The organism is Lutibaculum baratangense AMV1 (genome assembly GCF_000496075.1).
In the GTDB taxonomy this organism is placed as follows: domain Bacteria; phylum Pseudomonadota; class Alphaproteobacteria; order Rhizobiales; family Tepidamorphaceae; genus Lutibaculum; species Lutibaculum baratangense.
The window spans coordinates 56,085-100,984 of record NZ_AWXZ01000012.1 but is presented as its reverse complement, the minus strand read 5'-3'; the positions used below and the strand labels follow the sequence as shown (position 1 = coordinate 100,984).

Sequence of the window (44,900 nt, the reverse complement as noted above, 5' to 3'; positions counted from 1 at the left end):
AAGCAGCGCAGCTCCGCCTCGATCTGCGCGTGGCGCAGCGCGTCGATCGCGCCGTGCGACTGCTCGCTGGTGCGAAACAGCACGCCGCGCTCGCCGGTGATCTGGCCGAGGCTCATGAAGGCCTCGGCCTCCTCGTAGCGGTCGTAGGGCAGGAGCGTCGCGATCACGTCGATGGAGCAGGAGCAGCGTTCGAGCGCCTGTCGTGTCTGCCCGTTCGCGGCCATGCAGCCGAGCACGTAATCCGCAATCGTCGCGGTCGGATAGTCGTTGTTGAAGCCCCGAAGCTCGGAGGGTTGGGCCTTCAGGTCGCCGAGACCCGTCCATACGGCCAACATCGCTACCGCGACTGCACACGTTGCTTTCGACACGCGGGTTCTCCCTTCGCAGTTGCAGAATCTTTTCTTGGTCGGTTCTTGCACCATACCATCCATCGCTTGCATCGCAGCGGCAAGATTGTAAAGCTTCGCGACCAAGGACCATCGAATACGAGCGGGAGGAGAGCCGGATGGAGAGCCGTGCTGCGGTGGCGTTCGAGGCTGGCAAGCCTCTGGAGGTGGCGACGGTTCGGCTCGAGGGGCCGAAGGAGGGCGAGGTTCTCGTCGAGATCAAGGCGACGGGGATCTGCCACACGGACGAGTTCACGCGCTCGGGCGCCGATCCCGAGGGGATCTTCCCGGCGATCCTCGGGCACGAGGGCGCGGGCGTGGTGGTCGATGTCGGGCCCGGGGTCCGCAGCCTGCGGAAGGGCGACCACGTGATCCCGCTCTACACGCCCGAGTGCCGCGAGTGCCCGTCCTGCCTGTCGCGCAAGACCAACCTGTGCACGGCGATCCGGACGACGCAGGGGCAGGGGCTGATGCCGGACGGCACCTCGCGCTTCTCGCTCGACGGCAAGCCGATCCACCACTACATGGGCACCTCGACCTTCTCGAACTTCACGGTGCTGCCGGAGATCGCGGTGGCGAAGATCCGCGAGGACGCGCCGTTCGACAAGGTCTGCTACATCGGCTGCGGCGTCACGACGGGGATCGGCGCGGTGATCAACACCGCGAAGGTGGAGGCTGGCGCGACGGCGGTCGTGTTCGGGCTCGGCGGGATCGGGCTCAACGTGATCCAGGGCCTGCGGCTCGCCGGCGCCGACATGATCATCGGCGTCGATCTCAACAACGACAAGAAGGAATGGGGCGAGCGCTTCGGGATGACGCATTTCGTCAACCCCAAGGAGGTGGGCTCCGACCTCGTGCCCCATCTCGTGAACATGACGAAGCGCGGCGCCGACCAGATCGGCGGGGCCGACTACACCTTCGACTGCACCGGCAACGTGACGGTGATGCGCCAGGCGCTCGAATGCGCCCATCGCGGCTGGGGCCAGTCGATCGTCATCGGCGTCGCGCCGGCCGGCGCCGAGATCTCGACCCGGCCGTTCCAGCTCGTGACGGGCCGCGTCTGGAAGGGCACCGCCTTCGGCGGCGCCAGGGGCCGCACCGACGTGCCGAAGATCGTCGAGTGGTACATGGAGGGCAAGATCGAGATCGACCCGATGATCACCCACACCATGCCCCTCGACGACATCAACAAGGGCTTCGACCTCATGCACCACGGCGAATCCATCCGCTCCGTCGTCCTGTTCTGACGGTAGCGGCCCGCCGCGACGGGCGCGGGCGCACCCCGCGCCCGGACCCCATGCCGAACATGCCGTCCCCGGGCCCCCGAGGGCGTCCCCATGCTTCGTCTGCGCCTTCATTTCAGCCCGCCCGGGACGGCATCCCGGTGCCGCGCCGGGAACGGCGAACGATCATTCGAGGAGGAAACGAATGCCAAGGCAGCTGATCGCCATCACGATGCTCGCGGTCCTCGCGAGCACCCCCGCGGTGGCCCAGGACGGCGACGCGGAGGACGGCGCCAAGGTCTTCCGGCGGTGCCAGGCCTGCCACGCCGTCGGCGAGGACGCCCAGAACAAGGTCGGCCCGCAGCTCAACGACCTGTTCGGCCGGCAGCCCGGCAGCCTCGAAGGGTTCAACTATTCCGACGCCATGGTCGAGTTCGGCCAGGACAAGGTCTGGGACGTCGAGCATCTGACCGCCTTCCTGCGGAACCCCAGGGAGACGGTGCCGGGCACGAAGATGGCTTTCCCCGGCCTGCGCAAGGACGAGGAGATCGCCGACGTGATCGCCTTTCTCGCCGAGCAGGAGGAGGGCGGCACGGAGACCGAGCAGTAGCGGCCTCCCCCGGGCAGGGGCGCCCCCTGCCGGGGGAGGCCGGCGGACGCCGCGGCATACTCGACAGGATGGTTTCAAGGGGGGACGAGGCCATAGGGCCTCGCCCCCCTTGTAGTTCCTCGATGTGCCGGCCCGGGCCGGCCTGCGCCGCGGGTCCCGGGGCCTTCGTGCCGCGGCGGGCTCCGACCCGCCGCTTCGTCCGCGCCTATCCGATGGAAAGCCGGTCAGCTCGACCGACCGAGCTTGAGCAGCGACTGCCACCAGCTCGTCTTGCGTGTCTGAGTCTGAGGATGCGGAGCGCGCTGCGGCTGAGGCTGCGGCGGCTCTGCGCTCGACTTTCCCGGATTCGGCGCCTTTCAAGCCGCTGCGGCCTGCGCCTTCTGCTTTGCCGTATGGCTCGCGATGAGATCCATCAGAGGGGGTGACAGGCAGTCATAGGGCTCGAGCCCGAGCTCCTTCAGGCGGCTGCGCACCTCGCCCATGCGTTCGGGCGGGAAACCGGACTCGATGATGGAGGAGACGAAGGCCGCGAATTCCGGCGGCGACCACCCCGTTTCGTCCGACAGCTCCGTATGGACGAAATCCAGGCCGTAGAACGGGTGCGAGGTGTTCTCGATCCGCCCGTACATGTGGGTGCCGCACTGCTTGCAGGCGTACCGGATGATCGCGGCGTTCGGATCCACCGGCTGGAGCTTGTCGGCGTTGGCGGTCACCTCGAGACTGTCGCGCGGCACGACGGCGACCATCGAGAAGTTCGCGCCCTCGGGCTTCCAGCACTTCGTGCATCCGCAGACATGGTTGTGGGCGGTCTGTGCATGTAGCGTGACCTCCACCTTGTTGTCGGGACACCTGCAATGGAGCTTGCCGCCGGAGAATCCGGGGGCGGCAACCGGAAGGCCGTGATCCACGGCTGGATGGATCGAAACGGTCATTATGTTCCTCCCTTTTCTTGCGTTTTCCGCAGAGGCAGGTAAGAGCCGCGTATGAGCGCAATGCCGCACGAGCCATGCGGATAGAGAACGTTACCACGAATTACATGCCGTCGATAAGTATGTGGAAGCACCCCGCAAGACGGCGCGGCAGAAATGTTCCGTTTCCGGCCGGAACGCGGGCGTATTCCGGAGATTCGGTGCTGGAAGACTCTTGTCCGGAGAGGAGGCGGGCCGGCCGGCCGCCGGCTTCGCGGGGTCCTGCCTCAGCCGCTGAAGCCGAAATGCCAGACGGCCAGCGGCACCGCCAGGAGCAGGATGAGCGAACCGACGACGAGGGCACCGTCGCGCGTCAGCAGGCCCGCGGCGAAGAGGGCGATCACCGCCGAGGCGATCGAGCCCGATGTCGGGATCACCTCCATCAGCGGCATGAACAGCGTGAGGCCCATGATCAGGAGGAGCGGCAGCAGGAGCCACGGCCGGTGCAGGAGGAAGGTGAGCCGCGGCCTCAGGAACCTCTCGACGAAATGGACCGGCTTGCGCAGCCAGCCGATGCCCTTGCAGAGCTTCTCCGTCGACATGCGGCGACGCGTGATGAAGCGGGGCAGCCAGACGCTCTTGCGCCCCGCGATCATCTGCACGACGAGGATGAACACGATCAGGGCGACCACCGCCGTGATGCCGGGGATGGCGCTCGCCGGAGAGGTGGAGATCAGGGAGAAGACGAGCATCAGGGCCGCGAAGGACTTGTGGCCGAGCTTCTCGACCACCTCCTCCACCCGGATGCTCTCGTCGTGGACGGAGCTCTCGAGCCGATCTAGGACATCGCTCAAAGCCCGGCCGTTCTGCTCGTCCGCCATCTTCCACCTCGCTGCAACCGCTCAATGCGCGTTCAGGCGCTGAAGTTCCTGGCCGCAGCCGCACCGGGACCGGAGAGGCGGCCTCACTCCGCCGCGACGGAGCGGGCTTCGCTTCAGAGCCCGCCCCCTCGCGCCCCGGCACCTAGGCGTGGCTGCTGGCGAGGTTCCGCTCTGGGCCAGTGGCCTCGGCATCGGTCCCGTCAGGTCGCTCGCGGGGAGGCTCCTCGGCGTCCGCAAGCGGCGGCCGACCCGTCTCGGCGGGCCCGGCGCCGTCGCCCTTAGCACCATCCCCATCCCCCGGCGCGGCGATCGCCGCCGCGGCGGCCGGCGTCGAGCCACGCGCGATGGCGCTCCGCTCGACCGCCTCCCGGAGGGCGTCGTTGCGCTTCAACAGGCGCAGGAACCGGGCGTCGTCGAGACTTAATAGCGTGCTGTAGGCGATCGCCGTCGCCTGGCTCCTCCTGGTGGACTTCGCGAGAAGGCGAAGCTGGCCGAACATGTCGCCGCGGCCGAGGCGGAAGGTCTGGCCGGCCGTCTCGAGCTCGACGGCTCCGGAGGCGATGAAGAAGACGCGCTCCGGCGGGTTGTCGCGCCGCATCAGCACGTCTCCGGGAGCGGCGAAGATCGTCTGCAGGCCGCGTGCCAGCCGTCCCCTCTGCTCCTCCGTCATGTTCGCGAAGAGCGGGAAGCGGCGGATCAGCTCCGCCTTGTGGAGGGCGAGATCGAGCGGTGGCCGCCTCTCGACCTGCGCGCGGCGCGCATTGATGTTGCCCAGAAGCGTCGCATAGAGCTCCTGCCCGATCAGCCCGTCGCCCAGCAGCGCGCCGTACTCGCGTTCCTCGAGCCGCAGCGCCGTCCGGCGCAGGAATCGGCGCTCGAGCTCTTCCGCGTAGCCCGGATACTGCAGCCGCAGCGCCTCGAGCGCCCGCTCGGTCTCCTCGAGGCGCCGCTGCAGCATCTCGTGGAGGAGGTCCGCGACGCGCCGGCCGTGGATGCGGCGGATCTTCATGTCGATGAAGCCGTGCAGGTCGCGCAGGATCAGCCGGTGGCCGAGCAGGATCTCGAAGCGGTCGGCCGCCATGCGCGACACGAAGCGGGAGATGCCGAGCCGGTTGTGCAGCATGGCCGCGAGCCTGTAGCCGCGGCCGCGCCCCTGGCCGAGGCTGCGCCGTCCGGCGCTGCGATATTCCGTCCGGCCGCCGGCGCGCGTGCGCTCGATCAGCCGGTCGACGTCGGAGAGCATGCGGTCGACGAGGCGGCTCGAGATGACCTGCTGGCGGAACTGCTCGAGGATCAGATCGCGCTCCCGGCCCGCGAGGGCGACGAGGCCGAGCGTGATCCTGTCGCGGTCCTGGATCTCCACGCTGTCCTCCGCGGCCGAGACGGCGTTGTCCAGCCTCTGGCCGAAGGCCTTCGCCTCCGAGCGCACGATCTCGTGCGTCAGCTCGTAGCTCCGCGCCGTCTCGGCCACGTCCTCGCGCACGTTCTGCAGCGCCACCGCGATGACCTGGTTCGACAGGGCGGCGTCGAGCGGCGACAGCCGGTCGAGGCCGAGCCGGCGGATCACCCATCTGAGCGTCGTGCCCTGCACGATCAGCGTGAAGAGGACGAAGCCGGTCGCGAGCACGCCGACGAGGCGCTTCGCCTCGGGAGGCACGTAGGCGTTCTCCGTGACGGCCAGTGCCAGCGCCAACGTGACGGCCCCCCTCAGGCCGCCCCAGAGGATGGCCACGCGGTAGCTTCGCTCCACCCTCGGCGAGAGGCGCACGAGGCTGAGGAGCGGCATGACGCCGAACAGCATGGCCGCCCTCGCGGCGATGGCGGCGACGGTCACCACGAGAATCAGGGCGACGTCCGACAGCGTCACGCTCTCGAGGAGGCGTGGGATCAGGAGGGCCGCCAGCACGAAGATGAGCGACCCGGCCCAGTGGGCGAGAAGGTCCCAGACCTCGCGCATGTAGGTCCAGGCGGCCGGCGAGAGCCGCCCCGGTCCCAGGAGGTTGATCGTGACGGCGGCGGCGACCACGGCGATCACGCCGGAGACCTGCAGGACCTGCTCGCTCAGTATGTAGGTCAGGTAGGGCAGCGGCAGGCTGATCGAGACCTGGGCGAGCGGGCGGCGATTGAGCAGCCGCAGAAACGTCACGCCGACCCGGCCGAGCAGGTAGCCGACGGCGGCGCCTCCCACGAGGAGCAGCGGGAAGCGGGTGATCGCGCCCGACATCGAGGGATCCGGCACGCCGGCCATCACGAAGGCGAGGAACAGGCTGAACAGCGCGATCGCCGCGGCGTCGTTGAGAAGGCTCTCGCCCTCGACGATGCGCGTCAGCCGCTGCGGCGCGGCGATGTCGCGGAAGATCGACACGACCGCCGAGGGATCGGTGGTGGAGACGATCGCGCCGATCAGGAGGCAGGTGGCGAGCGACAGGCCGCTCAGCGGCAGGAGCGCGAAGCCGACCGCGAAGGTGGCGACGACGACCGCGACGACCGCCATGACGAGGATCGGCACCCAATCGTCGAGCATCCGGCGGATGTTGAGGCCGAGCGCCACCTGAAAGAGCAGGGTGGGCAGGAACATGTAGAGGAAGACCGCCGAGTTCACCGGCAGGTCGAGGAAGGCCCGGGCGACCGGGTTCAGAAGGTCCGTGAGGTCCGTGTTGAACACGAAGCCGGCGGCCGAGCCGATGACCATGCCGATCGCCGCGAGCATCACGGTGTAGGGCAGCCGCAGCCGCGCGGCCAGCGGCTCGCTGAGCGCGATGATCACGAAGAGCGTCGCGACGACGGCCAGGAGAACGGGCAGGTTCAAGGTCGGGACGCTCCCGGCGGAGGCCGTCGAGCGGCGGCAATCCGGCCGTCGAGCCGTGCCCGAGCGCCCGGCGACGGACGCGGCAGGCGGCAGGCGGCACGGGATCTGTCGGGTCGTGAAGGCACTCTTCTCATCATCGTGCGGTCTGGGCCCGGCTTTGCCGCTTGTGGCGGAGACGCGATGTCGGTTCCGCAGCGGAAGCCGCCGCCGGGAGGGCGTCGGGGCCCGGCTGCCGGGGTATCATGCACCCAAACGAGCCGGCGCGGCCAGTGCTCGGCCGCTCCTTGAAGCAGGCGTCCGCGGGTGTTGGCGGCCGAAGCGGGAGCGCCCGTGGGAAGAGCTGCCGATTGACAATTGCGTTATGCCGGCGGCGGTGACATTGAAACGGGGGGCGCCCGAAACGGGCGTTTTACCGGGCTCGCGCCGTCAAGCTTGCGCCGGGGCCGGATCAGAAACGGGAGGGAAAACATGATCTTTCGCACGCTGCTCGCGGCGACCACCATGCTCGTCGGCGCCGGCCTCGCGGCCCAGGCGCAGGACTATCCGGACCACGAGCTGCAGGGCATCATCATGTGGGGCGCCGGCGGGGCGACCGATGTCGTGGCCCACGCCGTGACGCCGGCGGCCGAGGAGGCGCTCGGCCAGAGCATCGTGCTCGTGAACAGGCCGGGCGGCACCGGCGCCATTTCGACCGCCTTCGTCTCGGCGGCGCCGGCCGACGGCTACACGATCCTCTACGGCGCGGAGAACCCGCAGCTTCACGGCGTGATGGGCCTGTCGGAGATCGACTACGCGGACTTCTACCCCGTCAACATCCTGGGGCGCGGCGTGGGCGTCGTCGTCGCCCGCGCGGACGCGCCCTGGAACAGCTTCAGCGAGCTCGTGGCCGACGCGAACGAGCGGCCGGGCGAGATCAAGATGGGATCGACCGGACCCGGCGGCATTCCGTTCGTCGTCAACGCCATGCTGAACGCGGTCGCCCCTTACGAGGTGACGGCCGTGCCGTTCGACGGCGAGGGGCCGGCGCTGACGGCGCTGCAGGGCGGCCATGTCGACTTCATCCCCTCCGGCATCTCGGCCGCGGCGGAGCTCATCCGGGCGGGCAAGGTGAAGCCGCTCGCCGTGATCAACACCGAGCCGGTGGAGCAGCTGCCGAACGTGCCGGCGATCACGGACGAGTATCCGGAGATGGAGAAGTACCTCCCCTGGGGCCCGTTCTACGGCGTCTTCGTGCGGCAGGACGTGCCGGAGGAGGCGAAGACGGCGCTCGTCGAGGCGTTCGACACCGCGGCCTCGTCGGAGGACTTCGTCGAGCTGATGAAGAACCGCGGCAACATCGTCATGAACATCTCCGGCGACGAGGCGCGCGAGTTCCTGGACGACTGGCAGTCGACGACCACGTGGCTCCTGCAGGAGGCCGGCGAGACGAAGGTCTCGCCCGAGGACCTCGGCATCCCGAAGCCCTGATCGCCCATCGGGCGGCCCCGGCGAGCCGAAGCCGGGGCCGCGCCGCGTCTTGCGAAGAAGTCGATCCGAGCCATGACAACGCAACGCCGGCGGCGTCCGGGAGAACTCGCCTTCGGCCTCGCCCTCCTGGTCTTCAGCGCGCTCGCGCTCTGGCAGGCCCGCGGCATCTCCGGCTTCGACTCGTTGTCCGGCGCCGGCGTCTTCCCGATGCTGGCGGCGGGCACGATGGTCGTCAGCGCGCTCGTCGCGCTCCTCCAGGGCGCCAGGCGGCCCCGCAGCACGGAAGGCGGTGAGGCCGCGTCCTTCGCCGAGACGATCCTGCCGGTGCGGCTCGTCCTCTTCGTCGCGCTGATCGCCCTCTACATGGTGGCGCTGCCGTATCTCGGCTTCCTCGTCGCGTCCTTCCTGTTCCTCTGGGCGGGCTTCTGGTTCCTCCACCGGGGCGGCCTCGCGATGCCGCTCCTCCTCGCCGCCGGCAGCCTCGCCGTGATCTACGTCCTCTTCCGCTACGTCTTCTCGGTGATCCTGCCGAAGGGAGTGCTGTTCTGATGTTCCAGGACGTCGGCTACTTCCTGATGGCGTGGACGGACCCGAGCCTCCTGTTGCTGACCGCGCTCGGGACGCTCGCCGGCGTCTATGTCGGCGCGATCCCCGGCCTGTCGGTGACGATGGCGGTGTCGATCCTCATCTCCTTCACCTTCAAATGGGACGTGAACGACGCGCTCGCGCTGATCGCCGGCGTCTATCTCGGCGGCGTCTATGGCGGCTCGCGCACCGCGATCCTCCTGAACATCCCCGGCGCGCCGAGCGCGATCGCGACGGCGCTCGACGGCTATCCGCTCGCGCAGCGCGGCGAGGCGGGACGGGCGATCGGCGTGACCACGGTGATGTCGGTGGTCGGCGGCTTCGTCGGCATCGCCGCGCTCGCGGTCGGCGCGCCGCTCATCTCGAGCTTCGCGCTCATGTTCGATTCCCGCGACTACCTGCTGCTCGCGATCATCGGCATGTTGCTCGTGGGAAGCCTCTCGTCGGGGTCGCTCGCCAAGGGGATCTTCGCCGGCGCGCTCGGCGTCCTGATCGGCATGATCGGGCTCGACCCGATGACGGCCCAGGGCCGCTTCACCTTCGGCACGATCGCGATGATGAACGGGATCTCGTACATCGCCGCGATGATCGGCCTGTTCGGCGTCGCCGAGGCGCTCGTGCAGATCCACCATCTCGACAAGACGGCGATCAGGCAGAAGGCGTCGAGCTTCCTGCCGGATTGGGGGCTCGTGCGGCGCTACCTGCCGCTGTCGCTGCGCTCCTCCGCCATAGGCGTCGTCATCGGCGCGCTGCCGGGCACCGGGGGCGACGTCGCGGCCCTCATGGCCTACGACCAGGCGCGGCGCAGCGTGAAGAAGCCCTCGCGCCCCTTCGGCACCGGCGCCTACGAGGGGCTCGTCGCGCCGGAATCGGCGAACAACGCGGCCGTCGGCGGCGCCTATATCCCGATGCTGACCCTCGGCATCCCGGGCGACGCGGTGACGGCAATCATCATCGGCTCGCTCTACATCCACGGCCTGAAGCCGGGGCCGCTCCTGATGGTCGAGACGCCGCACCTCTTCTGGTTCACCGTCGGCTGCCTGACGCTCGCCAACATCTTCCTCCTCGTATTCGGGCTGACCGGCATCAGGGTCTTCTCGAAGATCGTGGAGCTGCCGAAGGGGATCCTGATCCCGCTGATCATCGTCCTGTCCGCGGTCGGCACCTATGCGGTCGGCAACAACCCCGTCGATGTCTACATGATGCTGGGCTTCGGCGTGCTCGGCTACTTCATGCGCATGTACGGCTATCCCGTCGGGCCCGTCGTCCTCGGCATCATCCTGGGCCCGCTGATGGACGCCTCGTTCCGCCGGGCGATGATCTCGGAGCGCCACATGGTCGGAGAGTTCCTCCTGGGCTTCGTGACGCACCCGGTCTCGCTCGTCCTCACCCTGTTCCTCGCCTTCATCGTGCTCAGCCAGACGCCCCTGTTCGGGATGCTGAAGAGGCAGGCGGATCGCGCTTCGAGATCTTGACCCGCCGGGGCGGCGCCGGCGCCTTCAGGCGAAGTCGAGCTGCGTCTTAACCGCCTGGCTGCGGTCGCCGGCGACGCGGAAGGCCTCGTCGAGCCGGTCGAGCGGCAGGCGGTGGGTGATCATCGGCGCGACGTCGATCTCGCCCCCGTCGATCAGGCGCGCCGACTCCGCGAACTCCTCGTGGAAGCGATGCGTGCCCACAAGGGCGATCTCCTTGCCGACGAGCAGGTTGATCGGGACGGCGAGGCCGCCCGTCACGCCGACCTGCACGATGCGGCCGAGCGGGCGCACCGTCGCGATCGCGGCGGCGAGGGCGGGCGCGGCGGCGGAGCACTCGAAGGCGACGTCGAAACTGCCCTTGTCGGCGGCGTAGGCGTCGAGGGCCTGCGGGTCGCGGGCGACGTTCACGGCGCGGGTCGCGCCCATGGCGGAAGCGACCGCCAGCGCGTGGTCCTGGAGATCCGTCACCACGATCTCGGCCGCGCCGCGCGCGCGTGCGACGGCTGCGCAGAGGACGCCGATCGGCCCGGCGCCGGTCACGAGCACCCGCCTGCCTTCAAGGTCGCCGGCGCGGTTGCCCGCGTGCAGGCAGACGGCCAGCGGCTCGGCGCAGGCGCCGGCCGAGAGGCTCGTTCCAGGCGACAGCTTCACGCACTGCGCCGCCGGCACGACCATGCGCTCGCGAAACCCGCCCTGCTCGTGGGGGAAGCGCAGGGCCGAGCCGAAGAAGCGCATGTTCAGGCAGTGGTTGAAGTGGTCCTTGAGGCAATAGCGGCATTCGCCGCAGGGCCGGCTCGGGTTCAGCGCCACCTTGTCGCCCGCGGCGAGGCCCTTGCTCTCCGGCCCCAGGGCTTCGACCGTGCCCGCGACCTCGTGGCCGAGGATGATCGGCTCCCTGACCCGGATCGGCCCGAAGCCGCCGTCGTGGAAATAGTGCAGGTCCGAGCCGCAGATGCCGCCCGCGCCCATCCGCACGAGCACCTCGCCGGGGCCGGGCGCGGACACCGGAAGCGTCTCGAGGCGGAGGTCGTGCTGGCCGTGCAGGCGGCAGACTCTGGTTTCCATGTCTTGGATGTCCTCAGTCGAAGAGCATGCTCGGCAGCCAGGTCGACAGCGCCGGGATGTAGGCGACCATCAGGAGGATGACGAGGTTGGTCAGGAGGAAGGGCAGGATCGCACGCACGATGCTCGCGAGCGGCAGCCGCGCGATGTTGGCGCAGACGAAGAGGCAGACGCCGACGGGCGGCGTCGTCAGGCCGATCATCAGGTTGAGCACCGCGAAGACGGCGAAGTGCAGCGGATCGACGCCCACGCTCTGCGCCAGCGCCAGGAGCGGCACGAAGAGCACGATCAGCGCCGCGATCGTCTCCATGAACATGCCGATGAACAGGAGGAAGATGTTGATCAGGAGGATCACGACATACTTGTTGTCGGTCACCGACAGGACGGCCTGCGCGATCGTCTGCGGGATGCGCTCGGAGACGAGGATCCAGCCGAAGACGTTCGCGAAGCCGACGAGCGCGAGGATCGCGGCGGAGGTCACGGCGCTGTCGATGACGACGCTCGGCACCTGCCGGACGGGCAGCTCGCGGTAGACGAACGATCCCACGATGAAGGCGTAGAAGCTCGCGACGATCGCGGTCTCGGTCGGGGTCATCATGCCGGAGAGGAGGCCGCCGACGATGAGCGCCGTCATGAAGAGTGCCCAGAAGGCGCCGAGGAAGGCGCGCCCGAGCTCGCCCACGCCCTGCCAGGGCTGGCGGGGGAAGTCGCGCCGCACGGCGATGATGTAGGTCGTCACCATCATCGCCACCCCGAGCAGGACGCCGGGAATCGCGCCCGCCATGAACATGCGCCCGACCGAGATGCCCGACAGCGAGCCGACGATGATCATCGGCACGGAGGGCGGGATGATCGGGCCGACCGTCGAGGAGGCTGCGGTCACGGCGGCGGAGAAGTCGGCGGGGTAGCCGGCCTTCTTCATGCCGGGGATCATGACGCCGCCGATCGAGGCGGCATCGGCGACGGCGGTGCCGGAGATGCCGCCGAAGAGCATCGACGCGGCGACGTTCGACAGGCCGAGCCCGCCGCGCAGCCAGCCGACGACGGCGTTTGCGAAGCGGATGATCCGCTCGGTGATGCCGCCGCGGTTCATCAGGTTGCCGGCGAGGATGAAGCCCGGGATCGACAGGAGCACGAAGACGTCCATGCCCGCGTACATCTTCTGCGGGATGACGACGAGCGGCAGCCCGGCGGCGAGGATGTAGGCGAGCGACGCGAGGCCGAGCGTCACCGCCACGGGGATGCCGGCGATCAGGCCGCCGACGAAGACGCCGAGCAGGATGGCGAGGTTCATGGGCGCGGCTCGGCGTTGAAGGTGGGATAGCCGTCCGACCGCCCCGTCAGCATCGCCGCGGCGCGCATCAGGGCGAAGAGCGCGAGAAGGACAAGAAGGGCGACGATGCTCGCGTGGATGAAGTCCATGCGAATCGCGAGGACGGGCGAGGTCTGCCGGACGCCGATCGAGGTGAAGCGCCAGGCGGGATAGATGAGGACGAGGCAGAGCCCCGCCGTCGCGAGCGCGGAAAAGAGGCGCAGACGCCACGGCCAGCGGCCGGGCAGGGCCTCCGAGACGATGTCGACATTGACGAGGTCGCCCGACCGCAGCGACAGGCCTGCGCCGAACGCGACGAGCCAGAGCAGCGCGTAGCGCGTCAGCTCCTCCGTCCACGGCGGTGAGCTGTTGAGGATCGACCGGCCGACGACCTGGATGAGCACCGTCGCGATCAGGACGGCGAAGGCGACACCCGTGCCGATGCGGCAGATCGTGACGACGCCGTCGTGCAGCTTGCTGTACGGCACGTTTCCCTTCCCCCGTCCGCGTCTCTTTGTCGTCGGCCGACGTCCGGGCGACCCGCCTGCGGGCCGTCCGGACGCTTCGTCGCGATCCGTGCCGGACCGGCGATCAGTTCTCGAAGAGCTTCTCGACCGTCGGGCGGATCTCGTCGCTCACGTTCGAGAGCACCGCGTCGCGCGCCTTCTCGGCGAAGGCCTGCGTGTCGACCTCGACGAACTCCATGCCCTTTTCCTGAAGCGTCGTGCGAAGGGCCTCCTCGTCCTCGAGGAAGACCTCGCGCTCATACTCCTGGGCGCGCTTGGCGGCTTCCATCACCGCCTGCTGGTCCTCCTCGGAGAGCTGGTCCCACGCCATCTCCGAGATCGTGAGGTAGATCCAGGAGCGCACGTGCTCGGTGAGGTTCACGTGGCTCTGGACCTCGGCGAAGTTCGCCGAGTTGATGAGGGCGAGCGGGTTCTCCTGCGCGTCGATCGTCCTGTTCTGGAGCGAGGTGAAGACCTCCGAGAACGCCATCGGGGTCGGCTGCGCGCCGAGCGCGCCCCAGACGCCGACGAAGAGCGGCACGTTCGGCACGCGCAGCTTCAGGCCGTTCAGCTCGTCGGGGCTCGTGATCGGCCGGTTCGACGTCAGGTTGCGGGGCCCGCGCGCGAAATAGGCGATCGGGCGGATCTGGGCGGTCTCGATGATCTGCTGCTCGATCTCGTCGCCGATCTCGCCGGAGGCGACCTCGTCCATCTCCTCGAGCGACTGGTAGGCATACGGAATCGCCAGGAGCGCGGCCTTCGGTGCCCAGTTCTGCAGGCTCTCGCCGGTGATCGTCATGTCGGCCGTGCCGAGCTGCATGCCGTTGATGAGGTCCATCTCCGAGCCGAGCGATTCGTTCGGGTAGACCTCGACGGCGATGCGGCCGTCGGTGAGGGCCGAGAGCTCCTCGCCGAACTTCACGGCGGCCTTGTGCCAGCTGTTCTGTTCGTTCGCGAGGTGCCCGAGCTTCAGCGTCGTCTCCTGCGCAAAGGCGGCGCCGGAAAGGATGGCGGTCGCGGCGCCCGCCACGAGCATCCGTTTGAACAGTCCCTGCAGCATTGTTTCCTCCGTATGCTGGCTTTGTCGTTCAGCCGGCCTTGTGGCCGGCCTCGAAGAAGAGCGGGTGCGCCGCCATGATGGCGGGCAGGTCGAACAGCACTTTGCGCAGGTGCTCGCGCATCGCCGCCTCGGCCGCCGCCGCGTCGCCGCTGGCGACGGCGTCGACGATCGCCATGTGCTGCGTGATGAGGAGCGCCTTCGGGAACTCGCTCGCGGTGAGGTAGCGCACGCGGTCCATCTGGGCCTTGATGGTCTCGAGGATCGTCCAGGTGCGCGGCCTGCCCGCCACCTCGGCGAGAAGGCGGTGGAACGCTTCGTCGAGCCGCATGAAGTTCGCCGCGTCGCCGTCGGAAACCTGGTCCTGGAGCGCGACGAGGTGGCGCAGCTCGGAGACGAGGCGGGCGTCGGCCTTCTCGGCCGCGAGCCGCACGAGATCCGCCTCCACGGCCTCGCGGACGAAGCGCGCGTCGACGACCTCGCTCTCCGAGATCTTCCTCACGAACGTGCCGCGCTGCGGCCGGATCTCGACGAGCCCCTCCTCGGCGAGCCGGATGAAGGCCTCGCGCACCGGCTGGCGCGACAGGTCGTAGGTCTGGGCCACCTCCTGCTCGGAGAGCCGCATGCCCGGGACGAGCTCGGTGCGGATGATGCGTTCGCGCAGGCTGCGCAGGAGCTGCGGCCCGATCGGCGCGGCGCCGTCGAGCGCGATCACCTGTCTCGCCTTCGTCTGCGGCATGTCCACGTGCGTCCCACCTCCTGATGGGAGCCGAGTAAAGTCGAGACTACCATACTAGTCAACAGTGCCTGTTCGGGCTAACGATGGAGGCGAGGCAGACAGACCCGGAGGAGAGCCCGATGCGGCAGACATGGCGGTGGTTCGGTCCGAGCGATCTCGTCGGCATCGACGAGATGCTGCAGGCGGGCGTCGAGGGCGTGGTCTCCGCGCTCCATCACGTGCCCACGGGTGAGGTCTGGGCGCTCGCCGAGATCGCCGAGCGGCAGCGCCAGATCGCGACGCGCCGCGACGGCACGCCCTCGGGGCTCGCCTGGGAGGTGGTCGAGAGCCTGCCGGTGTCGGAGGACATCAAGAAGCAGACGGGCGCCTGGCGCGAGCACCTCGCGGCCTACAAGGCGAGCCTTCAGAACCTGAAGGCGGCCGGGATCGAGGTGATCTGCTACAACTTCATGCCGGTGCTCGACTGGACCCGCACGGACCTCGCCTACAAGGTCTCGCACGGCGGAACCTGCATGAGGTTCGACGTCCACGACTTCGCCGCCTTCGACATCTTCATCCTCGAGCGGCCGGGGGCGCGGGAGGATTTCGCGCCGGAGGTCGCCGAGGAGGCGGAGCGCCGCTTCCGGGCGATGGACGACGAGCGGAAGACGGCGCTCGCCGGGAACGTCGTGTTCGGCCTGCCGGGCGCGGCCGAGCATTTCACGCTGGAGGACGTGCGGCGGCACCTTCAGGAGTACGCGGCGATCGACGAGGAGACGCTCAGGGGGAATTTCGTCGCGTTCCTCGAGGAGGTCGTGCCGGTGGCGGAGCGGCTCGGGATGCGGCTCTGCTGCCACCCCGACGACCCGCCGTTCCCCCTGCTCGGCCTGCCGCGCATCATGTCGACCGAGCCGCACTACCGGGCGATCATGGAGGCGGTCGACAGCCCGGCGAACGGCATCACGCTGTGCTCCGGCTCGCTCGGCGCCCGGGCCGACAACGATATTCCGGGCATGATGGATCGCCTGGGCGACCGCGTGCATTTCCTGCACATGAGAAACGTGAAGCGCGAGGGCGAAGGATGGCCCGCCTCCTTCCATGAGGCCGAGCATTTGGGCGGCGACACCGACATGGTGGCCTTCATGGCTGCGGCGCTGAAGGAGGAGGCGCGTCGCCGGGCCGCCGGCCGGGTCGACTGGTCGATCCCCTTCCGCCCGGACCACGGACAGGACATCCTCGACGACCTGAATCGCAAGGCGCAGCCGGGCTATCCGGCGATCGGCCGCCTGAAGGGCCTCGCGGAGCTGCGCGGCGTGATGACGGCGCTGAGCCACGCCTCCGGAACGGCTGCATGAGCGAACGTCTGGGCTCCGCCACGCTCGCCTCCGCCAGGGATGCGGCCGCGCGCCCGGCTTACGATCCCGCGAGCCACGGCACGGGCATCGTGCATCTCGGCATCGGCGCCTTCCACCGCGCCCACCAGGCCGTCTACACCGACGACGCGCTCGCGCAGGCCGGCGGCGACTGGCGCATCCTCGGCGTCAGCCTGCGCTCGACCGGCGTCGTCGACGCGCTGAACGCGCAGGACGGTCTCTACACGCTGCTGACGCGGGGAAGCGACGGCACGACCGCCCGGATCGTGGGCAGCATCGCCACGGCGGTCGCCGCAGCGCGCTCGGGAGAGCGGCTGCTCGTCGCGCTCCAGGATCCCGCGACGAAGATCGTCACACTGACCGTCACCGAGAAGGCGTACGGGATCGACCGCGCGGCCGGAGACGTCGACGAGGCCCACCCGGCCGTGGCGGCGGATCTCGCCGCGCCGGGAAATCCCTCGGGGGTCCTGGGGCTTCTCGTCGAGGGCCTGCGCCGCCGACGTCTGGCGGGCACGGCGCCCTTCGCCGTGCTCTCATGCGACAACCTGCCCGAGAACGGCAAGCTCCTGCGCATGGGCGTGATCGCATTCGCCCGCAGGGCGCGGCCCCGCCTCGCGGACTTCATCGAGCGCCGGGTCAGCTTCCCCTCCTCGATGGTCGACCGCATCACCCCTGCGGCGGGCGACGAGACGCTCGCCGAAGCCGAGCGCCTGACGGGGCTGCGCGACGAGGCGGCGATCGAGACGGAACCTTTCTCGCAGTGGGTGATCGAGGACCGCTTTCCCCACGGTCGACCGGCCTGGGAGGCCGGCGGCGCACTCTTCGTCGATGACGTGGCCCCTTACGAGCAGATGAAGCTGCGCATGCTGAACGGCGCGCACTCGATGCTCGCCTATGCGGGCTTTCTCTCGGGGCGCGGGTTCGTGCGCGACGTGATGGCCGATCCCGCGCTCGCGCTCCTCGTGCGGCGGCACATGGCGGCTGCGGCCGCGACGCTGAAGCCGCTCTCCGGCATCGACCGCGCGGCCTATGCCGAGGATCTCCTGAAGCGCTTCTCGAACCCCGCGATCGCGCATCAGACCTACCAGATCGCGATGGACGGCACGGAGAAGCTGCCGCAGCGCATCGCGGCGCCGGCGATCGAGGCGCTGGAGCGGGGAACGCCGGTCCGCCCCTTCGCCTTCGCGGCGGCGATGTGGATGCGCTACTGCCTCGGCCGCTCGGAGGCGGGCGACACCTATGCGCTGCGCGACCCGCGCGAGGCAGCGATCGCCTCCGCCGTGTCGTCGGCCGGCGGCGACGCGAGCGTGCTCGCTGGCGCGCTGCTCGCCTTGCCGGACGTCTTCCCGGAGCGCCTGCGCTCGGACGAAGCCTTCCGGGCGCCGCTCGTCGAGATCCTCGGGCGGGTGATGGCCGAGGGCGTCCGCCCGGTCGTCGAGGCGGAGGCGAGGATGGTCGAACGCCGCGAGCGGGGCTGAGGCCAGCTTCGCTTCGCCGCAGATTCCGCCCTTCCCGTGCGAAGAACGTTGCGAAGCGCGCCCGGCTCGGTAACGATCCCCTTCGCGGGCGGCACGAGATCGCCCCGGGCGACGGGTCGCGTGGGACAGAGGAGCGGACGATGGAATTACGGACGAAGGTGTTGGCGGGCTTTGCCGCGGCGTTTCTGGGAAGCACCTGCCTCGCGGCGGCGCAGCAGGTGACGGTGACGTCGTGGGGCGGCGCCTATCAGGACGCCCAGCGCGAGGTCTATTTCGATCCGTTCGAGGAGGAGACGGGGATCGACCTCGTCGAGGAGAGCTGGGACGGCGGCATCGGCGTCATCCGCGCGCAGGTCGAGGGCGGCAACGCGACGTGGGATGTCGTGCAGGTCGAATCGGAGGAGCTCCAGGTCGGCTGCGACGAGGGTCTCTACGAGGAGCTCGACTTCTCGAAGATCGGCGGCGAGGACCAGTATATCGAGTCCGCCGTCCATCCCTGCGGCGTGGGCGCGATCGTCTACAACTTCGTCATGGGCTACGACCGCGACAAGATCGCCGAGGCGCCGGCCGGCTGGGCCGATTTCTTCGACCTCGAGAAGATCCCCGGCAAGCGCGGCCTGCGCAACGGCCCGAAGACCAATCTCGAGATCGCCCTGATGGCCGACGGCGTGGCGCCTTCCGAGGTCTACGAGACGCTCGGAACCGACGAAGGCGTCGAGCGGGCCTTCGCGAAGCTCGACGAGATCAAGCCCGACCTCGTCTTCTGGGAGGCCGGCGCCCAGCCGCCGCAGCTCCTGGCGTCGGGCGAAGTGGCGCTGACCTCGGTCTATAACGGCCGCATCGACGCCGCGAACAAGGGCGACGGCCGCAACTTCGGCATCGTCTGGGACGAGAGCCTCTTCACCCTGGATTCATGGGTCATCCTGGCCGGCTCGAAGAACATCGACTCCGCCTACTCCTTCCTCGAATTCGTCGGCCGCGCCGACAACCAGGCGAAGCTGCCGGTGGCGATCGCATACGGCGTGACGAACCCCGCCGCATCGGAGCAGATCGATCCCGAGAGGCTCGCCGAGCTTCCGACGGCGGAGGAGAACATGGCGAACGCCCTGCAGATCTCCGACGAGTTCTGGCTCGAGAACATCGACCGGCTGACCGAGCGCTGGGGCCGCTGGGCCGCCACGAACTGACCGGGCCCTGATGGTCGAAACCTCCCAGGAGGGGCCGCGCGCCGCGCGGTCCCTCAAGCGTTCGCTCGCCCGCGCGGAGCGGAGGCGCAAGCTGCGCGCCTTCCTCCTCGTCCTGCCGCTCATCCTGTTCGTCCTCGCCTTCTTCGCGGCGCCGATCATCGGCATGCTCGAGCGCGCCGTGGTCGACCGCGACCTGATGCAGGCCTGGCCGCGAACCGCCGAAGCCGTGAAGGCACACGACTGGAGCGAGGCCGAGGTGCCGGGCGAGGAGGTCTTCGCCGTGCTGGGCCCGGAGCTCGCGAGCTCCTTCGAGGCACGCACGGCGGCGGGCGTCGCGCGGCGCCTGAACTACGACCTAGACGGCGGCCGCTCGCTCGTCATGAACACGGCGCGCAGCGTCGCCCGGCTCGACGAGACGCCGCCCGCATGGCGCGACGCGATCCTCGAGATCGAGCCGCGCTGGGGCGAGCCCGCCACCTGGACGGCGATCCGCCGCGCCGCGGGGCCGGTCACGGATTTCTACCTCCTCCAGACAATCGACCGGCAGCGTGTGGCCGACGGCTCGATCGCCTCCGTCCCCCGCGAGCGGGCGATCTACCTCCAGATCTACGGCCGCACCTTCGCGATCGCGCTGTCCGTCACGCTCCTCTGCCTGGCCATCGGCTTCCCGATCGCCTACCTCCTGGCGAGCCTGCCGGCGAACCGGGCGAACCTGCTCCTGATCCTCGTGCTCCTGCCCTTCTGGACGCCGCTTCTCGTGCGCACCGCGGCCTGGGTCGTCGTGCTGCAGGAGCAGGGCCTCGTGAACCAGATGCTCCAGTTCCTGCAGGTCACCGACCGGCCGATCCGCCTCGTCTACAACCGCACCGGCGTCATCATCTCGATGACGCACGTTCTCCTGCCCTTCATGATCCTGCCGCTCTACGCGGTGATGCAGACCGTGCCGCCGCACTACATGCGGGCCGCGCGCTCGCTCGGCGCGCCGCCCTTCACGGCGTTCCGGCGCGTCTACATCCCGCAGGTCATGCCGGGCATCGCGGCGGGCTCGATCCTCGTCTTCATCATCGCGCTCGGCTACTACATCACGCCGGCGCTCGTCGGCGGGGCGTCCGACCAGATGGTCTCCTACTACATCGCCTTCTACACGACCGACACGGTCAACTGGGGGCTCGCGGGCGCGCTCGGTGCCGGGCTGCTGGCGGCGACGCTCCTCCTCTACACCGTCTATTCCCGCCTCGTGGGCGGGGTGAGGGGGGTCATGTGAGCGGCTCCGTCACGCTCACCGAGAAGGTCTGGCGGGTCGTGCTCTACGTCGCGGCCACCGCCGGCTTCGTCTTCCTCGTCGCGCCGATCCTCGCCATCGTCCCGCTGTCCTTCAACGACGGGCAGTTCCTCACCTATCCGCTGCGAGGGCTGACGCTCCGGTGGTACGAGAACTTCTTCTTCTCCGGCACCTGGATGTTCTCGATCCGCAACAGCCTGATCATCGGCGTCTGCGCGGCGCTGATCGCGAGCGTTCTCGGCACGCTCGCCGCGATCGGACTGTGGCTCGCCGAGTTTCCCGGCAAGCGGCTCGTCGGGGCGTTCCTGCTCGCGCCGATGATCGTGCCGATCGTCATCTACTCCGTCGGCCTCTACTTCTACTTCGCGCCCTGGAACCTGACGGCGACGCATCTCGGCCTGATCCTCGCCCACGCGGTGCTCGGGGCGCCCTTCGTCCTCATCACCGTCGGTGCCACGCTCTCGGGCTTCGACCGCACGCTCATCCGCGCCGGCCAGAGCCTCGGCGCCACGCCGATCCAGGTCGCCCGACACGTCGTCTTCCCGCTCATCGCGCCGGGGGTCGTGTTCGGCGGCCTCTTCGCCTTCGCCGTGTCGCTCGAGGAGGTGATCACCGTGCTCCTCATCGGCGGGCCGAACCAGCGCACCTTGCCACGCGAGATGTTCTCCGGGATCCGCGAGAACATCTCGCCGACCATCGCGGCGGCGGCGACGATCATGATCGTGCTGGCGATCCTGCTCCTCGTCACCGCCGAGCTTCTCCGTCGGCGCTCGGCGAAGCTGCGCTCCGGCTGAAGCCTTCGCTCCGGCGCCACGCCGGTCTGGAGGCGGACGCGGAGGGGTGGTAGAGACGGGCTCGCGCCCATCGACTCCCGCGGCGGCGGACCGCCGGCGCCCCCTCTTCCGCCGATCCCTTGCGAACGAGCGAGACGACGATGACGCACAGCTATCCCGAGACGCTTCTCCTGATCGACGGCGAATGGCGGCCGGCCGCCTCCGGCAAGACGATTCCGGTCGTCAATCCGGCGACCGAGGAGGTCATCGGCAAGGTCGCGTGGGCCGAGAAGGCCGATCTCGACGCCGCGCTCGAGGCGGTGGCGAAGGGCTTCAGGGTCTGGTCGCAGACCTCCGCCTACGAGCGGGCGAAGACGATGCGCAAGGCCGCGGGCCTCCTGCGCGAGCGCGCCGACGAGATCGCCGCCGTCATGACGCTCGAGCAGGGCAAGCCCGTCGCCGAGGCGATGATGGAGACGATGGCGGGCGCCGACATCATCGAGTGGTTCGCGGGCGAGGCGCAGCGCGTCTACGGCCAGATCATCGCCCCGCGTGCCGGCGGCGTCACCCAGCTGGCGATGAAGCAGCCGGTCGGCCCGGTCGCAGCCTTCACGCCCTGGAACTTCCCGATCAACCAGGTCGTGCGCAAGCTCTCGGCCGCGCTCGCGACCGGCTGCTCGATCATCGTGAAGGCGCCGGAGGAGACGCCGGCGGCGCCCGCCGCCCTCATCCGCGCCTTCGTCGACGCCGGCGTGCCGGCGGGCGTCGTCAACCTCGTCTACGGCGTGCCGGCGGAGATCTCCGAGTACCTGATCCCGCACCCGGTCATCCGCAAGATCTCCTTCACCGGCTCGACGCCGGTCGGCAAGCATCTCGCCGCGCTCGCCGGCCAGCACATGAAGCGCGCGACGATGGAGCTCGGCGGCCACGCCCCGGTCATCGTCACCGAGGACGCCGACGTCTCGAAGGCGGTGAAGCTGCTCGCCGCCTCGAAGTTCCGCAATGCCGGCCAGGTCTGCATCTCGCCGACGAGGTTCCTCATCCAGGATGGCGTGAAGAAGGACTTCCTCAAGGGATTCACCGAGGCCGCGAAGGCGGTGAAGGTCGGCAACGGCCTCGATGAGGGCACCACGATGGGCCCGCTCGCGAACGAGCGCCGCGTGCCGTTCCTCGAGGAGCTGATCCAGGATGCCGTCGACAGCGGGGCGAGCCTCGAGACGGGCGGGCGGCGCATCGGCAACAAGGGCTACTTCATGGAGCCGACCGTGATCGCCGACGCGCCGCTCTCCTCTCGCGTGATGAACGAGGAGCCGTTCGGCCCGCTCGCCGTCGTGAACTCCTTCTCGGACCTCGACGAGGTGATCGAGGAGGCGAACCGCCTGCCCTACGGCCTCGCCTCCTACGCCTTCACGGGCTCGCAGAAGACGGCGCACGAACTCACCATGCGCATCGAGTCCGGCATGACGACGATCAACCATATCGGCCTCGCCCTGCCGGAGGTGCCGTTCGGCGGCATGAAGGATTCGGGCTACGGCTCGGAAGGGGGCTCGGAGGCGGTCGAGCCCTATCTCGTTACCCGCTTCGTCACGACGGCCGCCGCCTGAGGGCTATTCACCTGGTCTCCCAGCCGGGACGCGACCCGGCCGGGAGACCGTTCGCCGTGCCCGCCCTACGGGCTTTGCGGCCCGAGGGGTGGAGGGCATGATGCGCGGTGGCCATTCCCGCCGCGCGTGATGTGACGACCGTGAACCTGAAATTCCTCGAGACGCTCGTCTGCGTCGCCGAACTGAACAACCTCCACCAGGTCGCCGAGCGGCTGCACACCACGCAGCCGACGATCTCGTCGCGGATCAAGGCGCTCGAGCAGGAGCTCGGCGTCACGCTGATCGAGCGGGGGCCGCGCGGCGTCGCGCTCACCGCGAAGGGCATGGAGGCCGTCGCCTTCGCGCGCGACCTCGTCGCCCGCTCCAACAGCATGCGCGCGCGGATCTCCGATCCTGCCACGCTCGGGGGCATCGTCCGGATCGGGGTGATCGGCACGATCATCCACACCTGGCTGCCCTCGCTGATCGAGCGGCTGAGGGGCGACTATCGCAAGGTGATCTTCGAGATCGAGTCGAACACCTCCGTCAGGATGGTCGAGCAGCTCGTCTCGGGGCAGCTCGACGTCGGCCTGCTGATGGGGCCGGTCGACAGCCCCGGCGTCGGCAATGTCGATCTCGGCGCCTTCGACATGGCGTGGGTCGCCAAGCCCGGCCAGTTCCGCCTGCCGCCCGAGATCGACGTGACCGACCTCGCCGACCTGCCGATCCTCTCCTACCCCCGCGGCTCGAAGCCCTATTGGATGATCGAGCAGTATTTCCGCGACAGCGACGTGCGACGCCCGCTGCTCAACTGCTCCAACTCGCTCGCCTCGATCATCCGGCTCGCGATCGGCGGCATCGGCATCGCGGCGATACCGCCGATCACGATCCGCGAGGAGCTCGCCGCGGGCCAGCTCGAGATCCTGCCGGTGCGGCACGTCATTCCGCCGCTCGGCTTCCACGCCTCCTACCGCACCGGCCGGGGCAGCGAGCTCGCGGAAGCGATCGCGATGTACGCGCGGGAGGAGGCGATGCTCTTCGCCGATACGCACGCCCCGATGGGCGTCTCGCGTCCGCAATAAGATTTCTCTATCGCTTACGCTAAGAAAATAAGATTGGACCTCCGGCACCCGCGTCTCGAAACTTTCATCCGTCGCCCCCGAGGCGACGACCGGACCGCCACCCCACCGGAGACCGTCATGCGCAAGTTCAGTCTCGGCCTCGCCGGCCTCGCCGCCCTGGGCCTCGCCTTCGCCACGTCCGCTGCCGACGCCGAAACCTGGCGAATGTCGCACAAGATGCCGCCCGAGAGCGTCGAGGGCCGGCTCTTCCAGGAGTTCGCCGACAAGATCGCCGAGAAGACCGGTGGCGAGATCGAGGTGCGCGTGTTCCCGAGCGAGCAGCTCGGCAAGGACGACACCGTGCTCGAGCAGCTGCAGATCGGCACGATCGACGTCTATCCCGAAGGCATCTCCTACCTCCAGAAGTGGGTGCCGGAGATGAAATGGACGAGCGCGCCCTTCCTCTTCGACGACCGCGACCACTGGTCCCGCTTCATGAACACGGACCTCGTGCAGGGCTGGCTTCAGCGCGTCGAGGACGAGGCCGGAATCGCCGTGATCGGCGACTCCACGAAATTCGTGCGCGGTCCCTACCGGGTGATGGTCACGAACAAGCCGTGGGAGACGCTCGACGAGATGCAGGGCATCAAGCTCCGGATGCATCCAGACGAGCTGGCGGCCGACGCGTGGCGGCACCTGGGCGCGGAGGTGCGGACACTCGGCTGGACCGAGGTCTACGAGTCGATCAGCCGCGGCATCGTCGACGCGGTGAACAGCCCGGTCGCCCTCGTCGAGCCGATGAAGTTCTACGAGGTCGCCCCCCACGTGATCCGCCACGACGAGTACGAGCAGGGCATGGCGTTCATGACGAACGCGCGGAAGTGGAACGCCCTGCCGGAGGAGACGCGGCAGCAGGTTCTCGACGCCTACGAGGAGGTCGCCGCGCACTCGCAGGAGGTGATGGCCGACACGGCACAGACCGACATCGACAAGATGACGGCGGGCGACGTCAGCTACACCGAGCCCGACACCTCGGCCTTCGTGGAGCGCATGAAGTCGTTCTACGAGGCGAGGGGCGAGGCGGGCGAACTGCCCGAGGGCTTCCTGGAGGCCGTCCAGCAGACCCGCCAGGGCAGCTGAGGGCATGGCGGGCATCGTCCGGCCGATCGAGGCCGCGCTCGACGCGGTCGAGTGGGCCTTCCGCTCCGCGGCGAACCTCCTCCTCCTGGCGATGCTCGTCATCAACTTCCTGAACATCGCCTCGCGGTTCTTCACGAACCAGGGGCTCGCCTGGGTCTTCCCGCTGACGACGGTGATGTTCGTGTGGATGACCTTCCTCGGCTTCTACGTCGTCTACCGCCGGGGCAAGGACATCACGGTCGACTTCCTGCTCGACCGGCTGGGCGCGAAGGCGAACATGGTCGCGCGCATCCTCGTCGACCTCGCGATGCTCCTCCTCCTCGGCGTCCTCCTCGCCGAGGCGCCCGCCCTCCTCAGCCGGCAGGTCGGCAACATCGAGATGGTGGGCATCCAGCGCTACTGGCTGTCGGTGCCGTTCTTCGTCTCGTGCTTCCTGATCGTCATCCATGTCCTCGTCGACATGGTGCACGCCTTCCGCCGCGATCCCGAGCCGCACCACGTGCCGGCCGGCGACATCTGACGGGAACCTCCTTCGATGATGACGGCCCTGCTGTTCGTCGGCTTCCTCGTGCTCATCCTGCTCAGGGTGCCGATCACCATGGCGATCGGCCTCTCCGTGCTCGCGGCGCTCGTGCAGGCCGGCTTCTCCGACACGCTCTACATCATGCCGCTGCAGATCCTCGAGGGCGTGAACGCCCCGAGCCTGCTCGCCATCCCGTTCTTCATCATGGCCGGCAACCTGATGAACATCGTCGGGATGACCGACCGCATCTTCAACTTCGCCTCGGCGCTCGTCGGCCATTTCCGCGCCGGCCTCGCCCAGGTGAACGTGCTCTCCTCGATGCTTTTCGCCGGCATCTCGGGCGCGGCTGTGGCCGACGTCGCCGGGCTCGGGATGATCGAGATCAAGGCGATGCGCGAGCGGGGCTATCCCGTGCCGTTCGCCGCCGCCGTCACGGCGGCCTCCGCGATCGTCGGGCCGATCATCCCGCCCTCGATCAGCCTCGTCATCTACGCCTTCCTGTCGAACACGAGCGTCGCGCGGCTCTTCCTCGCGGGCGTGGTGCCGGGCGCGCTCATCGGCATCTCGCTGATGCTGTTCAACCGGTTCCTCGCGATCCGCCACGACTTCCCGCGCGAGGAGCGGGCGAGCCTGCAGACGATCGGCCGCACCGCGATCGACGGCATCGCCGCGCTCGTCGCGCCCGGCATCATCCTCGCCGCGATGCTCACGGGCACCACGACGGCCACCGAGGCGGGCGTCCTCGCCTGCGCCTACACCCTCCTCCTGGGCGTGCTCTACCGCACCCTGACGATGGCGAGGCTATGGGAGGCGCTGACGGAGACGATGACGATCACCGCCGTCATCATGATCATCATCGGCTTCAGCCACGTCATGGGCTGGCTGCTCGCGATCGAGCAGGTGCCGCAGGAGCTGGCGCAGCTCGTGCTCGACGCGACGGAGAGCAGGGCGCTCTTCCTCCTGCTCCTCATCGCCTTCCTCCTGTTCATCGGCTGCTTCGTGGAGGGCGTGCCGGCGAAGCTCATCCTCGTGCCGGTGCTCCTGCCGCTCGTCGACCAGTTCGGCGTCGACCGCATCCATTTCGGCATCATCATCACGATGGCGCTCCTCATCGGCATCGTCACCCCGCCGATGGGCATCGCCCTCTACATCGTCTCCGAGGTCGGCAAGGTGAAGTTCGAGGAGGTGGCGCTGGCCGTCGTCCCGTTCTTCATCCCGCTCATCATCGCGCTTCTGCTCGTGACCTATGTGCCGGGGCTCACGCTCTGGCTGCCCGAGCTCGTGCTCGGGCCGCAATAGGCCGTACCACCCCAAAAGGACGAAGACCGAACACCCATGAAAATCGCAACGCTGCAGATGAACACGCAGGACGACAAGGCGGCGAACATCGCGCAGGCCGTGTCGCTGATCGAGACGGCGGTCGAGGCCGAGAGGCCGGACCTCGTCGTTCTGCCCGAGACCTTCACCTATATGGGCGGCACGCATGAGAGCCGCATGGCGGCCGCCGAGACCTTTCCCGACGGCGAGGCCTACAGGGCCATGCAGGAGCAGGCGAGGAAGCACGGCATCTTCGTCCATGCCGGCTCGATGAACGAGCGCGCAGACGGCAACAAGAGCTTCAACACGACCGTCGTCTTCGACCGCTCCGGCACCGAGGTCGCCCGCTACAGGAAGATCCATCTGTTCGACGTCGACACGCCGGGCGGCCTCACCTACCTCGAATCCGAGACGGTGAAGCGCGGCGAGGACATCGTCACCTACGATTGCGAGGGCGTCACGGTCGGCTGCACGATCTGCTACGACCTGCGCTTCCCCGAGCTCTACGCGAAGCTCGCCGCCGCCGGCGCGCAGGTCATCATGGTGCCGGCCGCCTTCACGCTGCAGACCGGCAAGGACCACTGGGAGGTCCTGCTGCGGGCCCGCGCGATCGAGACGCAGACCTACGTCGTCGCCTGCGGCCAGATCTTCACCCACGACAACGGCAAGCGGCCCTGCTACGGCCATTCGATGATCGTGGACCCCTGGGGCACGAAGGTCGCCGACTGCTCCGACCAGGTAGGCTTCGCCGCCGCCCGCATCGACATCGGCTATCTCGAGAAGGTGCGCGGCTCGATGCCGGTCGCGAAGCACCACGTCCTCGTCTGATCAAGGAACGGCCCGAAAGATGTTCATCCTGAACGACATGCCGCAGCAGGTGCCTGCGGAGAAGATCGAGAAGCTGAAGACGGTCGAGACGGCCACCGTCGGCCATTTCAAGCACATGGGCTTCCTCGACGGCCGGCTGCGCGCCATGCTGCCGGACGTGCGGGTGGCGGGCACAGCCGTCACGCTGCGGATCCCGGGCGCGGACTCGACGCTGCTCCATCACGTCATGGGCCTCGTGCGCCCCGGTGACTTCCTGATCATCGACCGCGCCGGCGACACGCGCCACGCCTGCTGGGGCGGCGTCATCACCCACACCGCGAAGCGGCGCGGCGTCGTGGGCGCCGCCGTCGACGGGCCCGCGACCGACGTCGCCGACTTCCGCAAGCACCAGCTGCCGATGTGGTGCACGGGCCCGTCCCCGATCACGACGAAGCTCCTGGGGCTTGCGGGCGAACTGAACGTGCCCGTCAGCTGCGGCGGCGTCTCCGTCTCGCCGGGCGACGCGGTGCTCGCCGACGAGAACGGCGTCCTGATCCTGAAGCCCGACGAGATCGACGCGGTCGCCGACCGGGCGCTCGCCATGCAGGAGCGCGAGATCACGCTCCTTCAGCGCATCGACGCGGGCGAACTCCTGCCCGAGATCAGCGGCGCCACCGCTAAGATCGAAGCCTTCGGTAAGTCATAAGCCGGCTTACCAGCGTCTTGGGCGGTCAGTCTGCGGGCGCGAAGGCGACGAAGAGGTCGGTGGGGCCGTCGGTCGGCGGCAGCGTCAGCTCGAGGCCCCGCTCGCCGTCCGCCGCCTCGATGTCGGCGCCGCCGAGGAGGGCGGCCAGCAGCTCCGCCTCGCTGCGGTCGGGCAGGACGAGGACCGCCCCGTCCGTGCCCTCCTCGAGGCGGAACGAGAAGCTGTTCGCGCCGACCGTCAGCTGCGAAAGCGTGCCGGCGACATCGGTGGTGAAGATCGCCTTCTCGCCCTTCCAGAGCGTCAGCCAGCCGGCCTCGACCTCGACGACGACGCGGCCGAGCGGGCTCTCGACCGGCCCGAGCCGCACGTCGTCGCCGTCATTGCCGATCGACCACCCGTCCCAGGGGCTGAAGCCCATCACGGCCTCCGCGCCCATCAGCGGCAGCATCGCCGCCCAGCCGTAGAACGGGTCGGTGTCCGGCTGGTCCATCGCTTCCCCGGTCTCGGCGTTGTAGTTCTCCGCCGCGATGCGCCGCTCGCGCCAGGACTGCTCGAAGAGCTGCAGGCTCGTCTCGAGCAGGCCCTCCGCCGCCTCGTCGAGGCGGTAGCGCCTGAGGCCCTGCCAGACGAACCAGTTGACGTTCGGCCAGATGCGGCCGCGCCAGTACACGTTGTCGCGATAGGCCGGGTCGTTTCGGGTCGCGTTCGGCAGGCCGAACGGGCCGCCGAACATCGCGGGGTCGTCGAGATGGGCGACCAGCCGGTCGGCCTGGGCGCGGGAGGCCGCGCCGCAGATCAGCGGGTAGAGGCTCGTCGGCCCGACGCTCCGCACGAATGAGCCGTCGCGCTGGCGGTTCGCGAAGAGGCCGCGCTCCTCGTCCCACAGCTCCTCGCGGATCTTTCGCTTCGTGTCCTCGGCGAGCGCCGCGAACCTGTCCGCCTCCTCGTCCTCGCCGATCTCGGCGGCGGCGAGCGACAGCATCTCCGCGTCGAGCGCGAGCGAGCAATTGAGGCCCACGTCGAGCGTCGAGAGCGTGCGAGTCCCGGGATCGTAGACCGCCTCGTCATGCGTCGCCGAATTGTCCATGCCCGTCTCGTTGCGCGCCCCGAAGGCCGTGCCCTTGTAGAGCGCCTCGCCGACATCCGAGGTGCCGCAGGAGACGAGGCCGCGCCCGTCCGGGTCGCGCATCTCGCGCCACCAGCGGTGGTTGCGGGCGAGCGCCCGGTAGGTCAGGTCGAGGAGCGACCGGTCGCGGGTCCTGAGATAGGCGAGCCACACCATGAAGGCCCCGTTCGGCGCCTGCGTGCGGTCGACCCAGGAATCGTGCGAGGTGACGATGCAGGCGAAATTGCCCTGGGGCGTCGCGCTCGCCATCGCGGCCGCGAAGTTGTCGCGGGCGAGCGCCCTGTCGAACAGGGCGGACATCATGGCGTGATAGGTCTGGTCGTTCTGCCAGACGGCGAATTCGCCGAGATTCCAGATGCGGCTGCAGGCCGTGTAGGGCCTCCGGTTGACCGGGTCCCAGACCGTGTTCCAGGCCATCACGTCGCGCACGGCGTCGAGCGAGCCGGCATTCGCCCCGACCTGTGCCGGCAGCGCCGGCGCCTCGTCCTCGTCCAGCGCCTCGCGGGCCCTCGCGATCGCGAGGTCCGCCCGGTCGGCGACGCCGGCGGCGAAGCGCCCCTCGCGCATCATCTCCAGGTTGAAGCGCAAGGCCACGAGCCGGCCGGTCGTGCCGCGGCTCGCGAGGTGGAAATAGCCGTTCGCCTCGAAGTCCGCCGCCAGGGCCTCCACGTCCTCGTGCACCGTGACCTGCACGGGCTCGTCGGCCGACACGAGGGCCACGAAGCGGGTGCCGATCTTCACCACCGCCGCCCGCGCGTCGGCGAGATACTCCACCGCCTCGCCGCCGTCGGCCGACAGGCAGATCGTGACCCAGAAGCGCAGGCCCCATTCCCCGAGCTCGACGCCCTCCCACCGTCCCGCGACCGCGTATGGATCGATGGCCTTTCCGTAGGCGAGCGCGATACGCGTGCCGCCATGGACGGTCTCGAGCTCGACGAGGCTGCCGTCGATCGCGTGCCGGCCGAAGCGGCAGTCGGCGGGGCGGATCGTCGTCGCCGCCTTCGCGCGCGTCGAATAGAGCACCGGCGTCACGCGCACGCCGAGCGGCAGGAAGACCATCTCGGCCGGGCGCGGCGACCAGGTGTTCCACGCGCGGTCGTGTGGAACGGTCGTGTCGACGAGGCGGTGTGTCACGGCGCATCCTCCTGCGGCCAGTTGGCCAGAACCTCGTCCGTCGTGGCGAGCTCGATCTGCTCCGGCATCCGCGCGAAGAGGTGCTCGAACATCGCGTCGTGCGAGTTGGTCGCCGAGCTCGTGAGCGCGTCGGCGACGAGGACCACGCGAAAGCCCCGCTCCATCGCATCGAAGATCGAGGCGAGGACGCAGACATCGGTCTCGACGCCGGTGAGGACCAGTGTGTCGGCGCCCGCCGCCCGCAGCCGCGCCTCGGTGTCTTCGGGGGTGAAGATCGAGTAGGTCGTCTTGTCGATCAGGCGGGCCGGGTGCGCGATGTCGCGGAGCGGCGCGACGAGGTCGAGGAGGGCCGGGTCCATCGCCTGGAGCGTCAGGCTCGACCACCGCTCGTAATAGCGCCGCCAGCGGCCCGGCGCGTCCTGCGGCCGCTCCGGCACGAGGAAGCGTGCGAACCAGCTCCGCTCCGGGGCGTGATCGACGAGGCGCAGGATCGGCGGCACGATCTCCATCAGCCCGGGCGTGTGCCACTCCGTCGCCTCCGCGAAGAGCCGTTGCATGTCGATCACGACATGGGCGGCGGTGGCGGGGATCGGCTCGGCGAGCGGCATCTTGCTCTCAGTCGGCGAGGACGACGCTGTGGCGGGGCGCCCAAGAGAGCACGACGTCGGTGCCCGAGTCGAGCGGCCGGCCGAGGCTGTTCTGGGCGAAGACCTTCAGGGAAAGCTCACCGGAGCGGAGGAGATAGGTGAGCGACGTGCCGCTGTAGATGACGGACAGGACCTTCGCCCGGAGCCGGTTCGTCGGCTCGTCGGGCGCCGCAGGCATGGCCTCGGCGCCGTCGATCGCGATCTTCTCCGGCCGCACGGCGATCGTCGCCTGGCTGCCCTCGACCGGAAGCGGGCCCTCCGTCGCGATCATGGAATCCGCGATCTCGACCGCGCCACCGCGGACCGTGCCGGTCAGGAAGTTCGCGTCGCCCAGGAACTCGGCCGCGAAGCGCGTCTTCGGCCGCTCGTAAACCTCCGCCGGCCGGCCCACCTGCACGATGCGGCCGCGATCGAGGATGGCGACGCTGTCCGAGAGCGTCAGCGCCTCCTCCTGGTCGTGCGTCACGAAGATCGTCGTCAGCCCGCTCTCGCGCTGGATGCGCAGGAGCTCGACCTGCATCTCCTGGCGCAGCCGCCGGTCGAGCGCCGACAGCGGCTCGTCGAGGAGGAGGACGTCGGGCCTGATGACGATCGCGCGGGCGAGCGCCACGCGCTGCTGCTGGCCGCCCGAGAGCTGCCTGGGGTAGCGGTCGCCGTAGCCCGGCAGCCGCACCATCTCTAGCGCCCGCTCGACCTCCGCCTTCGCCTTCGCGCCCCGGATGCCGCGCCGGCCGAGGCCGAAGCCGACATTCTGCGCGACGCTCATGTGCGGGAAGAGCGCGTAGGACTGGAAGACCATGCCGATATTGCGCGACCAGACCGGCACGTCCGTGACGTCGCGCTCGCCGATCCTCACGACGCCGGCATCCGGCTTCACGAAGCCCGCGACGATGCGCAGGAGCGTCGTCTTCCCCGATCCCGAGGGGCCGAGCAGGCTCGTGAACGTGCCCTCGCCGAAGGTCTGCGTGATGTCGGACAGGACGGTCGTGGTGCCGTAGCTCTTGGCGACGGCGGTGACGTCAACGGCTGTCACCGAGGCCTCCCGGTCTGGCGAAGCGCGCGAAGCCCAGGATGATGATCATGGAGGCGACGAGCAGGATGGTGGAGATGGCGTTGATCTCGGGCGTGAACCCTTTCCGGATCGCCGAGTAGATCTCGACGGGCAGGGTCGTCATGCCGGGCACGGAGAGGAAGTAGGAGATCACGAACTGGTCGAGCGAGACGGCGAAGGCGAAGAGCGCCGCGCCGACGATGCTCGGCAGGAGAAGCGGCAGCGTCACCCGGAAGAAGGCGTGGACGGGCGTCGAGCCGAGGCTCATCGCGGCCTCCTCGAGATCGGCGCGCATCGTCTGCAGCCCCGTGCCGACGACGAGGACGACATAGGGGATGGCGAGCGCCACGTGGCCGATCAGCATGGCGTGCAGGCCGCGGCCGATGCCGGTCCAGAAGAAGAAGACGAGCATCGCCGTGCCGGTGATCAGCCACGGAATCGCGATCGGCGGCAGGAGCAGGATGCGCAGGAGGTTCCGCCCCCGGAACGAGCGGCGCCACAGGGCGAGCGCCGCGAGCGTGCCAAAGACCGTCGCGAGCACGGACGTGAGCACGGCGAGCCAGATGCTGTTCCAGCCGGCCTCGATCAGCCGGTCGTTGCCGGCGAGGTCCTGGTACCATCTCGTCGAGAACTCGAAGGGCAGGGCATAGAGCGGCGAAGCGTTGAAGCCCATGGCCGCCATCACGACGATCGGCAGGTAGAGGAAGACGAGGACGAGGGCGATATAGAGCCTGGCGATCCGGAGCATCTTGCGGACCCTCCTCAGGCCTGCGCCGTCCGGCGCAGCACGCCGGAGAAGGTCGCGAAGACGCCGAGCACGACCGCCAGCATCGTGAAGGCGAGCGCCGAGCCGAGCGGCCAGTTGAAGGCCTGGGTGAACTGGTCCTCGATCACCGTGCCCATGGTGACGCCGACGCGGCCGCCCAGGATCCGCGGCTCCATGAAGGCCCCGATGACGGGCACGAAGATCAGGATCGCGCCGGTGACGAGGCCCGGCATGGCGAGCGGCACGAGGATCCTGAACAGGATCGTCGGCCAGCGCGCGCCGAGGCTCATCGCCGCCTCGATCACCGCGTCGTCGATCGCCAGAAGCGCGATGTAGCAGGTCAGCACCATGTAGGGCAGGTAGCCGTGGACGAGGCCGAGCACGATCGCCGGCTGCGTGTACAGGAAGCCGAGCGACGGTGCGTCGGGCCAGACGGATCTCGCCGCGACGTCGAGAAAGCCGCCGCCGCGGATGACCATGGTCCACGAGAAGACGCGGACGAGCCCGTTCGTCCAGAACGGCAGCAGGAGGAGGATCAGGAGCGTCTCGCGCGACCGCCCCGCCGTCGCGCGCACCAGCGCGAGGGCCGTCGCGAAGCCGACGACGGCGCATATGGCGGTCGTCCACAGGCCGATCGACAGCGAGGTCCAGGCGACGCCGAGGAGATAGGGCTGGTCGTGGAAGGCGCGGTAGTGCCGCAGCGTCCATTCGACCGGCCGGTTGCCGAGCGGTGTCGCCTCGAGGAACGAGAACGCGAACATCGTGCCGAGCGGCAGGAGGACCGCCAGCGTCAGCCAGGCATAGCTCGGCAGAAGCAGCGCCGCCGTGGCGAGCCACGGCGGCGGGCGAAAGCGGGTGGTGGCCGGCGCGCCGGCCGCCCCGGCCTCAGCTGGCATAGAAGGCCTTCACCTCCTGCCAGGCGTTGTTGAAGGTCTCGCGCCGGTCGTCCGGCAGCGGTGCCATCAGCGTCATCGTCTCGAGATATTCCGGGTCGTGGATCTGCCGGATCAGGTTGTCCTCTGGCAGGGCCTCCATCGCCGCGGCGTTCGCGGAGGCCGGCGCGCCGACCTCGATCGCCCACTTCGTGTAGAACCCGGGGTCGATCATGTAGTCGATGAACTGCGCGGCCTCGTCCGGATTCTGGCTCGTCGCGGGTATCGAGAAGCTGTCGAGCCAGCCGATCGCGCCTTCCTCCGGCACGACGAACTGCAGCGGCAGGTCGAAGGTCTTCTGCGAACGCACCGCCGCGCCCGACCAGTAGATCGACAGGTCGAACTCGCCGGCCGAGAAGGCCTTGTTCCACTGGTCCTCGCTCGACCAGAGAAGCCGCACGTTCGGCTTCATCTCCTTCAGCTTCTCTACCACGGCGGCCATGTCCGACGGGTCGTTCATGTCCTGGCCCGAGAGAAGCGCCCCGAGCCCGACCATCGTGACGGCGTCGTCGAAGAGGGCGACCTTGTTCCGGAACTCCGGCGCGGCGAGCGCGGCATAGCTCGTCGGCGCCTCCATGCCGTCGCGGATCGCGAGCGAGTTCATGCCCCACACCCAGGCGACGCCGTAGAGCTCGCCGTCGGTCTTCAGGTACTCGTTCTCCCGCAGCGACGGCGCCAGGCCCTCGGCGTTCGGATAGTTCGCGAGGTCGACCGGCATCAGAAGCCCTTCGCCCGCGGCCTGCTGCGAGCGCGCGCTGTTGATCAGCACCACGTCGTAGACGCCGGGATTGGTGCGGAGCTTCGTCAGCATCTCGGCTTCGGAGTTGAAGTAGTCGTGCACGACCTCGATGCCGGTCGCCTCGGTGAAGGCCTCGACCGCCCATCGCTCGTCCGTGCCGTAGCCCTGCCAGTTCAGCACGGTGATGCGGCCGGCGGCGCGGGCCGGGCGAACGAGGTGGCGCGACCCGGCGAGGGCCACAAGTCCGCTGCCCGTCAGGGTCAGCATCCGGCGGCGTGACAGCTTGAGCATCTTCGGCTACGTCCCCTTAGGTGGCATGGTTTTTATTTGCATGCAAACGAGTAGAACATGATCCCTCGGGCCGGTCAATCGGCCCCGAAACCCTCGCCCTGCCGCGGGCTCGGCTCGTTCCGTCGGGGCTGCCGGCGCCTATCGTTCCTCCCGATCCTCCGGCCCCGCCTCGAGGCGCGGTGATTCCAGAAGGCCCGATGGCGTCGGCCCGCCGAGCTCGTGCGGCGTCCCGGCATAGTAGCGGTTTGCGGCGGTGTTGCGAATGCGCAGTTCGATCTCGACCTCTCCCTCGGCATCGAGCCGGAAGCGCCGCTCGCCGTGGAGGCGCCGGCCGAGCGATCTGCCGTCGACGAGGCACTCGACGGTCTCGCGGACGCGGGGCAACACGAGGTGCCAGGCGAGCCCGGCGGGAAGCGGCGGCAGGCGGACGCGGCGGCGGTAGATGCCGGTGCCGGAGAAGGCGGGCCATCCCTGCCGCTCCCACCCCTCGGTGACGCGGACCGGCTGGAACTCCGCGCCGGGGACTTTAGTATGGAACTCCCAGCGATCGCCGAGCACGATGGGCACCGGCAGGGGCGGCGGCCCGATATGGCCGGCGGCGGCGGGCGCGGCGCGGGGCCCTTCGGCCGCCCGCACTTCGAGGCACAGGAGCGCTTGCGCCGGCAGAACGATCTGCCGGGCCGCCGGCAGCGCGAAGGGCGCGGCCCTGCCCGAGACCGGGTCCCAGCGCGCCGCCTCGACATCGGGCTCGTCCAGCAGCAGTTCGAGTGCGCGCGGCGCGTCACCGTCATTGAACACGACAATCCGCCAGGCGTCGCCGTGGCGCGACACCCAGTTCCACGACGGGCCGCCGGAGATGCGGGGCCAGGGGCGCGGCGGCTCGATGGTGGCGACCGCGGCCGCGACCGCCGCCTCGTCCGGCTCCGGCAGATGGTCGAGGCTCGGCTGCGGCGCGAGGGCCTCCCGTTCCCCCGCGTCGTCGGCCGTGGGGTGAAGCGGGCGGGGCAGCCGGCCTGAGGCGACGAGGCGCCCCCCGCCGTCGAGAAGCGCGCGAAGCCGCGAGACCGCGCCGTCCTGCCCGATCACGTGCGCGTCGGGCAGGACGAGCGTGTGGTAGCGGCCCGCGCGGGTCACCAGGTGGCCGTCCTCCACCATGCCGGTCGCCAGAGAGCGCTCGTCGACCACGTCGTAGCCGATGCCGGCCTCGGCGAGCGCCTTCGCCCACCAGCCGAACTGCCGGGCGCAGGGCGCGTCGCCGCCGTCCTGCCAGAGCGCTGCGAGCGGGTAGAGGAGGGCGACCCGGCGCAACGGCTCGCCCTCTTCCAGGAAGGCCGAGAGCCGGGCGATCTCTTCGAAGACCTCCGGGCAGTCCTCCCACCAAGGCTCGAAATTGATGCCGGGCGGGAAGTCGTAGCGCAGGTTCGGCCGGCCGTCCTCGTGGTAGGCGGTGCCGTCGTCGAGATAGACCGCGTGGAACAGGAACTGCCGCGCGCCCATGAGTGTGTGGCGGATCGCCTGCGCCCGCAGCCGCTCGAGCGTCAGGTCCCACTGCCCCGCGAGGCCTGCCCGTCCGACCTCGCGGCCCGTCGCATACTGCTCGACGATGCAGCGGCTGCGGCCGCTGGCGCGGGCGACGGAGTCGCCGAGGCGCGCGGCGAGCTGCGGCACGTAGTCGGCTGCGTCCACCGCCGTCGTGGTCCTGAACGTATCGACACCGAAATAATCGACGCCCGGCATCACGCGCGGATCGATTCCCGACAGCCCCTCGCGCAGGCCCCATTTGCCGACATGGGTCAGGAGCTCGTGGCCGGCCAACTCGAAGCCGCGCCGGTCGCACCAGCGCCGGAGCGTGCCGAAGAACGCCTCGTGCAGGCGAGCCGAGTAGCGCGCGAAGAACCCGTGGCGGCGGGTCGCCGTCTCCGGACCGATCTCGCCGACCAGCGCCATCAGGTCGACCGTCTCCGTCTCCGCCTCGAGCTCCCCGCTCCACAGCAGGCTGTTGCCGAGCGCGCCCTCGTGTTCCGCCCAGCGATAGAAGCCGGCATAGGGATGGTCGAAGAAGAAGGCACGGGCCACGTCCTCGCCGGCCGCCTCCGCCGCCTCGGCGAGCGGCGCATAGACCAGTTCGGCAAAGCGCTCCGCCGCCTCCGGCAGGAGATAGTTGATCGGCCGCGACGAGCGGCAGCGCGCGCTGGCGAAGACCGTGAGCGGGCCATCCGGCAGTCCGGTGGTGTCGACGGCGATGCGGCAACCGTCCGGCTTGGCCGAGACGATCTCCGCCGGCACCTCGCGAAGCTCCGGCGTCTCGCGCGCGCCCCCGCCCCGACCGATGGAGGCGACGATACGCCACTCGTCCCACAGAGGCTTGCCGCCCTCGTAGCACCAGGCGAGACCGGCGGGCCCCAGGAACTCCAGGAACGGCGAGCGGATCTCCGAGACCGTCAGCTCAAGCCGCCCGTCGGGACCCGCCTCGGCCACCCGCCCCTTCGTCCAGAAGAGGTGGCGCTCGCGAAGATGGTCGGCGCCCGCGACCGTGTGGCCGCCGCCATGGCCCGACATCCAGTTGTACTCGTCGTAGATAACGGCCTGCATGCCGAGCGCCTTCGCTTCCGTGAAGGCGATGCGGCAAGCCTCGATCCATTCGGGCGAGAGATAGTCGGAGAGTGGCAGCGACAGCCGCGCCTGGATCATGAAGGTCGAGAAGCCCTTCGCCTTCATGTCGGCGATGCCGCGGCGGATCTCGGCTGCCTCGGGGATCCGGTTCCAGAACCAGAAGGCCGCGGGCCTGAACTCCGTCGGCGGGTATCGGAAGGTCTTGTCGGTCTGCGGCACGGTGCCTCCTCGCGGGGCGCGCGCGGCGCGGGCCCCTTCCAGCAGGCGCGGATCAGCCCATGACAGCGGGAAGAGTGTCAACCTATAGTGCCGCCGCCCGCCACAGCCGATTTGAAGAGCACAGATGTCCGAAGCCTCGCCCCGCGGAACCGTCGTCGTCCTCGGCATCTTCGCGGCCGATCTCGCCTTCCGGGCGCCCCGTCTACCACGGATCGGCGAGACGCTGCTCGCGAACGGCTTCGAGCTCGGTCCCGGCGGCAAGGGGTCGAACCAGGCGGTGGCTGCGGCGCGGTGCGGCGCGGACGTGAAGATGATCTCGCGCCTCGGCGCCGACGCCTTCGGCGAGATCGCGCGCGCGCTGTGGGGCGGCGAGGGGATCGACCTCCGCTTCGTCGCGACGGACGATGCGGCGCCGACGGGGGCCGCCTTCATCTATGTCGACGAGGCGTCCGGCCACAACGCGATCATCGTCGAGGCCGGGGCCGCCAAGAAGCTCTCCGCCGCCGATCTCGGGGCTGCGCGGGAGGTGATTGCGGCAGCGGATATCTTCATGACGCAGCTCGAGCAGCCGATCGAGGCGGCGCTGGCGGGCCTGCGGATCGCGAAGGGATCGGGCGTGCGCACGATCCTCAATCCCGCCCCCGCGGCCGACCTGCCCGACGAGGTCTGGCCGCTCTGCGACTACGCGACGCCGAACGAGAGCGAGGCCGGCGCGATCACCGGCATCGAGGTGTCGGATCTCGAGAGCGCCCGGAAAGCCGCCTCCGCGCTCGTCGAGCGGGGCGTGGGCTGCGCCGTCCTCACGCTCGGCGCGGCGGGCGTTCTCGTGCACTCGGCAGAGACCTCGCTCCACATCCCGGCCGTGGACGCGGGGCCGGTCGTCGACACGACCGGGGCGGGCGATGCCTTCAACGGGGGCTTCGCCGCCGCCCTCGCACGGGGAGAGGCGCCGGAGCGGGCGGCACGCTTCGCCTGCGCCGTCGCGGGCCTCTCCGTGACGCGGAAGGGTGCGGCCCGCTCGATGCCGAGCCTCGAAGAGGCGACCCGGCTGCTCGCGCGCACGGGCGCGGCCGGCTGACGGAGGCGTTTCGCCGGACGACCACACAATCGGCGCGATCTTGCGGCAGAACGTCGGAGGAACGGAGGTGGCTCGCGTCGCGGTGGAGCCGGTTACGATCGGTTAAACCCTGAGCTGCCTTCATCCTCGCTCGGGGGCGGCATGGTCAAGAACGGGACGTGGATCTGTCGATGAAGGTCAGTCTTTGGCTGTCGTTTGGCGGCATGGTGGTGGGCTCGGCGCTGCCGGCCCTGACGATGCTGTCGTTTCAGGACGGGCTCCCGCATCAGGCGGTCGCTTCCACGTCGCACCTGTCGCAGCATGCTCCGATCGCCCTCCCGAGCCTCACGAGCGACGGCGCCTCAGCGCTCGAGGCGGAGAAGGCGGTGTTGGCGGGTGGATGCCCGGCCGCGAAGGGCGAGCTCCGTCTGCTCCGGGTCATCGTCATCGAGGAGCGGAAGGCGCGTCCGACGCCGCTGAAGCTCCAGCGGCCGGCCGAGGCCGACGAGGCAGCGGCCCTGTCGGAGACGTAACCGTCGGCAGAGGGCCGTGGCAGGGGATGCTCGGCATCCCCGAGCCGCCGAGCTACTTCTTCTTTCTCTTCTTCTTGGTGGCGCCTTCCTCGTCGCCGCCCTCGTCGCTCTTGGCGCGCGTCCTGTCCTTGTCGCCGGGAGCGGCGCCGCCCGACCGGCGCTGGCGTTTGGCGGTCTTCGGCGCGTTCGGCGCCTTGGCGCCCAGCGGGCCCTCGCCGGCATCGGCCGGGCCGTCTATCTCCTGCCGGGCGCGCTCCCAATGCGCGTCATGGCGCCCCTCGGGACGTCCCTCTTCCTCCCAGAGCGCGTGTGCCCGCTCGCGTATCCGTCTCTCGCGCTCGTCCATCCTCGTCTCCATTCTCCTCGGCACTGGCACCCGAAGCGAGGCGAACGTGAAGCGCAAGCCTCGCATTGTCCATATTGGGCCGATGCACGTTGCCGTACGCGGGTGGGCTCGAGCAGGAGACGAAGATGACGGATGATTCGCGGAGGAACCCGGGCGACGAGGATGCTCCGGGCAGTCGGCAGTCGGCGAAGAACGTCTGCCTGAAGTGCGGCGGCACGGGCCGCCTCGGAGGCGAGGACTGTGCCGCGTGCGGCGGCGAAGGCTTCGTGACGGAAATCGTCGGAGACGCCTGAGCCGAGCCGCTCCTCCGCGAGCCCGGCAGCCCCGCCCTCACCCCGTCGAGCCCATGTTCGGATCCTCGTCCTCCCCGACGGAGGGGAGGGCTCCCGTTCCGGGCGTGGCATCGGGATTCTGCAGCCGCGGGTCGGCGTGAGGGCCGGCCGGAGGCACGTTCTTGGTCTTCCGACCTTCCTTTCCCGGCGGGCCGTCCCCGGCCCCGCCTTCCGGCCGCTTCTGCGGTTTCCGATCCTTGGCCATCTTCGTCTGCTCCGCGTGGTGCCCCGTCATCGCAACACGCGAAGGGGCGGGCGGGATCCACGGCGGCCGGGTACGGCTGCCGACCTCGATGCCGTCTTGCCGGCTCTCCGGAAACGATCGGTCGGCGCGACTCTTCCCCTCGGGAGAATGGGGAAGGACCCCGCGGGCTGATCGGAGGTATCTGGGATCCATGCACGGCACGAAGGTGACATTGGCCGAGCTCGGCTGGGACGAGATGGCGAGCGTCGTCGACCGCGCGCCGGAGACGCGGTGGAAGCTCGTCTTTTCCTCCGAGCGCACCGGCACGGGGGCGATGAGCATGGGCCTCGCGGAGATCCCGCCGGGCCGCAAGCTGCCGCTCCACCACCACGAGCCTCCCGAGATCTACCACGCGCTCGAGGGCGAGGGGCTGGTGGAAATCGACGGCACGGCGCACGCGCTCGAGCCGGGCGTCTCGGTCTTCATTCCAGGCAATGCGAGCCACGTCACGAGGAACACCGGCGGCGGCCCGTTGCGCTTCCTGTTCGTGTTTCCGACGGATAGTCTCGAGGATGTCGTCTATCACTTCGAGGAACGGGCGTGACGGAGGCCCTCGAGCATCGCACGGATCCGACGAGGCTCGCTTTGCCCGCGAGGCCCGGGCCGCATGTCGTCATCGTCGGCGCGGGCTTCGGGGGCATCGAGGTCGCGCGCGAACTCGGGCGGGCAGGGGTGGCGGCGACGATCGTCGACCGGCAGAACCACCATCTCTTCCAGCCGCTCCTCTACCAGGTCGCGACGGCGGCGCTGTCTCCCGCCGAGATCGCCGAGCCGATCCGGAAGGTGCTGGGCCGCTACCCCTCCGTCGAGGTGGTTCTCGGCGAGGTCGTGGGTGTCGACACCGCCGCCCGGCAGGTGGAGCTGAAGAACGGGACGGCGATCCGGTTCGACCGTCTCGTCCTCGCCTCCGGCGCGACCCACGGCTATTTCGGCCACGACGAATGGGCCGAGCATGCCCCCGGCCTCAAGACGATAGAGGATGCGCGGAAGCTGCGCTCGCGCGTGCTCCTGGCGTTCGAGCAGGCCGAGGTCACGCCGGACCCGGACGAGCAGCGGCGGCTCATGACGATCGCCGTCATCGGCGGCGGCCCGACCGGCGTGGAGATGGCGGGGGCGCTTGCGGAGCTGTCGCGCCATGCCCTGAGCCGCAACTTCCGCCGGATCGACCCGAGCTCCGCGCGCATCATCCTTCTGGAGGCTGCACCGCGGCTTCTGTCGGGCTTCCCCGAATCCCTCGCGGCCTTCGCGAAGGAGCGGCTCGAGCGGCTCGGCGTCGAGACGCGGCTCGGGCAGGCGGTCGAGGATGTCGGGGAGCGCCACGTGACGGTCGCCGGCGAGCGGATCCCGGTCGGCGCGGTCGTCTGGGGAGCCGGCGTGGCCGCCTCGCCGGGCGCCCGATGGCTGGGCCTCGAGGGTGATCGCGCCGGCCGCATCCGGGTCGGGCCCGACTTCCAGGTGCCGGGCCTCGACGGCATCCACGTGATCGGCGACCTCGCCCTCGTGGACGGCGAAGACGGCAAGCCGCTGCCGGGCCTTGCCCAGGTCGCGAAGCAGGAGGGCACGCATCTCGGCCGCGGTCTCGCCCGCAACCTGAAGAGCGGCGAGCCGCTCGAGCCCTTCCGCTACCGCGATCGCGGCAACGCGGCGATCGTCGGGCGGCACGCGGCCGTGTTCGACTTCGGAAGGTACCGGCTCAAAGGCTGGTTCGGCTGGCTCCTCTGGGCGATCGTCCACGTCTACCTGCTCTCGGGAGCGCAGAACCGGATCGTCGTGTCGCTGCGGTGGCTTCTGCGCTACCTCACCTACGAGCGCGGCGCGCGCCTCATCGCCGACGACCCCGGCCGCAAGATGCCGCCGCCGCGGCGCCCCGACAGGTAGCGCCTGCAGCGGTCGGAGCCGCCGCGTGAGCGCTTGAGCGGCTGGAGCATTGTGTCCCCTATCGCACCGAAACCGGCCCCTGCGCCCGCCGTTGCTCAGTTGCGGGGTGGCGGCGCGAGCACGTCCTCCCCGCGATTGGTGGCCGCGCCTCTCTCCCCCTCCCGCGGTCATCCGGCCGCACGGGCCGGGGAGGGCGCCTCGCCCTCTCCGGTCCGTCGGGCCGATGCACCCGGGAAACACGCTGGGAGCCAGCCGCACCCATCCCGTCCCGCGAGGGCCGCCCTTGCTGGTCCGCCGCGTCCTTCCCAGGGGTACGCAAGTGGACCGGAACAAAACCGGCTGTCCCCCTCATGTGCGTCAAGCGTCTGTCGTTGCTGTTATTGCCCCTCTGCGGCCGAAAGCTTCCGTCTTCGCCGAAGGTGTGTGGTTCACATCACAGGTTAATGATCCTGGCGGATGGCGGATGCAGGATGACAACCAGGGAAATCCACGATCTCAGCCACGGAGGTTCGGGCGATGTTGGACGTCACGATGCTGCGCCCCGGCCAGGAGGCTCTTCTTCACGTCCCGTCCGGGGGCGCCTTCGGCCGAAACACCGTTCTCCTCCGGCTTCCCGCCGATGTCCGGGCCGTTCTGCACGAGCTGGGGCGGCTGCGGCGGGTGGAGAAGGGCACCGCGATATGTGCCGCCGGCTTCCGTCCCCAGGCGGTTCACTTCATCGAGTCGGGCGCCGTCTCCTCGTCGGCGGGGTGTCCGGACGGGGGCGCCGCCGAGGTCGCACTCACGGGCTATGACGGCGCCGTCGGTCTCGGCAGCGCTGTGCTCGACGGCGCGAGCAGCGTCACGGCCACCGCCCAGACCGAGTGCGAGATCCTCACGGTCGATGCCAAGACCCTCCGGTCGCTCTCGCTGCGCAGGCCAGCCGTGCTCGGCATTCTCCATGCGGAGTTGTCCCGGGAGGTGGAGCAGCTCGTCCGCCTGTCCGTCTGCCACTGTCGCCACCGCCTCGTGCAGCGGATGGCCGGCTGGATCCTGGCGATGGACCACTACCTCGAAGGTGCCGTCGTGCGGGCGACGCATGCCGAGCTGTCGCACCTTCTGTCGGTGCGGCGGGCGACCGTGACGGAGACCCTGCACATGCTCGAAGGCGAGGGAGCGATCCGGTCGCGGCGTGGCTGGCTCGCCGTGCGCGACGAGGAGAAGCTCAGGGCCATCTCCTGCGGCTGCCGGCACGTGCCGCAGCGGCTCGAAAGCTAGCTCGCCGGCGCCGACGTTCCGGCTTTCCCGGGTGACGAGCCTCGACCAGGGGCGCGCGACCGCCTGATCGTGCCGGCCTCGCGGATCCCTTCTTCGCCTCGCGCGTTTATGGCGCGCCCTCCTGGGCCGCCTTCCCCGGCGCCGCGCTCGCGACCGCCGAATCCCTTCTGAAACAAAGAGTTAATCTCCGTTAAGGAGGTGTTAAGATAAGGCCCTAGAATTGGGCCAATTCCGCCGCGCGGGGCGCCGTCTTCAAAGGGCGGCGCGCGCTCGCGGCATGACGTTTCGAGTGAGGCCGAGATGACTGACCTGGCGTTCTTCGATGATGGGCTTGTGGAAGACGTTCGGATCGCCGTTGCCGAGTGCATTCGCGACCGGAAAGTGCTCGACGTGAGCGGCGTGACCTCCAGGATCTACGAGGCTCACCGCTCAGCCATTCCCTCGGCCGTCATCGAACAGGAGGTCGTCGCGGCAGCGCTCGGGGCCGCGGTGCCGATGAAGATCGGCGGCGGGCGCGCGGACGCGATCCGTCTTCCTGCAGGCGACGCGTCGCAGCCGCTCTACAACGCCAGGGATCGCAGCGGGCGGTAGGTCGATCCGATCCTCAAGGATCCGTCCTCGCGCGGCCATCCCTCCTCTGGCGGATCGGCCGGGCCGGGTTGCCGGCCACCGTCGCGCCCGGCAGAACGTCGCGCGTCACGACGGCGCCTGCGCCGATGATGGCGTCGTCGCCGACCGTGACGCCCGGCATGATCAGCGCACCTCCGCCGATCCAGACATTCGCGCCGATCGCGATCGGCCTGCCGAACTCGAGGCCCTGCCGGCGCTGCGCGGCGTCGCGCGGGTGGTCGGGCGTCAGGATCTGCACGCCCGGCCCGACCTGAGTGAGGTCGCCGATCGTGACCGGCGTCACGTCGAGGATGACGCAGCCGAAATTCAGGAACACGCCGCGGCCGAGGCTGATGTTGAAGCCGTAGTCGCAGTGAAACGGCGGCCGGACGACCGCGCCCTCCCCGACGGAGGCGAGGAGCTCCGACAGGAGCGCGTGGCGTGCCGCTACCGTCCAGGCCAGCGTGGCGTTGTACCTCGCCATCCACTCCGCCGCGCGCGCAGCGTCCGCCCTGAGCTCCGGATCGCCCGGCGCATAGAACTCGCCGGCCAGCATCTTCTGCTTCTCGCTCGGCATCATGCCTCCTCTCGTGCGGCGGGAGCGCCGGCCCCCGGTCGATGCGTCCGCCCGACGAACGACGCCGAAGGATCCGGCCGCCGCCCCCCTTGCGTCGAGGGGGCATCCGGCTGATATAACCCGGTCAGGGAGGTTGGCGGCGGACGAATCCCTCGCCAACCGGGTCAGGTCCGGAAGGAAGCAGCCCCAACGAGACCGGTTCGGGTTGTCGACCAGCCTCCCGCTTTCCACTTTGAAATCCGCGAAATCGTCATCGGTCGCGCCTCCCGCCTCGCGGCGCGGGGGCTGTCGTGCTAGCGTCCATCCGACAGCGCGGGCCG

At 69.5% G+C, this 44,900-nt stretch carries 42 protein-coding genes and 1 other RNA gene; 25 read left to right on the top strand and 18 right to left on the bottom strand.

Features of this window, described 5'->3' with window-relative positions:
- The coding region (locus N177_RS02365; RefSeq protein ID WP_051402217.1) for a hypothetical protein at positions 1-335 on the bottom strand (335 nt) is incomplete at its 3' end.
- Positions 336-505: 170 nt separating this feature from the next.
- Between N177_RS02365 and N177_RS02360 the strand changes: the two genes are divergently transcribed.
- Both N177_RS02360 and N177_RS02355 read left to right on the top strand, forming a co-directional pair.
- A complete protein-coding gene (locus N177_RS02360) occupies positions 506-1,633 on the top strand; it encodes an S-(hydroxymethyl)glutathione dehydrogenase/class III alcohol dehydrogenase (RefSeq protein ID WP_023430621.1) in 1,128 nt (375 codons plus the stop codon).
- 181 nt (positions 1,634-1,814) lie between these two features.
- Entirely contained in the window at positions 1,815-2,219 is a 405-nt protein-coding gene (locus tag N177_RS02355) for a c-type cytochrome (RefSeq protein ID WP_023430620.1), read from the top strand.
- 356 nt (positions 2,220-2,575) lie between these two features.
- On the opposite strand, the gene gfa is transcribed toward N177_RS02355, so the two are convergent.
- The 3 genes from gfa to N177_RS02340 all read right to left on the bottom strand — a co-directional run bounded on the left by gfa (position 2,576) and on the right by N177_RS02340 (position 6,817).
- Entirely contained in the window at positions 2,576-3,151 is a 576-nt protein-coding gene (gene gfa, locus N177_RS02350) for an S-(hydroxymethyl)glutathione synthase (RefSeq protein ID WP_023430619.1), read from the bottom strand.
- Between the two features lie 263 nt (positions 3,152-3,414).
- A complete protein-coding gene (locus tag N177_RS02345) occupies positions 3,415-4,008 on the bottom strand; it encodes an exopolysaccharide biosynthesis protein (RefSeq protein WP_023430618.1) in 594 nt (197 codons plus the stop codon).
- Between the two features lie 142 nt (positions 4,009-4,150).
- Positions 4,151-6,817, bottom strand: coding sequence for a cation:proton antiporter (locus tag N177_RS02340; RefSeq protein WP_023430617.1), 2,667 nt, complete (start codon positions 6,815-6,817; stop codon positions 4,151-4,153).
- A gap of 468 nt (positions 6,818-7,285) precedes the next feature.
- Here N177_RS02340 and N177_RS02335 point away from each other — a divergent pair, with 468 nt between their 5' ends.
- The 3 genes from N177_RS02335 to N177_RS02325 all read left to right on the top strand — a co-directional run bounded on the left by N177_RS02335 (position 7,286) and on the right by N177_RS02325 (position 10,344).
- On the top strand, positions 7,286-8,284 hold the full coding sequence (locus N177_RS02335) for a Bug family tripartite tricarboxylate transporter substrate binding protein (RefSeq protein WP_023430615.1): 999 nt from the start codon (positions 7,286-7,288) through the stop codon (positions 8,282-8,284).
- 72 nt (positions 8,285-8,356) lie between these two features.
- A complete protein-coding gene (locus N177_RS02330; RefSeq protein WP_023430614.1) occupies positions 8,357-8,833 on the top strand; it encodes a tripartite tricarboxylate transporter TctB family protein in 477 nt (158 codons plus the stop codon).
- Complete coding sequence (locus N177_RS02325; protein ID WP_023430613.1) at positions 8,833-10,344, top strand: tripartite tricarboxylate transporter permease; 1,512 nt, start codon at positions 8,833-8,835, stop codon at positions 10,342-10,344. The genes N177_RS02330 and N177_RS02325 overlap by 1 nt, the downstream gene beginning before the upstream one ends.
- Positions 10,345-10,368: 24 nt before the next feature.
- Here N177_RS02325 and N177_RS02320 read toward each other — a convergent pair whose 3' ends face one another.
- The 5 genes from N177_RS02320 to N177_RS02300 all read right to left on the bottom strand — a co-directional run bounded on the left by N177_RS02320 (position 10,369) and on the right by N177_RS02300 (position 15,020).
- Positions 10,369-11,409, bottom strand: coding sequence for an L-idonate 5-dehydrogenase (locus N177_RS02320; RefSeq protein ID WP_023430612.1), 1,041 nt, complete (start codon positions 11,407-11,409; stop codon positions 10,369-10,371).
- Between the two features lie 13 nt (positions 11,410-11,422).
- Positions 11,423-12,700 (bottom strand): TRAP transporter large permease, encoded by a 1,278-nt coding sequence (locus N177_RS02315; RefSeq protein ID WP_023430611.1) that lies wholly within the window; start codon positions 12,698-12,700, stop codon positions 11,423-11,425.
- Positions 12,697-13,206, bottom strand: coding sequence for a TRAP transporter small permease (locus N177_RS02310; RefSeq protein WP_023430610.1), 510 nt, complete (start codon positions 13,204-13,206; stop codon positions 12,697-12,699). The genes N177_RS02315 and N177_RS02310 overlap by 4 nt, the downstream gene beginning before the upstream one ends.
- A 103-nt stretch (positions 13,207-13,309) precedes the next feature.
- Positions 13,310-14,284 (bottom strand): TRAP transporter substrate-binding protein, encoded by a 975-nt coding sequence (locus N177_RS02305; protein ID WP_023430609.1) that lies wholly within the window; start codon positions 14,282-14,284, stop codon positions 13,310-13,312.
- A 28-nt stretch (positions 14,285-14,312) separates the two neighbouring features.
- Complete coding sequence (locus N177_RS02300; RefSeq protein ID WP_040485014.1) at positions 14,313-15,020, bottom strand: GntR family transcriptional regulator; 708 nt, start codon at positions 15,018-15,020, stop codon at positions 14,313-14,315.
- A 119-nt stretch (positions 15,021-15,139) separates the two neighbouring features.
- On the opposite strand from N177_RS02300, the gene uxuA reads away from it, so the two are divergent.
- The 12 genes from uxuA (at position 15,140) to N177_RS02240 (ending at position 28,229) form a co-directional block, all read left to right on the top strand.
- Entirely contained in the window at positions 15,140-16,354 is a 1,215-nt protein-coding gene (gene uxuA, locus N177_RS02295; protein ID WP_023430607.1) for a mannonate dehydratase, read from the top strand.
- Positions 16,351-17,850 (top strand): mannitol dehydrogenase family protein, encoded by a 1,500-nt coding sequence (locus tag N177_RS02290; protein WP_023430606.1) that lies wholly within the window; start codon positions 16,351-16,353, stop codon positions 17,848-17,850. The genes uxuA and N177_RS02290 overlap by 4 nt, the downstream gene beginning before the upstream one ends.
- Before the next feature lie 140 nt (positions 17,851-17,990).
- Positions 17,991-19,037 (top strand): ABC transporter substrate-binding protein, encoded by a 1,047-nt coding sequence (locus tag N177_RS02285; protein WP_023430605.1) that lies wholly within the window; start codon positions 17,991-17,993, stop codon positions 19,035-19,037.
- A gap of 10 nt (positions 19,038-19,047) precedes the next feature.
- Positions 19,048-20,301, top strand: coding sequence for an ABC transporter permease (locus tag N177_RS02280; RefSeq protein ID WP_023430604.1), 1,254 nt, complete (start codon positions 19,048-19,050; stop codon positions 20,299-20,301).
- On the top strand, positions 20,298-21,113 hold the full coding sequence (locus N177_RS02275; protein WP_023430603.1) for an ABC transporter permease: 816 nt from the start codon (positions 20,298-20,300) through the stop codon (positions 21,111-21,113). The genes N177_RS02280 and N177_RS02275 overlap by 4 nt, the downstream gene beginning before the upstream one ends.
- A 140-nt stretch (positions 21,114-21,253) precedes the next feature.
- The gene (locus N177_RS02270; protein ID WP_023430602.1) at positions 21,254-22,696 is read left to right on the top strand and encodes an NAD-dependent succinate-semialdehyde dehydrogenase; all 1,443 of its coding nucleotides are present in this window, start codon (positions 21,254-21,256) and stop codon (positions 22,694-22,696) included.
- A gap of 107 nt (positions 22,697-22,803) precedes the next feature.
- The gene (locus tag N177_RS02265) at positions 22,804-23,757 is read left to right on the top strand and encodes a LysR family transcriptional regulator (RefSeq protein WP_023430601.1); all 954 of its coding nucleotides are present in this window, start codon (positions 22,804-22,806) and stop codon (positions 23,755-23,757) included.
- Between the two features lie 117 nt (positions 23,758-23,874).
- Positions 23,875-24,876: a TRAP transporter substrate-binding protein gene (locus tag N177_RS02260; protein ID WP_023430600.1), complete on the top strand. Its 1,002-nt coding sequence runs from the start codon at positions 23,875-23,877 to the stop codon at positions 24,874-24,876.
- A gap of 4 nt (positions 24,877-24,880) precedes the next feature.
- Positions 24,881-25,396, top strand: a complete 516-nt coding sequence (locus N177_RS02255; RefSeq protein WP_023430599.1) for a TRAP transporter small permease — start codon at positions 24,881-24,883, stop codon at positions 25,394-25,396.
- Positions 25,397-25,411: 15 nt separating this feature from the next.
- Positions 25,412-26,698 carry a TRAP transporter large permease gene (locus tag N177_RS02250; protein WP_023430598.1) on the top strand — a complete coding sequence of 429 codons (1,287 nt, stop codon included), beginning with the start codon at positions 25,412-25,414 and terminating at the stop codon, positions 26,696-26,698.
- 36 nt (positions 26,699-26,734) lie between these two features.
- On the top strand, positions 26,735-27,544 hold the full coding sequence (locus tag N177_RS02245) for a carbon-nitrogen hydrolase family protein (RefSeq protein WP_023430597.1): 810 nt from the start codon (positions 26,735-26,737) through the stop codon (positions 27,542-27,544).
- Positions 27,545-27,563: 19 nt separating this feature from the next.
- Entirely contained in the window at positions 27,564-28,229 is a 666-nt protein-coding gene (locus N177_RS02240; protein ID WP_023430596.1) for an RraA family protein, read from the top strand.
- 25 nt (positions 28,230-28,254) lie between these two features.
- Here the strand turns inward: N177_RS02240 and N177_RS02235 are convergent, their stop codons facing one another.
- The 7 genes from N177_RS02235 to N177_RS02205 form a co-directional block, all read right to left on the bottom strand.
- The gene (locus N177_RS02235; RefSeq protein WP_081718335.1) at positions 28,255-30,414 is read right to left on the bottom strand and encodes an MGH1-like glycoside hydrolase domain-containing protein; all 2,160 of its coding nucleotides are present in this window, start codon (positions 30,412-30,414) and stop codon (positions 28,255-28,257) included.
- A gap of 71 nt (positions 30,415-30,485) precedes the next feature.
- Complete coding sequence (locus N177_RS02230; RefSeq protein ID WP_023430594.1) at positions 30,486-31,097, bottom strand: cysteine hydrolase family protein; 612 nt, start codon at positions 31,095-31,097, stop codon at positions 30,486-30,488.
- Between the two features lie 7 nt (positions 31,098-31,104).
- Entirely contained in the window at positions 31,105-32,169 is a 1,065-nt protein-coding gene (locus tag N177_RS02225; protein ID WP_023430593.1) for an ABC transporter ATP-binding protein, read from the bottom strand.
- Positions 32,156-32,935, bottom strand: a complete 780-nt coding sequence (locus N177_RS02220; protein WP_023430592.1) for an ABC transporter permease — start codon at positions 32,933-32,935, stop codon at positions 32,156-32,158. The genes N177_RS02225 and N177_RS02220 overlap by 14 nt, the downstream gene beginning before the upstream one ends.
- Positions 32,936-32,949: 14 nt before the next feature.
- Positions 32,950-33,849, bottom strand: coding sequence for an ABC transporter permease (locus N177_RS02215; RefSeq protein ID WP_023430591.1), 900 nt, complete (start codon positions 33,847-33,849; stop codon positions 32,950-32,952).
- Positions 33,839-34,915, bottom strand: coding sequence for an ABC transporter substrate-binding protein (locus tag N177_RS02210; protein ID WP_023430590.1), 1,077 nt, complete (start codon positions 34,913-34,915; stop codon positions 33,839-33,841). Before N177_RS02210 ends, N177_RS02215 begins: the two co-directional genes overlap by 11 nt.
- A 138-nt stretch (positions 34,916-35,053) precedes the next feature.
- On the bottom strand, positions 35,054-37,747 hold the full coding sequence (locus N177_RS02205; RefSeq protein ID WP_023430589.1) for a hypothetical protein: 2,694 nt from the start codon (positions 37,745-37,747) through the stop codon (positions 35,054-35,056).
- Positions 37,748-37,871: 124 nt separating this feature from the next.
- On the opposite strand from N177_RS02205, the gene rbsK reads away from it, so the two are divergent.
- Entirely contained in the window at positions 37,872-38,825 is a 954-nt protein-coding gene (rbsK, locus tag N177_RS02200; protein ID WP_023430588.1) for a ribokinase, read from the top strand.
- A gap of 170 nt (positions 38,826-38,995) precedes the next feature.
- Positions 38,996-39,337, top strand: coding sequence for a hypothetical protein (locus N177_RS02195; RefSeq protein WP_152527817.1), 342 nt, complete (start codon positions 38,996-38,998; stop codon positions 39,335-39,337).
- Positions 39,338-39,389: 52 nt separating this feature from the next.
- Here N177_RS02195 and N177_RS02190 read toward each other — a convergent pair whose 3' ends face one another.
- The gene (locus N177_RS02190; RefSeq protein WP_081718334.1) at positions 39,390-39,683 is read right to left on the bottom strand and encodes a DUF2934 domain-containing protein; all 294 of its coding nucleotides are present in this window, start codon (positions 39,681-39,683) and stop codon (positions 39,390-39,392) included.
- A gap of 125 nt (positions 39,684-39,808) precedes the next feature.
- Here N177_RS02190 and N177_RS21820 point away from each other — a divergent pair, with 125 nt between their 5' ends.
- From N177_RS21820 to N177_RS02165, 5 genes are all read left to right on the top strand, one after another.
- Positions 39,809-39,976 (top strand): hypothetical protein, encoded by a 168-nt coding sequence (locus tag N177_RS21820; protein ID WP_023430585.1) that lies wholly within the window; start codon positions 39,809-39,811, stop codon positions 39,974-39,976.
- A 434-nt stretch (positions 39,977-40,410) separates the two neighbouring features.
- Complete coding sequence (locus tag N177_RS02180) at positions 40,411-40,803, top strand: cupin domain-containing protein (RefSeq protein WP_023430583.1); 393 nt, start codon at positions 40,411-40,413, stop codon at positions 40,801-40,803.
- Positions 40,800-42,137, top strand: coding sequence for an NAD(P)/FAD-dependent oxidoreductase (locus N177_RS02175; RefSeq protein ID WP_023430582.1), 1,338 nt, complete (start codon positions 40,800-40,802; stop codon positions 42,135-42,137). The genes N177_RS02180 and N177_RS02175 overlap by 4 nt, the downstream gene beginning before the upstream one ends.
- Positions 42,138-42,653: 516 nt before the next feature.
- Complete coding sequence (locus N177_RS20395) at positions 42,654-43,394, top strand: Crp/Fnr family transcriptional regulator (RefSeq protein ID WP_023430581.1); 741 nt, start codon at positions 42,654-42,656, stop codon at positions 43,392-43,394.
- Between the two features lie 300 nt (positions 43,395-43,694).
- Positions 43,695-43,985: a hypothetical protein gene (locus tag N177_RS02165; protein WP_040484993.1), complete on the top strand. Its 291-nt coding sequence runs from the start codon at positions 43,695-43,697 to the stop codon at positions 43,983-43,985.
- Positions 43,986-43,998: 13 nt separating this feature from the next.
- Here the strand turns inward: N177_RS02165 and N177_RS02160 are convergent, their stop codons facing one another.
- A complete protein-coding gene (locus N177_RS02160) occupies positions 43,999-44,580 on the bottom strand; it encodes a sugar O-acetyltransferase (RefSeq protein ID WP_023430579.1) in 582 nt (193 codons plus the stop codon).
- A 127-nt stretch (positions 44,581-44,707) separates the two neighbouring features.
- Between N177_RS02160 and ffs the strand changes: the two genes are divergently transcribed.
- Positions 44,708-44,805, top strand: an RNA gene (gene ffs / locus N177_RS20880) — signal recognition particle sRNA small type.
- Positions 44,806-44,900: the final 95 nt, after the last annotated feature.

What these genes read in the sequence shown, in the direction of transcription:
- N177_RS02160 (WP_023430579.1), bottom strand. Translation starts at nt 44,580, where the DNA reads ATGCCGAGCGAGAAGCAGAAGATGCTGGCCGGCGAGTTCTATGCGCCG.
- N177_RS02165 (WP_040484993.1), top strand. Translation starts at nt 43,695, where the DNA reads ATGACTGACCTGGCGTTCTTCGATGATGGGCTTGTGGAAGACGTTCGG.
- N177_RS02335 (WP_023430615.1), top strand. Translation starts at nt 7,286, where the DNA reads ATGATCTTTCGCACGCTGCTCGCGGCGACCACCATGCTCGTCGGCGCC.
- N177_RS02290 (WP_023430606.1), top strand. Translation starts at nt 16,351, where the DNA reads ATGAGCGAACGTCTGGGCTCCGCCACGCTCGCCTCCGCCAGGGATGCG.
- N177_RS02220 (WP_023430592.1), bottom strand. Translation starts at nt 32,935, where the DNA reads ATGCTCCGGATCGCCAGGCTCTATATCGCCCTCGTCCTCGTCTTCCTC.
- N177_RS02320 (WP_023430612.1), bottom strand. Translation starts at nt 11,409, where the DNA reads ATGGAAACCAGAGTCTGCCGCCTGCACGGCCAGCACGACCTCCGCCTC.
- N177_RS02360 (WP_023430621.1), top strand. Translation starts at nt 506, where the DNA reads ATGGAGAGCCGTGCTGCGGTGGCGTTCGAGGCTGGCAAGCCTCTGGAG.
- N177_RS02190 (WP_081718334.1), bottom strand. Translation starts at nt 39,683, where the DNA reads ATGGACGAGCGCGAGAGACGGATACGCGAGCGGGCACACGCGCTCTGG.
- N177_RS02270 (WP_023430602.1), top strand. Translation starts at nt 21,254, where the DNA reads ATGACGCACAGCTATCCCGAGACGCTTCTCCTGATCGACGGCGAATGG.
- N177_RS02325 (WP_023430613.1), top strand. Translation starts at nt 8,833, where the DNA reads ATGTTCCAGGACGTCGGCTACTTCCTGATGGCGTGGACGGACCCGAGC.
- N177_RS02235 (WP_081718335.1), bottom strand. Translation starts at nt 30,414, where the DNA reads ATGGTCTTCCTGCCGCTCGGCGTGCGCGTGACGCCGGTGCTCTATTCG.
- N177_RS02245 (WP_023430597.1), top strand. Translation starts at nt 26,735, where the DNA reads ATGAAAATCGCAACGCTGCAGATGAACACGCAGGACGACAAGGCGGCG.
- N177_RS02215 (WP_023430591.1), bottom strand. Translation starts at nt 33,849, where the DNA reads ATGCCAGCTGAGGCCGGGGCGGCCGGCGCGCCGGCCACCACCCGCTTT.
- N177_RS02180 (WP_023430583.1), top strand. Translation starts at nt 40,411, where the DNA reads ATGCACGGCACGAAGGTGACATTGGCCGAGCTCGGCTGGGACGAGATG.
- N177_RS02195 (WP_152527817.1), top strand. Translation starts at nt 38,996, where the DNA reads ATGAAGGTCAGTCTTTGGCTGTCGTTTGGCGGCATGGTGGTGGGCTCG.
- rbsK (WP_023430588.1), top strand. Translation starts at nt 37,872, where the DNA reads ATGTCCGAAGCCTCGCCCCGCGGAACCGTCGTCGTCCTCGGCATCTTC.
- N177_RS02330 (WP_023430614.1), top strand. Translation starts at nt 8,357, where the DNA reads ATGACAACGCAACGCCGGCGGCGTCCGGGAGAACTCGCCTTCGGCCTC.
- N177_RS02280 (WP_023430604.1), top strand. Translation starts at nt 19,048, where the DNA reads ATGGTCGAAACCTCCCAGGAGGGGCCGCGCGCCGCGCGGTCCCTCAAG.
- N177_RS02355 (WP_023430620.1), top strand. Translation starts at nt 1,815, where the DNA reads ATGCCAAGGCAGCTGATCGCCATCACGATGCTCGCGGTCCTCGCGAGC.
- N177_RS02260 (WP_023430600.1), top strand. Translation starts at nt 23,875, where the DNA reads ATGCGCAAGTTCAGTCTCGGCCTCGCCGGCCTCGCCGCCCTGGGCCTC.
- N177_RS02240 (WP_023430596.1), top strand. Translation starts at nt 27,564, where the DNA reads ATGTTCATCCTGAACGACATGCCGCAGCAGGTGCCTGCGGAGAAGATC.
- uxuA (WP_023430607.1), top strand. Translation starts at nt 15,140, where the DNA reads ATGCGGCAGACATGGCGGTGGTTCGGTCCGAGCGATCTCGTCGGCATC.
- N177_RS02250 (WP_023430598.1), top strand. Translation starts at nt 25,412, where the DNA reads ATGATGACGGCCCTGCTGTTCGTCGGCTTCCTCGTGCTCATCCTGCTC.
- N177_RS02210 (WP_023430590.1), bottom strand. Translation starts at nt 34,915, where the DNA reads ATGCTCAAGCTGTCACGCCGCCGGATGCTGACCCTGACGGGCAGCGGA.
- N177_RS02345 (WP_023430618.1), bottom strand. Translation starts at nt 4,008, where the DNA reads ATGGCGGACGAGCAGAACGGCCGGGCTTTGAGCGATGTCCTAGATCGG.
- N177_RS02285 (WP_023430605.1), top strand. Translation starts at nt 17,991, where the DNA reads ATGGAATTACGGACGAAGGTGTTGGCGGGCTTTGCCGCGGCGTTTCTG.
- N177_RS21820 (WP_023430585.1), top strand. Translation starts at nt 39,809, where the DNA reads ATGACGGATGATTCGCGGAGGAACCCGGGCGACGAGGATGCTCCGGGC.
- N177_RS02305 (WP_023430609.1), bottom strand. Translation starts at nt 14,284, where the DNA reads ATGCTGCAGGGACTGTTCAAACGGATGCTCGTGGCGGGCGCCGCGACC.
- N177_RS02255 (WP_023430599.1), top strand. Translation starts at nt 24,881, where the DNA reads ATGGCGGGCATCGTCCGGCCGATCGAGGCCGCGCTCGACGCGGTCGAG.
- gfa (WP_023430619.1), bottom strand. Translation starts at nt 3,151, where the DNA reads ATGACCGTTTCGATCCATCCAGCCGTGGATCACGGCCTTCCGGTTGCC.
- N177_RS20395 (WP_023430581.1), top strand. Translation starts at nt 42,654, where the DNA reads ATGTTGGACGTCACGATGCTGCGCCCCGGCCAGGAGGCTCTTCTTCAC.
- N177_RS02230 (WP_023430594.1), bottom strand. Translation starts at nt 31,097, where the DNA reads ATGCCGCTCGCCGAGCCGATCCCCGCCACCGCCGCCCATGTCGTGATC.
- N177_RS02300 (WP_040485014.1), bottom strand. Translation starts at nt 15,020, where the DNA reads ATGCCGCAGACGAAGGCGAGACAGGTGATCGCGCTCGACGGCGCCGCG.
- N177_RS02315 (WP_023430611.1), bottom strand. Translation starts at nt 12,700, where the DNA reads ATGAACCTCGCCATCCTGCTCGGCGTCTTCGTCGGCGGCCTGATCGCC.